The following is a 57,671-nucleotide window of genomic DNA, read 5'->3' on the forward strand; positions in this document are numbered from 1 at the left end:
CGGCCTCACCATCCGCAAAGGCTGGCTCAGAAACTAACAACACGCCACCATAAGCAACTAATTTTGGGTATTAACCCGTAGGCGGACGAACCGGAAGAAGGCAAACAAAAAGCGCGACGTCAGTGCGTCGCGCGACCATGCGGGGGCGCGCCTCTTTGCGCGCCCCGAATTACCTATCAGAGAGCTTCGTTCTGCTGCTGCGAGATTGCGTAGGTTGCGGGAACGAACAGGATTGCAGTCAGGCCGACCAGCGCTGCGATTACAACGGAGAGGGGGGAAGCTGCGGTGAGGGCGCCTGCAATACCGAGGGTTGCGAGGATGGCGACTGCGACGACCAGAGCGGTGACATCAGCGGTGGCCTGCCAAGAGGCGCGAGAGATTTCAGACTTGACGATGTGAGCCATGTTGGTTTCCTTTGTTCAGTGCTATGCGAAGCACTGAACATGCCCCGCACGGCAATGTGTCAGTTTCGCTGCCGAGAACTTACCTCGTCCAGCACCATTTAATCTAGCAAAGTATCGGAAACGTTTCCACTGTTGAGCCTGACATCACATCTTTGACGCAAAGCTACGTTCTGCCAAGCATGTTTGAGGTAAAAGTACATACAACAATCCCCGAGCAGTAAAGCTGGGCTAATGCTCGGAAAAAGATACACATTTCGGGCATTAACCCGGGTGTTAACCCCAATAAAGCGCTATAGCGGGCACTTTCACGGGGCATGTCATCTTATTGGTTTCGCGCCCACTTTTAGTGGTAAGGGCACGCCGGTGGAGGGCGATCTCGTGAATGATTGATGAGGCCACCTACGACTGCGAACTCCATCTGTATTCGCAGGAAAACCTCGGGTGCAATGAAAAAGGAGGGAAGAAAAGAGGGTGTACTTCACCCAAGGGTGAATTTAAGGGGTGTCGGCAAATCTACCGAAGATAGCTTTTCAGCTAAGAAACACATGGTGCGCGAGGGGGGAGTTGAACCCCCACCCCATTTCTGGGACACGGACCTGAACCGTGCGCGTCTGCCTATTCCGCCACTCGCGCGTGCGTTGAAAAGATTACGGGCAAAAGTGGGCGCACGTCAAATGGAAGATACTTCCCGTCCAATTGTGTTGGAATATCGGGGCGTGCACGCGCGCATTACACCAGCAGGTGCATTGCAACAATTCCCGCAATGTCGGCCACAACGATGAGGATGACGACGAGGTCTGGCCAGTTCAGTTGACTGCCTTTTTCGCGGGTGAACAGGGTGCCACCGCGAAGACTCATTGCGCGTCCCGTGTCGACGGCGCTTCGCGATGCCGCCGACAGGCACGCTGTGATGATGTCGATCCCGGCTTTCACTAGCGTCGTGAAAGACGCTCGCATCAGGTCGTTACCCATTCTGAGACGCGCAGTGTCCACGACGGCGGATGCTTGATCGCCCAAAGTGGGAAGCGACTTGAGGGCGAGTGCCATCATCGCAGCCCACTCATCAACGGGAGCGCCAATCCACTTCAGTGGATAGATCAGGTGTGACAACGCAGTTGCGAGGCGCGCGGTAGAGAATGTCCACGCCAGCAGGTACGTTCCCCACAACACGAGCAGAGCAAGCACGCTAAGTCGCAGGAAAACCCAGAAACCTCCGCCGATCGACGCGCCAATGAATCCGCCGATCATGCTCGACCAGAACCAGAGCGGGGGAATGCGAACGGCCTTTGGTGGAACGCGTGAGATCACGGTTGCCAGGATCAGGGGGATAGCGACCAGTCCAAGCGTCGGCCACTTCGGCCATACCAGCAACAAAGACGTGAGTACCGTCCAGCAGACGATCATGACTTCCGGGCTGGTACGCGTCAGAGGCGACGTCCATGGAAGCGGGCGGGGCAGAGTGAATCCGCTGGGGCGATATGCCTTACGTGAACGCACGCGCGTCATCGGATCACCCCCTGGGCAAGATGCAGGTGATTATCGACCAGATCGATCAGCTCATCCGTATCGTGCGAAATGACGATCAGCCCAAGCCCGTCCGCTCTCCGCTTTCTCAACACGTCACTGAGCAAGCGTCGCGATTCGACATCAAGCCCAGCGAAAGGTTCATCTAGCACCAGCACTTTCGGGTGTGACGCTAACACTCCCGCCAGGGCGACGCGACGCATCTGACCGCCAGAAAGATCATCAACGTTGCGCGATGCAAGGTCGCCGGGCAGTCCCACTTCGGCCAACGCTTCAGCGACAAGCTGGTCAGAATCAACCAGAGTCGACGAGGCGCCTCGGTGGCGGCGAGTCGAATCGGACGAGCCGACAGCTGCACCCACTTTCGCGGCTGCCAAAATATCCTTTGCGACCGTTGGACGTTGTAGTTGCAGGCGCGCGAACTGTCGCGCTAACCCGACGTCACCCACTCGAAGGGAAACAGGGTCGCCACCAAGCGTGCACTCGCCCCACGTTGGTCGCATCAACCCGGTGAGAATCCGTGCCAAGGTGGACTTTCCTGACCCGTTCTCGCCGGTGATCAGTAGTGCTTGACCGGGCGAAACAATGAATGAGACGTCACTGAGAACCGTGTTCTCCCACGGGGATCCGACATCGTAGGCGTGCCCGACATTCTTCACCCACAGGTGGTTAATTGACCCGCCCTGATAGGGCTGAGGAGCTGCAATGCTCCGCTCAATAACAGGTGTGAACTGCGAGTACGTATCTTCAAGAAGATCGGGTGCATCAGAAGCATCAATGTGCCCATCGCGCAGACGAATCAGCCTGTCAGCACTACTTGCTTCGGTTGCATCGTGCGTAATATGAATGACGGACGTTCCTAAAGCGGGCAGAGCATGCAGAACCTCAAGGAGTTCGCGCCTGCCACGCGAATCAATCATCGCCGTGGATTCATCGGAAATGAGCACGCGAGGCTTACGCGCAAGAGCGCCAGCCAAAGATAGGCGCTGTAACTGACCGCCGGACAAACGTCGGGGAGAAGCATCTTCAAGGCCCTCCAAACCGACAGTGTGAAGAAGCTCGGGAAGGTCCAGTGAAGCACGCTCATCGTCATTCATTCCCCATGCAATATCCTCGGCCACCGTGTCGCCGAGGAACTGCAACTCAGAACGTTGAGCGACAACAGCAGTTCCGGCCTCGTCCCCCAAACCGACGCCACCAGGTCGAATCACGTGCCCGCTTGTCGGTTGCGCGCCAGCGAGGACAAGGGAGAGGGTGGACTTGCCGGATCCATTCGGGCCCGCGATCACCGTGAAGCCATCACTGATATCTAGGGTGATCCCCCGCAAAGCCGGAGTATCAGACCCCGGGTAGGTGAAGGTGACATCGCGCAATGAAATGGGGAACGGGTCGGGAGTAGTCGGGGCGTCAGTGCACTCGCGGTTTGCTGTGTCCACCAACGGATCCCACGGCGCAGTAATCGTGATACGACGTAGAACCTTCATCGTCAGCCAGTGAGCAACTAGCGTCAACACAAAAATGCCAAGACCTCCAAGGGGTGGAATCCAGTAGTACCAGTGCTCAATCCAGGTATTGATGATTGCCTGAACGGCGTCCGTTTGTGGTGCCAGCGCGGGAATCTTCCCGATCAGGGCAATGTACCCGTTGGTCGTTGTGCGCAGTGATTCAAGGACGAGGTTCCGCGATTCAGAAAGTACAAGAAGCAGGAGCCATGTCAGGGCCCCGCCTGCGATGCCAAGCAACAGTGCCGCGCCGTAAATGAAAGCGCGGTGGGCTTCTTTGCGCGCGAGGTAGCCGACAACAAGGCCGACGGCGACAGCCTGCGCGACGGTCTGCGCGCTTTGGATACCGCCAACTGCCAATGACATCAGGATCGTGATGAGAGCGGTGCCAAGGCTGGCGCGCGGGCGCATATGGGCGGTGATCATCGCAATCGGGATTGTTGACCCGATTGTGAAGAAGATGGAGAGCACGGGTATGACCGTTCCTGCGAGTCCGAGTGCAATCGACAGTCCCGCCAGAATGCCGCCGGTTGCGACTTCTGCGGGGGCTAGGGGAGTGCGCCGTTTACTCATGGTTTAAGTGTGCCTTGAACGGGGCGTTTGTGCGCAGTGGGCTAAGAGCACGCCCGCGGATATCGGTTATTTGTTAACAATTTCTGCATTATTGTTCAACCAGCAGATTTTCTGTGATGGGCAACATAAAATCGGCGTGACGGTCGGCATTTTCAAAGACAACGAGGTCTTCATCCCATGAGTCGCTCTCATCGCCTTCATCATTCACGCCACTCGCATGTGGAAGTGAATCCGCGTTCTGCTCAGAACATGACTACGCGCCAAAAACCGAAGAAAGAAAAGGGGATTAGCCCGCTGAAACTCTTCGGACAGATTGGCGCAGCGATCGCTATCATCACCTTCCTATTTGTGCGTCTTCCCGGGCTGGAAGTCGAAGGCTCGCGTATGTTCGGCATCTTTCTTGCCGCGATCCTCCTCTGGGTGACCGAAGCGATTCCGCTGGCAGCGACTGCGACGCTGGTGATTTTCCTCGAAGTTCTTTTCGTGTCCGACCATGCGATTATTCCCGTCGCCGAAGAAGCACCCAAATACACCGTCTTCTTCGGAGCGCTCGCCAACCCTGTGATCATCCTGTTCTTGGGTGGTTTCATGGTGGCCGATGGCGCGGCGAAATATAAAGTGGACCGCGCGCTTTCAGCTGTCCTGTTGAGGCCATTCCTGGGCAAACCACGCTTGACGGTCATGGGCGTCATGCTCATTACCGCTCTGATGAGTATGTTCATGTCGAATACGGCAACGACCGCCACGATGTTCGCGGTCATGATGCCGGTCATCATGGCGTTGCCCGAAGGTAAGGCAAGAACAGGCATTGCACTGTCGATCCCCGTCGCCGCCAACGTGGGCGGTATGGGAACGCCGGTCGGCACGCCCCCGAATGCAATCGCCCTGGGCGCACTGCAGACTGCGGGTATTTCCGTGACGTTCCTTGACTGGATGATTGCCGCTGTTCCGTTGATGCTGATCGTTTTGGCAGTCTCGTGGTTGTTTATTTCGTGGCGCTACATTCCCAAGGATGCGCAGTTCGACATTGATATGACGGCCAAGTTTGATACGTCGCGAAACGCGAAGATCTTCTACGTCGTTTCGCTTCTGACGATCCTGCTCTGGATGACTGAATCGCTACACGGTGTGTCGGCGAATATCGTTGGTTTCTTCCCTGTCGTTGCACTGATGCTCTTTAAGGTCATGAGCGGTGACGATCTTCGAGCCCTCGACTGGCCTGTGTTGTGGCTGGTTGCAGGTGGTATCGCTCTTGGTTCCGGCGTTGGTAACACGGGCTTGGATAAGTGGATGCTTGGCTCTATCCAGTGGGGATCGATTCCGACGATCATGCTCCTCTTCGTGCTCGCCCTGGTTGGTTGGGTGACTTCGAACGTTATTTCACACTCTGCGTCGGCAAACCTCTTGATCCCGATGGGTATGGGCTTGGCTGCGACGATTTCAACGCCGGCTGCTGAAATCGCCATCGTCTTGGCACTCGGTTGCTCGCTGGGTATGTGCCTTCCGATTTCGACTCCGCCGAACGCGATCGCCTACTCGACGGGGACAACGCCGACTCGCGAAATGGCGATCGTTGGCATCGTTGTTGGTGTCTTGGGCGTCGTCCTGCTCTCCTTCGTTGCACCGCTAACGTGGGGTCCGCTCGGAGTGATCTGAGATGGTCACCTTGGGTTCTGATTCACTTCCGCCCGGGGGCGAGGCTCCGCGGGGTCAGCATAATTGTGTGCCGAACAAGCAAGATCCGTGGGAGCGCTCGAATGTCCGCGAAGGAGGGCACAAGCAGGGTGCGCACGTCCACATCCTCGTCATCGGTGATGACTCGAAGGGTCTTGCTCGCCAACTGACAACGGATATGGGGGTCGCATTCCCGAATCTTTGTCTGGATCGCATTGATTCTGGCGCTGACCTGAATATTTACGATGCCTCCCTGGGCCCGGCTGACCACGTGGTCTTAGGTCTGGTGACGTCCGAGGTCACTCAGATCGATGATCTGCTGGATCAAATGGACGGTCGTCCAATTCTGGAGCCCACCCGCTGGCTGGTGGTGACGGATCAGGACGAGCACACCGATTTGGCACGAGCGACCGCGTCCGACCGTTTGGCGTCCGTGATTTCGGTTCCCTGGACTGTTCCGCTTCTTCTGGGTCAGTCATATTCGACGATGGTGGGCCACCTTGAAGCAGATGGTCGAACTGATGACGAGATCCATTTTCTTCTCGGTGATCCACCAGCGAACGCCGTACGTGGTCCGTTGCTGACAGGCCTCGATCACAGCGAGCATGATGTTGTTCGCGAGCTTCTTATTGGCGTTGAAAAGGTTCTGGGTCCCAGACCGCGCCTCGTTATTGAACCAGGAACGGAACTTGCCGTTCAGGGCCAGCCGGTTGGCGCTGTCCACCTTGTGCTCGATGGCGATGTTTCACTACACCGCGATTCCAATGGCGGGGAAGTCCTTGCGCACCTTGCATCATCCGGCCCTCTCATTGGTCTTGTCTCCCTTGCTCGACGAGAAAACGCATTCTTCACTGCGACTGCAACGTCGACGGCCCGAGTTGTCCGGCTGACCCACGAACAGCTGTCGATTGCGTTGCTTGAAGAACCGCCTCTCGCGACCCCTCTGGCCGCGCTTGCGATTCAGTCGCTGACTCGCAGACTGATGCGCGCCGAAGACCTCCACTTGGAAAACGCGATGCTTGCCGCCGACCTTGAGAGGCAGAAGCAAGAATTGGCGCGCACGCTTGAAGACCTTCGAAGCACCAGGGCGGAATTGGTCAATAAGGCGAGGTTCGCGATGCTCGGCGAACTGTCGGCAGGCATAGCGCACGAACTGAATAATCCGATCACTGCGCTGGCGCGCGCGGCAGAACACTTAAATGAAGACGTCGACCGTGTTTTGTCTACGTCGCCATCGCTTGAGCCAGCGCGCACGTCCATGCGCTCTGCGTTGGAAGCGCCTCCTCGCTCAACGGCCACGGAACGCGAAATTGTGAAGTCGCTCTTGTCTTCGGCGGGCGGAGACCGGCGCTTGGCGCGTCGCCTCATGCTTGCCGGCGTGACGGAGGCTGCGACGGCCAAAGCCTTGGCGCGCGAGGGAGACGAGGCGCTACATATTGTCGAATCCGGTTCAAGGATCGGTTCATCGCTCCGTTCTATTCGCGCAGCCTCTGACCGCGTCATCGATCTGACGAAGTCGCTCAAGGGGTACGCGCGTCCTGACGCGGTAGAACTGCACCCCATCGATGTGCGTGAAGGAGTCGATGACGTTATTCGGCTGACCGGATACAGGATGCGTGACATCGTCGTTACCCGCGACGAGGAAGATGTTCCACCGATCATGGGGATTCCCTCGAGGCTTCAGCAGGTGTGGACCAACATTCTGGTCAACGCTGCCGAAGCGATTGACGATGAGCGCGACGCTATCAAAGATCGGCGAGCGAAAGGTGAAGAATGTGCGCCTGCCCGCGGGGAAGCCCCCGCGCAGATCGACATCACCACCCGGGTTGAGGATGGTCACGTCTGCGTCGCCATTGGCGATAACGGGCCCGGCATTTCGCCGGAACTGGTGGATAAGATTTTTGAACCACACTTCACCACGAAGGCGGGCATGGTTCGATTCGGCTTAGGCATGGGAATGTCCATTGTTCGGTCGATCATTGCCGACCACGGTGGCGAGCTCACCGTTGAATCTCGCCCAGGGCGTACGGTGATGACAGCGCGATTCCCGCTGATTGGTGATTCTGCTAGTGAGAGTGTCACTGGTGCCCATTCTTCTAAGACCGGCGCAGATTCCCCCGCCGACCATTCAACCCACGAAGCGTCCACACCAATGGAGGTAGAACGATGACACTGGCAATTCTGGTTCTCGAAGACGAAGCAGACGTGCGCGACGCGATCGAGCGCGACCTTGAAGAATTCTGGTCGAAGATCAGGCTTGAGGTCGCCGAAGATGCGGACGATGCGTGGGCTGCGGTGGAAGATATCGAGGCGGACGACGATCAGTTGGCGTTGGTCTTGTCGGACCATCGGCTGCCCGGTCGTTCCGGCGTTGACTTCCTCATTGAGCTGACGAAGGACTATCGCTTCGAGCTGGCTCGCACGGTCTTGGTTACCGGTCAGGCTGATCAAGATGACACGATCCGTGCACTGAACGAAGCAGGCTTGGACCACTACATTTCCAAGCCGTGGGATGCGGATGCTCTGCGCGCCGTTGTGCGTGATCAGCTGACAAGTTTTGTCCTTGCTGCTGAGGTTGATCCGCTACCGTACATGCCACTTCTCGATGGTGTGCGAATCATGGAGGCTATCCGCTAGTTTCTGTATTCACGAGGCCGGGGCCGGGGTGCGCATCGCGCACCCCGGCCCCGCGTCGTTTCAGCCACGACTGTATTCGTTGCCGTTGCGACGAGTTGTGCGGTGTCTTCTGGCTGATGAGCTCCGTGGAGCTCGGTGTGGTGGGCGTATCCATATGAAACTTGGGGGCGGGTTGCTATGGCAACCCGCCCCCAAGGACAGTCATATTGAGTTCAGGTGGTCGACTCAGCGAGCGCCCGGAGTGACCGACAGGTTGAAGGTGATGGTCTGGCCCTCGGGGGAGGTCAGTGTTACGGTCGTGTCGCCTTCAGCCAGAGGTTTGATCATCGGGGCATCGGAATCGGTGCCGGCAACAAACTCTGCGATCGACGCATCTTCAATGGTGCCGGTCCAGTCTGAGGCAGCTGCCTGATCAACCTTGATAATCAGGACGCGCTTGATCGGAAGAGTCACCAGCGTGTCGGAAATGGTTGCGGGATCCTTTTCGATGGTCAGCATCTGGGTCGACGCGGAAGCGGACTGAGTCGTTGCAGCGGAACCCGAAGAATCAGTGGTCTCGGTTGAAGCTGACGAGCAACCTGCAAGAAGAGCGGTTGCGAGAGCAATTGTGCACAGAGAAATAGAGGTTTTCTTCATCATCTTTCAATCATACGAGTGCATTATTCTTGAGAATCCGCAGAGGTCACGTTTGAGTCCCATTTAAAACGTGACCTTTCATTCATCATTGCCAAGACCTAAAGATTAAGGAAAGACCAGCAAAATCAGGCGGAAAGTATAGGAATAGATTTGACCTGCATCGTGCGTGTATCACCCGATCATCGTCGAAAGCGTAGATGCTTTGAAAGAGCCTCGAAGAACATGGAGAAGGACATGGCTGACCTGAATATCCGCCCATCAGCACCCATCGAAAACGACACGATCGCCATTCAGCTTGGGCATCGGACAATCCGAGCTTTCACTGACAAGGCGCTTACCGAAGAAGAACTGACAACACTGTTTGAGGTTGCACGTCAGACTGCCTCTTCTTCATTCCTTCAGCAGTGCACCATCCTGCGGATCACGGATCCTGAGGTTCGTGAGAAGCTCCATCAGGCTTCCGGACAGTCATATGTTGGTGGCACGAAAGGCGAGCTTCTGGTTTTTGTCGCTGATCAGTACCGCAATGCGCGAATTCGCGAAGAAGCGGGGATCGAAGACACCCCACTTCACACGGTCAACTTGCTTCTCACCGCTCTTCACGACGCTCTGCTCAGCGCGCAAAACGTTGTTGTCGCTGCTGAATCGATGGGCTTGGGAACTTGCTACCTCGGCTCAATTCACGCGAATCCGGAACTGGTTATCGAGGCCCTTAACCTGCCGAAGCTAACCTTCCCTGTCCTCGGCTTGCTTATTGGCCACCCCGACCAGTCGCCTCAGTACAAGCCTCGTCTGCCCCTGTCGGTCACGGTCGCCGATAACACGTATCCGTGCTTGGACTCGTATGGAGAAGCTTTGGCTGAATACGACCAGACGATCACCGAGTACTACGATCTGCGTGCTACGTCCAAGCGCGTCGAGTCATTTTCTACTCTCGTTCGTACCAAAGTTGGTATCGGCGGTGCACATGTTTCAGACATTCTGGGAGTTATCCACAAGCAGGGGTTTGACCTCTAAACAAAAACCATTGTTTCGAGTACATTCAATCTCAACAGATTTGATGTAAGCGCCACGCAACACCTGAAGCACTTCGGGGGCGCTTCATTCAATGACATCGAATGAGATAAACAACGGTAGTTTCTCGCGCAACGATGCGGGTGACACAACGACCTTGAGGATGTGCGACATGGAAGGCTTCGCCTACGGATTCCCGACCTACGTTTTTATCGAGCGAAATTCAGCCAACTCGGCAGTACTTCACCCCTATCCGGAAACCAAGATTGAAGCAGTCCGAGATGCTTTGGATGATGCTGGCTACGATATGGAGATTCTCGGCAAGGGAGATATCAACACTGGACGCGAGCGCGCTGGTGAGGGCATCTACTTCACCGAACAGCCTTTCCCTGACGAGGTCCTAGGTGACTTGGCGGACGCTCTGATTGTTCGCGGTTTCGGCGCTTTTGCGTACTCGTTGATTGAATCCTCCTTCGATTCGGGCGCGAAGATCTCGCTCTTTACCCGCATGGGGAAGAACATTGTCCAGGCCGGCAATCGTGTGATTATGACGCACATGTATATCGGCGAGATCGAAGGTAAGAAGGAAGCGCGTACCTGGTTCTTCGGTTCCCCGACCGATTTGGCTGAAGCTGAAATGCTGTTGCTGTCTCGTTTTTCCACTCAGCCGGTACATGACGTTCACGGCATGGCGGCAATTGAGATCGTGCACGCGGACTACTCACAGGGCTTCCTGTCCCACACCGAATTGATGAGCGCGATGTTGAATGTGCTTGGCAAGTCCGGGTATAACGGACCCGCGTTCGTCACCGATTCGTCCATTATCTAGCGGGGGTTATGGGCTCTTGCCCAACGCATGTCCTGAACATGACTGTGGGCTCCGCGCCAAGGCGCGGAGCCCTATCCGTGTTTTATTCCTGCACGTACCTGACAGCGTCAGTGCAGGATTCGCGACAGGAAGTCTCGAGTCGCTTCTTCCTGCGGATTGTCGATCACCTGCGAGGGTGTTCCCTGCTCAACGATGCGACCGTGCTCAAGGAAGACAACGCGGTCCGCAGCGTTGCGCGCGAAGCCAATTTCGTGCGTGGCCATGAGGATCGTTGACCCCTGCGCTTTAATTTCGCGGACGAGGTCCAGAACTTCGCCGACCAAAACGGGGTCAAGTGCAGATGTGATCTCGTCCAGCAGAAGTAGTTCGGGGTTGGTGGCAAGCGCGCGGACGATAGCGACGCGCTGTTGCTGGCCACCGGACAGACGATCGGGGAATTCTTTCGCCTTGCTTTCCAAACCAATTCGGCTGAGAAGTTCCATGCCACGCTGGTCAGCCTTTTCGCGATCCCATCCGTGGACCTTGCGTGCCGCCAGAGTGACGTTGGCAAGAACGGACATGTGGGGGAACAAGTTGTAGTGCTGGAAGACAACACCAATGCGTGAACGGACCTTGTCGACGTTCACTGACGGATCAGTGATGTCTTCGCCAGCAAGGAAAATCTGGCCGTCGTCAACGCGTTCAAGCAGGTTGGCGCAACGCAGAAGTGTGGACTTACCGGAGCCAGATGCGCCGAGCAAGACGACGACTTCGTGCGAATTGACTGCAAGGTCCAGCCCGCGAAGCACGACGTTGTCGCCGAATCGTTTGACGACGCGCTTGGCTTCAAGGACGGGCGTGCTTACGGTGTTCAAAGAAACGTGGGCTGTGGGGGTGCTCATCAGACGGTGCCTTCCATTTGTTCGCGCTGGCGCAGGCGTGCCGTGTACCAGTCAGACAAGCGGATGAAGGGGAATGACATGACGATAAACAGCAGGCCAGCAACGACGTACGAGGTGAAGTTGTACGTCATTGCCTGGTAGATCTGCGCCCCGCGGATCGCATCGACAGCGCCGAGGACCGAGATCAGGCCGACGTCTTTCTGCATTGAAATGAAGTCATTCATCAATGCCGGCGTAACCTTACGGATTGCCTGCGGGACGATGATGTGGCGCAGAGTCTGGCCATGCGTCAAGCCAAGCGAACGCGCAGCGTAACGCTGGGACGGGTGAACCGATTCCAGACCTGCGCGCAGGACCTCGGCAACATATGACGTGTAGGTGAGGATCAGCGCGACCGTGCCCAAGAACGCGACTGGGATGCGCGTTGTCGGGTTGAGTGCCGGAATACCAAAGCCAATCAGGTAGAGAACCACTAGGAACGGGACACCGCGGAAAATATCCGTGTACGCAGCCGCTAAGAATCGGACGGGGAAGAAGATCGGGCCGCCCAAAGTGCGTGCCGCAGCCAGCAACGTTGCGAAGAAGGCAACGCCGATGACGGACACCAGCAGAATCCGGATGTTCAGCCACAAGCCTTCGGCAACCTGCGGGAGCGCTTTGATGAAGTGCTCGCCTGAGAAAAAGGTTTCCTGCGTGCGTTCCCACCCGGGAGAGCGGGTGATAACGAACCACATGACCAGTGCGAAGACCAGTGTCGAGGCCATGGAGATCAGAATCGATCGTGTTGCACGCTTACGCCGATACGCGCGACGGCCGAGCTCCACGTCAGAAACGGGGAGCCCGGCCATCACGTCGGTAGCATCAGTGTTTACTGCTGGGGACACGTATTGTCCTTCGTTATCAGTGCCGGCTATCGTCCGAGCCGGCAGTCAAACTGCGGTTGACGAAACGTCACTTGATCAGCGGGACCGCGACAGTATCGGAGAGCCACTTGGACTGGAGTTTAGAAAGGGTGCCCTTGTCACGCAGGGAATCAACGGCTGCGGTGACAGCTGCGGTCAGCTTCGAACCTTTCGGCAGAACAATGCCAAAGTCGTCGCCATTGGAGGTGGCCTCGAACTGGCCGACAATGACGCCATTATCGATCTGAGCGCCGGTCATGTAGAACGCGGTCGGAAGGTCGACGACGATCGCGTCAACCTGGCCATTCTGCAGGGCAGCAAGAGTGTCGTCGGAGTTGTTGTAGATCGAAGCCTGCTTGGACAGTTGATCACCAAGCGTGTTCGTGATGAACTGCTGCGAGGTGGTGCCGGCCTGAACGCCGAACTGAACATCTTTCAGTTCTGCGATGCTCTTAGCGGAGGCAGCAGCGGAACCTTCAACAGCAACAATAGCCTGAGAGGTCGTATAGTACGGGCTGGAGAAATCAACGGCCGCCTTGCGCTCGTCCGTGATGGAGAACTGCTGAAGATTAATGTCCCAGTCCTTTGCGCCCGGAGCGATCGACGAATCGAAGGTTGCGCGGGTCCACTGGACGTTTTCCTTGCTGTAGCCGAGTTCTTCGGCGACAGCGTATGCGACGGCTGCTTCGAAGCCTTCACCGGATTCGGGAGCGTTATCGATAACCCACGGGGAGTAGGCCGGTTCGCCGGTGGCGATGGTCAGTTTGCCGGGGGTGACGGTTTCAAGCGCACCAGACTGAGTGGTAACCGATGTGGCAGATTCCGACGAGGTGTCAGCAGAACCCGAGCATGCGCCTAGGAACAGTGCAACAGACGTTGCCAGCGCGAGAGCGGAGAATGAACGGACAGAACGGCGCATCAAATGCCTCCAGTTAGCCTGATGGAAACTCAGTCGCAGTTTTCCGCGACCTCTTCAGCCTACGGGCGACCATGTACAGATTCGTCTGCAATCTTGCTTCACGGACGTTTGTGACAAGAAGATCACACGTTTTCTGCGAGTCTCCAGTCTTCGTAGGTGAATTCGGGTGAGACAACACACGTTGCCAATGCAACGCTATTGCGCGCGAACGTTCGCTGCCATGTTCCTGCTTTCACCAGGACCTGAACAGGGTTCGCCGCATCGGTGGGCACCTGCGGTGTTCCGGCCTGATTAGGTGAAGGCGATGCGGACTGGGTTCTAGCCTCGTTCCCTGTCGAAACCTGGGGTGCACCCAAGATGATGGTTTCGGGTTGGTTGCACGGCGCGTCCCCGGTTCCGCCGAACTGGATTTCGAGCGTGCCCGGCCCATGCCAGAGCCACAACTCATCGGAGCGGACGACGTGCCAGCGGGCTTCCATGCCCTGGTCGAGCAGGAACAGGATCGCGGACGCGGTCGCTCGCCGCCCACCCTCCGTTTCCACGACCGCGGGCGCTGTCCATGTTCTGCGGAACCAGCCACCCTCGGGGTGTGGCTCAAGGCAAAGAGAGTTCACGAGGTCGATCGCCTCGGTGGAAACGTCTAGCTGACCGGTCATCGGAGGCTTCCTTCGCGCGAGAACCTGACCTGACCTGCGATCACTGTTTCAACTTGGCGACCCGCGCCGTGGCGAACAACGTCTTCGATTGAGCCCGTGATGTCGGAAACAGGGACATCAATGACGCACAGGTCTGCCACCGCGCCCGCTTGAAGCTGGCCGATGCGATCCGGTCCCGTCGCAGTTCCAATGGCCCACGCGCCCCCCAATGTTGCGGCGTTGAGTAACCTGCGTGCCAGGTCGGACGCGCGATACCCCTGGTTGCGAGCGATATCGAATAGGACGGCAACATCTTCCATGACGTCCAGCGAAGGCGATGACGACAGCGAGTCGGTGCCGACAGCAATCATGTTGCCCTCATTGAGGTAGGCGGCCACGGGTGGCGCATCCAAACCAATGACGCGGTTCGAACGCGGGCAAAGCGCCACGGCAGTCGAACGAGAACGCAGACGGCGACGATCATCCGCCGTCATGTACACGCCGTGCGCAACGTGGCAGTCGGGGCCGAGAACGCCCAGCTGGTCAACGAACTGCGTCGCCGAGAAACCGCCACCGCGAGCGCGCATCGCCGTGAACGACGACGAGTCACCGGTGCGCCAGAGGTCTGAGAGTTCGCCCGTGCGGCCTTCAGCCCATTCGGCTTCCGAGTGTGATTCACCGAGGTGAATGTGTAGTCGAACTCCGCGCCTGCGCGCCAAGTCGGGCAGATCGAGTAGTGGGTCAGCTTCGAGCGAGTAGGGGGCGTGTGGCGAAATGCCGACGGCAGGAGGGGTGGGCATTGCGTCGAGAGCTTTCTTGACGGTTGCGGGCCCGCGTTCTTTCCAGTCGTCGTTCGTCCAGTCCATGACCTCCCAGTAGGCGACGCCGTGTAAGCCAGCGTTGTGCAGTGCGGACGCGGCTTCGGGATCGGTCACTACGTCGGCGGCGCTGGTTGTGCCCGCTTCGAGGAGCATCTGCGCGCCGGTCGCCGCATCTTTACCCCAATCCAAACCGCCTGTGTCGTAGACGGCGTTGAACCCGCTGATCCAGTCGGGCATCCCTCTGTATTGCTTGGCACCAACTTCGGCCATTCCCGTGTACTGCAGGTGCGTGTGCGCATTCACGAGGCCGGGAAGCAAAACCCCATCAAAGTGGCGCTCTGAATATGACAGTCCGCGATCGGCCAGCGTTTCTAGAACCCAGTCGCGCGCCCCAACGTGCTCGATGCGACCATCTTTCACTGCGACAGCGCCATCCATGACGGACGGAGCGGTAATCGGGATAACCAGTCCAGCAGACCAGACTTGAACGTTAGACATGAGTTTCCTTCGCGAAAGACGTTGGCTGGGGTTTGGTCGTCCACTGCAGATCGAGCGTGCGCCGTGCGACCAGATTATCTGCATCCTCAGGCAGGGAGTGCAAGCCTGCTGGTAACGGATCGTGTGTGGGGTTCTCGTGCCTGAGCAGTTCGCGCAGTGAAGACACCTGGACGGCGAAGCTCATATCCATGATTTCGATAGCGTTACCTTCGCCGGCCGTGCAGTTAATGCACCCGCCCTTGTCGAGGATCGTGATGTGGCGGTGGGCAGCCTCGTTCCCCTGCGCACCACCTGGGAGAGCAGGATCTGTAGCCGTCGCGGGAACGCAGAGCAGACCGACTGCGCGATCATCGCTATCTACCCAAGTCCAACCGGCTTTAAGAGCCTCTGAAAGGGCAACTTCGTCGGTTACTCCACCGGATACCGTCACCACGCACGCGTCGGGCATTGCAGCCAGGGCTTCGAGGGTGATCGTGTCGCGTTCGCCGGTTGCGCTCATCACCCAATCGGCGTTCGCGCAGGCATCGAGAAGCGAGGCTGTCTGGAACCCATCCATGCGAGCACGCAGTTCGCGCACCGGATCAAGCTCCACCACCGTCACCAGAGCGCCACACGCGCGGGCAAAGCGAGCACCGCCCATACCAACATCGCCGTAGCCCACAACCACGAAACGCTGATCCCAGAGCGGAACCCCCTGTAACTGCGGATCAACGAGGTCCAGAGAAGTCAGCAAACAGGACTGGCCCGTCGCATACGCGTTATCGAAAAGAGTCTTCGAACGCGCATCATTCGATGCCATCACCGGAATGCGTAACGGAAAGCCCCGAAGCGGACGAATCCCCGACGTCGTCTCTTCCGCGGCACCCTTCAAGGTAATCAGAACGTCAGGAGCGCGCGTCTCGTCATGCGCCATGCGGATCAGATGCGATCCATCATCGAGCAGGAACTCGATCCCACTGGTCAGGAACTGGCGAGCAAGCTCTTCTTCACGCTCCGCTGTCGCGCTCGACTCCGCAAAGACGGCAAGCCCAGCCGCGCGAAGCTGATCCGCCACATCGTCCCGAGTTTCATCTGCGTGCCCAAACACGCTGACCGTCGCGCCCGCTTCCTTCAGCAGGAGAGCGAGCACCGCCGTCTTCGGCTCCAATACCAACGCGAGCCCGACATGACGACCCTGAAGAGCCCCCGTTGCTACAAGATCACTGACCGTCGCACGCGTCACCGGCATGAACGATCGCGCCCACGCCAGACGACGCTGCGCATAACTCGCATCATTCTTAGGATCATAGGGATCCCGAAGAAGCTTCCCGTCCGAATCAAGAACCTGAACGTGGGGAGGAACCTGGCGAACAACAGGTTTCTTATCCACATACATGCCAACCTGCGACGGATTCACGCGCACAACGGGCGCCTCATTCACGCCCACCACCACACTAATGTGCCCTAACGACTGCTCGTCAGCCTCTTCGGGACGTACAACCACCGCGTCAGCGGTGGCCTCGTCAACCGAATTCACAAACCTGACATGCGCGCCAAACCCCGAGAGCAACGATCCCAGTGCCTCGTACACCTCGCACCACAATGACGAGGACGCGCTCGCGGACGTCAGAATCGCAAACGAGCGGCCAGCAACCAGCAGATTCGTCGTCGCCGCAAAACGACGCACCACAACCTGCGCGATGGCACGCGAATCAGAAGAGGTCGAAGCAAAAGGACGAACATATTTCATACCAACGACGCTAGCAAGACGTAGTATCACGCACAGTCAGAGCACAAGAATTCGAACACAATCGCATAAACGTCGACAATCTCACGCGTGAAATGAGACCAGGAACGGCTTTCGCGTCGGATACGTCCCCAACAATCGGGGACAATTGAAGCATGACACTGCTTGAACCCACCGACCTATCATCCCTCGCTACCGACTGCGACCTGCGTCTTGTCGCTGTCGACATGGATGGCACTCTGCTCGACGACGACAAAAACTTCCCTGAGAGACTCTCTGAACTCCTCGACACCATGGATGAGCGTGGGATCGTGTTCGCCCCATCATCAGGACGCCAAGTATGGACGTTGCTCGACATGTTCCCCGGACGCCCCGGAATGACAGTCATCGCTGAAAACGGCGCGATCGTCATGAAAGACGGCAAGGAAGTTTCATCCAGCCCCATCGACCACGAAACCATCCACCGTGCCATCGACATGGTGCGTGACGCCGTCGCAACCGGAATCAACGGTGGCCTAGTCATGTGTGGCAAGCAATTTGCCTACGTTGAACGCACGGACGACCTATTTGTTGACGGCGTCCTGCCCTACTACCACCGCACCAAACGAATCGCCGACCAGCACGAGATCATCGACATGATCGATTCCGGTGAAATCGACGACGACATCGTGAAGCTCGCCGTCATGTGTCTTGACTCGGTGGGTCCGTTGGCTGAAGCAACACTTGCGAACTTCGCGGACACTCACCAGTACGCGGTGTCTGGAACTAACTGGGCTGACCTACAGATTCGTGGCGTCGACAAGGGTGACGCTGTGCTCGCACTGCAGAGCGCTCTTGGCGTGACGCCCGCGCAGACTGCAGCATTCGGCGACTTCCACAACGACATCTCCATGTTCAAGTACGCCGACTGGTCGTTCGCCATGGCGAACGCTCACGTTGACGTTGTTGCGGAAGCCCGATACATTGCGCCGTCCAACAATGAGGATGGTGTCGGACAGGTCGTTCGCACCCTGATAGGAGATGACTGACCTTCGCGAAGTGACCCTGACTGCGCCGGATGCGACGGTTTGGGTTTGAATCGCGTGGTTTCGTCGCGTTGGGTGTAGTTGGTGTTGTGGTAAGGCTGGTTTTCTGTTCCCGGCTGCACCTGACGCGACACTTTTGCCCTGAAATGTGCGGTTTTGTCGCGTTGGGTGTAGTTGGTGTTGTGGTTGGGTGGGTTCTCAGGCACGGGCTGCACCTGACGCGACACTTTTGCCCTGAAATGTGCGGTTTTGTCGCGTTGGGTGTAGTTGGTGACGCGCGACGAGGTGCCAGTAGAAACACGTGAGCAAAGCTGGTGCCCCACAAACACGCAACTGATGCTTCTCAAACACAAAACTGGTGGTCACGCGACATCAATCGCATGACCACCAGCTTTAACGTGTGATGGCGAGGGGCGTGAGGCTCAGCTGCGCTCTTCCAAGGAACGTGAGGCTCAGTTGCGCTCTTCCGAGGGGCTCACTTTCCCGTGAATTTCACTTCGCCGTGATCTTGTTGCGCCGGAGGCTCACTTCTCAGCGAACTCACTTCGCCGAGAGCTCACTCTTCGGTTGCGGTGTCGATCTGCTCGACGCCTTCGACCTCTTCAGGTTCGGTGGCGGGAACGTCGACAGTCGTTTCCAGGTCGGCCCAGTATTCTTCGGCCCACGGGTCTTCGATCGGCTGGCTACGCTTCCAGAGCACGTAGCCGGCGCCGGCGACGGTTCCTGCAAGGGCGGTCCATCCGATGGCGCGGAGGAAGCGGTGTTTCTTCACGATGACCTTCTTTGTCGGGGTGGTGAGAGCTACCTGCGATGCTTCGCTGGCGTGACGTGCGCGTTCAAGCAACGGTGTTCCGTCTGCTGTGAGCGCTGCGCCACCTTCGTGGACGGCTCGCTGGATACGCGGAATGTAGTCTTCGACGACCTCTTCGCGTGCCTTTTCGAATGCGGGGCGTGCGCGGTCTGCTGCGTCAACGGCGCGAGCGGTGACGTCTTCGACGAGCGGTGTTGCGCGGTCGATTGCTTCGTTCAGTGCTGCTTGGGCGCGAGGTGCTGCCCAGTCGATGCCCTGTTCGGCGAGTTCGGTGGCTTTCACTGCCACCCGTCCGGCGTGCACGGCGACTGCGTCGCGCAGTTGGAGTGCTTCGTTGCGAAGCTTCTCCGTGTCGAAGTTCGGTGTGTTGGCCATGGTCCGAATCCTTCCAATAGGTGTTGCGGTTTGTACCACGTCTTCCCATTGTGCACCGAAGTTTTGTGATCTGCACCCCTAGCGACAAAATCGGATAGCTCCAGATCATGCCTTTTGGCGCCTTTTCTGGGACGATGAAGACATGGAAGCAACACTGCACACCTCTATGGGTGATATCAACATTGAACTGTTCCCGAACCACGCACCGAACACGGTGAATAACTTTGTCACGCTGGCTCGTGGCGAGCGCGAGTGGGTTGACCCAATGACCGGCCAGAAGACGTCGCGTCCGCTTTACGACGGCACGATTTTCCACCGCGTTATTTCGGGCTTCATGATTCAGGGTGGTGATCCGCTGGGCACCGGTACTGGTGGCCCAGGCTATCAGTTTAACGATGAGATCCACCCGGAACTCAACTTCAACAGCCCCTACCTGCTGGCCATGGCGAATGCTGGTAAGCGTATGGGCAAGGGTACGAATGGCTCGCAGTTCTTCATCACGGTTGCGCCGACCCCGTGGTTGTTGGGCAACCACACCATTTTCGGTGAGGTTAAGGACGAAGAGTCGAAGAAGGTTGTCGACGCGATTGCAACGACTGCAACGGGCGCGAATGACCGTCCGGTGAATGACGTTGTTATCGAGTCGGTTTCGATCGTCGACTGAGTGTGAGGTTGGCGCATCTCGCGTTCGGCGTGGTTTCCCGCTTGGGTGATTGTTGCTGATTGACGAGGCCGCCTCCACTTGATCGGTTACGTTTTCTTCATTATGGGGCGGATGGGGGAGCGAATCCCGTGTGGGTTCGTGCGCCTGTCCGTCCTACGTGTATTACGGTAAGAGCGATTTTGGTTGCTCGTGAGCGTCGGGAGCGGGATGTTGTGTCTGGTTTCTGGCGGTGTGTGGAGGATATAGAGCATGTCGACGCCTTTGTATGGACAACGTTCGAACCCGTATGCGGCTCCTGAGTGCCCGCGTCACCCGGGTGTGCGTTCGGTGGATTATTGCAAGAAGTGCAATCGTCCGATGTGTGTTGATTGCACGGTGCGGACCGAGGTTCGTTCAGTGTGCGTGGAGTGCGCGAACGTTCGCAGGCCACGTGTTCCCAGTGGTCAGCCGGTTGTGACGTACACGCTGATTGGTATCAACGTTGCGTTGTTCATTGTGTCCTTCGTGTTGCCGTCGGTGGGGAATTGGCTGTTCTTTAACCCTGCGGTGGGTTACCGCCAGGTGTGGCGATTCTTGACGACTGCGTTCCTTCACAGCGGGTTCATGCATATTGCGTTCAATATGTTGGCTTTATACTCGGTGGGTATTGAGCTTGAGCAGGTGTTGGGGCGTACCCGGTATTTGTCTGTTTATCTGCTGAGTGCGATTGGTGCGTCGCTGTTTGTTTTGGCGTGGGTCTTGATTCAACCGTCGTCGCTTGGGACGGTGACCGTGGGCGCGTCTGGTGCTGTGTTCGGTTTGTTCGGTGCGATGTTCGTTTTGCAGAAGCAGGCGGGTATGGATACAAGGGCCGTCGTGGGCCTCTTACTTGTGAACTTGCTGATCGGTTTTATTATCCCGAATGTGTCGTGGCAGGGGCACGTGGGTGGCCTTGCCACGGGCGCATTGGCGACGTGGATTTATTGGCGTCAAGGGCGTGCAAAGCCTGGAATTACGGCGAAAAAGCAGGAACGTCAGGCCTTGTGGATAACTGTGGGTATGTATGTTGCTGCGATCGCCTTGATTGGTTTGACCTACGAAGTGATTTTCGAGGTTCTTGGATAAATTCGTTGAAATCTCGAGGTTTATGCGAGTTATCACAATCTGTGTGATTGTCTAAGTTACACGGATGTAATTTATCCCCAGGTGTGGAAACACTTGGGGATAACTCTTGTGATTGTTGAAATCTAGCGGGAAACCTTTATCAACAGGTCATCGCCAGCGGAGCGTCATCAGGAAGCCCACCATCATGATGCCCAGGCCGATCACCATGTTCCACCAGTTGATGCCGGGAATCGGGTAAACGCCCGAAGAAATGTAGTAGACCATCAACCACACAAGGCCGATTAGAAGAAGGGCAACGAAAGTCGGTGCCCACCAGCTGGGGCTCAGCGGAATACCTGCGGTCCAGGCGTTCAGATCCTGATCTTCAGGAACCTGGTGCTTCGTATTCCTGCGCTTCTTGTTCTCAGCCACGTTTCTCCTCAATTGAACTTTGGTGCCCTTGCCGACTACTTCTCGGAAAGGCATCGCAGAACGGTAACCCCTTTAGCGTAGTCTTCCAAGTAACGACAAACCAAAGTGCAACGCGGGAAGGAGGCATTGATGGCACACAATCAGGACGATTCTCCTCATTTGATTCCACCCGAGGCATCACAAAAATCCGATTCCTCGACCCCACCCGCCTTTGAACCGAGGTCGCGTTCGGAAAAGAAGGCGGCCTCGTCGATGAAACCCAAGCCCCACATTTCGCACTTCGACGGCCCCTGGCACGTGGCCCTGCGCAAGCTACGGAAGTTCGCGCCACTGTCTCCACGCGCGGCCACATCCGTTTTTATTGTCACCGCTACTTCCGGCTTGCTGTTCACCGTTTCAGCGCAGGCGAAGAACGACGCCGACAACCTCGGGCGAGATACCAACCTGATTTCGCTGGTACGAGCCTCGCAGGATGAAGTCGAAACGCTCGATTTTGAGGTGAGCGCACTGCGCGACATCGTGTCTCAATACGCCAACTCGTCCGGCCAAACGCAGACCGAGGATACGTCCATTACCTCACTGGCAGCGCAACCCGTGACCGGCCCAGGTGTGACTATTACGCTCACGGACGCACCTCAGCAGGCGATTCCCGACGGAGCTACACCGAATGACCTGGTCATTCACCAGCAGGACATTGAAGACGTTATGAACGCGCTCTGGAATGGTGGCGCGGAAGCCATGACTGTCCAAGGGGTACGCGTGACCGGACAAACAGTGATCCGATGCATTGGCAACGTGATTCTTGTTGACGGACAGTCATTTTCTCCGCCATACGTGGTGGAAGCCATTGGTGATCCGAACGCGCTCACAGAGAAGGTCAACGCAAATCCCCGTATTGTTAATTACAAGGCATACGTTGCTTTGTATGGCCTTGGCTGGGATCTGAAGACGAACAAATCCCTTCATCTTCCCGCGGCAAGCGTGAAGACATTTAACTCGTACGCACAGGTGGTGGACTAAAACATGACAAGGCGTTCCATGGCAGGCGCACATATTGCACCCCAAAAGAAGGCCTCGCCGCTCAACGTCGCTCTTGGAGTGATTGGTGAACTCTTCATTACCGTCGCCATCCTTTTGATTGGCTTCGCATTCTGGCAACTCTACTGGACGTCTTTCAAAGTTGAAGGACCTCGCCAGCAAGCGATCGAAACATACGCCCAAGCGCACGCGCCCGCTACCACAAACGTTGGTGAGGAACGCACGGATGACCCGCCGTCAATGGCGACCAGCGTTGACCCAAATCAGATCTACGGTCTTATTCATGTCCCAAAGTGGAACTGGATGAAGATTCCGTTGGCGGAAACCACATCGACATTCGTCCTAGACCAGGGTTTCGCTGGCCACTATGAGGATACCGCTCAGCCCGGCGACATCGGCAACTTCTCTGTCGCTGGCCACCGTCGCACCTACGGCAATAACTTCCGCTGGATCGACCGCCTATCCCCCGGCGACCCCGTTGTTGTCGAACTCGACAACCACTACATCACGTACACTATGGAAACCAGCGAAATCGTTGAGGCCGATGACCCGGACAACTACCGCGTCGTCGCCCCCGTGATTGATGATGTCACGTGGAGCCAGGTGCCCACTGAACGTTGGATGACCATGACTACCTGCCACCCCGAATACGGGAACTCGCAGCGTTTCATTGTTCACCTGAAGTTCAAGTCATGGACTCCTAAGGACACTGGCGTGCCCAGTGCGCTGGCGGACGAACCCGCAGCCTGATCCCATTTTCTCCGCTTGAACATTGCTTGAAAAGGACATTTGATCCACATGTACGCTTGGATTTTCCGTCATCTTCCCGGACCGACATGGTTGAAGGTTATTGAGTCGTTGGTTCTGATTGGCCTTGTTGCCTACGCTCTTCTTGAGTGGGGTTACCCGTGGGCCCAGGAATACTTAGAGTTGGGCGAAGCGTCCGTCTGACCTGTTCACCCGTTGACGCTTTCGCCGTTTCAGGTGGCGTCCGGCTGACACTTTTCCGCATACGCGCGGATGGTTCGTGCCGGTTCGTTTGATCTTCGTGTCGTTGTGACGCGGTGCCAACGTGTTCTGGCGCGTGGAATCGGCGTGATTTTATCAGGGTGGCTTAAGGGGGACGAGGCCGCGCCCGGACGGGCGCGGAGCTTGAAGCCTGTTGTAGCTGAGCGGAAATACGCCACTATGAGTGAGGCGCATAGTTAAGGTTTGCATCTGTTGATGTTGCGGTGAAAGATCCAACACTCTTCGGCGTAACTTGGCGGGGATCATGTGATCCCCGCCAGGCCTCGTCAATCAAATCCACCCACGGCGAATCGGACAACTACCCACTAGCTACCCGAGTTCGCTTGACCGGAATTGTTCGGATTAGGCGGAGCCGGCTGCGGACCCTTTGACACCGTAAGGTTCACGGTCGAACCTTGGGTGACAACAGAACCCTCAGTCGGATTCACCGCCAGAACACCGCCAGCTTCCAGATCGTTCGAGTACTGCTCCGTCACCGATGTGCGTAAGCCAAGCTCCTGCAAAGTTTGAATAACAGACGCCTGGTCGTAACCAACCAAACCTGAAGGAATCGTGATCTTGCCAGAAGACACAGTCAACGTGACCGCCGTGTCCTTACTAACCGACGTGCCAGCAGCCGGGTTAGTGGAAATCACCAGACCTTCCTTCTGGCTCGGGTCATCCGACACCTGAACGGAACCAACCGTCAAGCCCTTCGCAGCCAGAGCCTCACGCGCCTGATCCTGCGTCATACCCGTAACATCTGGAACCTCAACGCTCTTCGGGCCCGATGACAGGCTGACCTTCACGGTCGATCCCTTTTTGACCTTCGAACCAACCGACGGGTTCACCTGAGCAACCTTGCCTTCTTCCACATCCGCAGAAGCAACAGGGTCAGCGGTCTGCTCATACACAAGCCCCAGAGCCTCAATTGCCTGTTTCGCGGCATCCGGGCTCATACCCACTAGATTGTCAGGAATAACAACGGATTCAGCGCCACTCGACAACTTCGCCGTCACGGTCGAACCAACCTCAACCTGATTGCCCGACGGCGGATCAGTCTCAGCGACCTTGCCTTCTTCAATCTCGTCAGAGGCAACCGTCTCATTCGAAATCGCGAACACCAAGCCAACAGACTCCACCGCGGACTTTGCCTCTGCCTGCGTCATTCCGATCAGATTGTCGGGGACGGCGACCATCTCTTTATCCGAAGAAGCATGCGACAGTGCGTACCAAATAGCGCCCATCAGCAACAGAGCCACAACGACAAGCGCGACAATAATGCCCTTCTTCGACTTCTTTTCCGGTTCTTCCTCAAGCTCCTGCGCCGCAACGGGCGCAAAGGTCGTTGTCGCATTTGACGGGGAAGCAACTGCCGGAGGCAAGGTTTGAGTCGGCTGCGAATTCGCTACGTTTGCCGCAGCCATCGGAACCGTGTCCTCCCACACTGCAACGGCTGGAGCATTCACGTGGCCACCGCGCGACGCGCGCATCAAATCAGCCAGCATAGAGGCAGCTGACGTGTAGCGGTCTGTGCGATCCTTTGCCAGAGCCTTCATCACGACGCGATCAAGTGCCTCGGGAACATCCGGGGTGATCGACGACGGTGTGGGAGGCAACTGCTGAACATGCTGGTAGGCAACGGCAACAGCCGAATCGCCGGTAAACGGCGGACGGCCGGTCAGCAACTCAAACAGGACAACGCCGGTGGAGTACAAGTCGGAACGCGCGTCCACCTGCTCACCGCGAGCCTGCTCGGGCGACAGGTACTGGGCAGTGCCAACGACAGCGTTCGTCTGCGTCATCGTCGCCTGCGAATCGGTGATCGCACGCGCGATACCGAAGTCCATGACCTTCACCTTGCCGTCATTCGTCAACATGATGTTGCCCGGCTTGATATCCCGGTGCACCAAATGCTGCGAATGGGAGTATTCAAGCGCGCCCAACACGCCGGACACGATGGCAACGGCCTCGTTGATCGGCACCGGAGTACCGTCAGCGAGCAGTTCCTTGACCGTGTGCCCCTCGACGTACTCCATCACGATGTACGGCACGGAGATAGCGCGACCTTCAGGGCCGGTCAGCATTTCCTCGCCCGTGTCGTACACGGCCACAATATTCGCGTGGTTCAAAGAAGCAGCCGACTGCGCTTCACGCCTGAAACGCGCCTGGAACACGGAGTCTCGTGCCAGGTCAGAGCGCAGCATCTTGATTGCGACAACGCGTGATAGGCGCGTATCGAAGCCCAGGTGGACTTCCGCCATCCCGCCGCGCCCGATCAGTGAGCGAACCTCGTACCTGCCGGCTAGACGGCGGCCCATGGAGTCTGCCATGTCTGAACCTCCTTCGTGGTGGGGAGCCCGTCACTGAGAAGCGACGTGAGTGACCCGAACATGTGCTGAAGAATGAAATATGCGCCCGCGAGAATCGCGATGATTATCAGGGCAATGATGATTGCTTGGATGATGCGCCGACCCTTTGAAACAGGTGGCGCAACCACCGACCTGTTGTACTGAGTCGGAGTCGGGGGCATGGTGCTCACCGGTGGCGTATTCCGCTTCGACACGGAGTACCAGACCTGCCCGCTCGCCTGGCTCGATGGCTTCGGCCTGACCCGCTTGGGTGGTGGCGACGACAGTTTCTGCTGGCGCGTCTTCGTCTGGGGGGACGAGGCTATGGCCTGCGTTCCTGAGCGCTTGGCTGAATCGGTGGCCGAACGTTTGTCGGTGGGAGCCGGTGGTGGTGGAAGCGTCGGCGATGCCGAAGCGTGAGCCGTGTCAGCCTCTTCGCGGACGCGAGCACGTTCCTTCAGTCGTTCACTGAGCTGACGACGACGCACCGAGGTTGGATCTAAGTCCGCATCCCCCTTGTTCGATGGCATGGCATCTCCTGAGAGCGACTGTGAGTGTTCCGTCTGGGCGTTCACATTTTGAGGATCCTGCGAATCCGACTGTTGCGTAAGGGTCTGCGGATCCGTTGGAGTATCAAGGCCCGCTGGGCGTTCCAGCATTTCCTCGGGAAGACTGCGACGCTTCGTGTGACGAACTGGCGCTGCCACGGGAGACGGATGAACCTGCGTCGGCTCCATCTTCGCCTCTGGGAAGGGGTCGGGAAGCGGATGAGTTGCTACAGAAATACCCATCTGCTTTGCCGCGTTCGACAGTTCGCGGACCAGCGCCACACCAGAGTCGGGGCGCTTCTCCGGCTTCTTTTCCAAGAGGTGACAAATGACGTCAGCAAGTGGACGCGGCACGTCAGAAGGCAGGGGAGGAACAGGATCATTCACGTGCGAGAACGCAATATCAACCTGCGTCTTTCCAGTAAAGGGTCGTCGCCCGGCAGCAGCCTCGTACGCAATCACACCCAAGGCGTACAAATCACCCAACGACGTCGCGGTTTCCCCCATCGCCTGCTCGGGCGGAAGGTACTGAGCCGTGCCCATCACCATTCCCGCGGCGGTCAGAGCTGCCTGATTATTCGAGCGCGAAATACCAAAATCGGTCAGCTTCACGATGCCGTCGGGGCGCACCAGAATATTCGCGGGCTTAATATCACGGTGGACAACCCCGGCTTCCGACGCTGCGCCGAGCGCCATCGCGACCTGCATCAGCACGGGGACGAGGTCCTGCGTGGCAATGCGATGACCGTCCTTCAAGTAGTGGTTGAGGGGCTTGCCTTCAACCAGCTCCATGACGATCCAGCCGCGACCATCCTGCTCGCCAGAATCCTGCACGTTCGCAATATTCGGGTGCTGGATACGCATCGCATTATTCGCTTCGATACGCAGACGCGACAAGGACAACTCTTCGCCAGAGAACTCCTGGCGCAATACCTTTGCGGCCACCATGCGACCGGTCACCTGATCGCGAGCCTTCCAGACCTCGCCCATGCCACCTTGAGCAATCGGCGTGAGCAGCGTGTAACGACCGCCCAGCTTCTTGCCTGCTGAATACTTTGCGGAAGAACTCATTGGATACCCGCCTCTAAAAGCGCACGAGCAATTGGGCCGGCAACGGTTCCACCGTGAGGAGCTGGATCCGTATCGTCACCCTCGACAAGGACAGCGAAGGCAATCTGCGGATCGTCAGCGGGAGCAAAACCCACCGCCCAGGCGTTCGCGCGTCCGTTAGTGCCCGTTTCCGCCGTGCCGGTCTTCGCCGCCACGGAAATGCCATCGAGCGCCATGGATGTGCCCGTGCCATACGGCTGATTGACAACACCCTTCATCATCTCGGTCAGTTGCGTCGCAATATCGGCACTAATCGGGGTGTGCAACACAGTCGGGTTGGTCTCGGATTGGACAGCTAAATCAGCATCTACAACCTGCGACACCAAGTAGGGCGCCATCATCTGACCACCGTTAGCGATCGTCTGAGCAATCTCAGCCATTTCAAGTGGCGTCACCTGAACTGAATACTGACCGATAGCGCTCATCGCCAGCTGGGCCGCGTCCGTCGTTTCAGGGAAAACCGAAGGAGTCACAGCAAGCGGAATCGACTGGGACGCGCCGAAACCGAAACGCGAGGCCACATCGGCAAGCTGATCGTGAGAAAGCGACTGCGAGGCAAGAATGAACGACGTGTTGCATGATCGTGCAAACGCTTCAGCCAACGTCGGATTCCCATCGCCACACGTCGAAGACTCAATGTTCGACACCGTCGTCTGAGTTCCGGGAAGCACTGTTGAAACGGGGGATTCCACATTCGTGGATGGTGAAGCGACACCATTTTCGATCAGAGCGATTGACGTCAAAATCTTGAACGTCGAACCGGGCTCATAGCGACTACCCGCGATCGCACGGTTCGATAGGGGCTCGTTCGGATCTTCCGTCAGAGCCTTATACGCGTCATTCACCGCCTCGGAATCGAAGGCGGCCAGAGAATTCGGGTCATAGCTGGGAGATGAATACATCGCCAAAATCGCGCCGGTCTTTGCATTCAACGCCACGACGGCGCCCTTGCGGTTACCCAACTGATCAGCGGCAATCTGTTGAAGGGTCGGATCCAACGTCAGCACCAAGCCACCGCCCTGGCGAGAAGCGCCCGTAAACAGGTTGTGAAGACGCTGACCAAGAAGAGCCTGAGACTGTCCGTCCAATGTCGATTCAGCGGCCGACTCAAGCCCGGTTGCCTGCGAAAATGCGGACGAGAAATACCCGGTTACCGAAGCATAAAGCGGACCCTGAGAATAGGAACGCTGGAAACGATTAGAGCCCTCAATCTTCGTCGACGATGCAATCGCCGAACCCGCAACAATGATCGGACCACGATCCGTTTCCGCCGCGTGCAAAATAGTGCGTTCATTACGCCCATCGGCGTTTAAAGACGGAGCCTGAAGGAACTGATTGTTCGTTGCAGCCAAACCAAGCAGAGCAAACATTGCGAAGATGATGATGGACAAGCGACGAATCTGATGGTTCATGCGTTCACCTCACGTGCAACAGACGGTTGGATACCTGAGTTCCACGGAGCAGGTGTGGCGGCGGGACGACGAGCAGCATCGGACACGCGAATCAACAGCGCGACAGTCAACCACGACGACACCATTGACGAGCCACCGGCTGCCAAGAACGGCGCCGTTAGACCCGTGAGCGGGATCAGGCGAGTAATACCGCCCAACACCACGAACAGCTGAATTGCCAGCGAGAAACTCAAACCCGTTGCCAGTAGCTTCCCGAAACCGTCACGAACGGAAATGGCGGCACGTAAACCGCGTTCAATCAGCACCAGATACAGCACCAGAATTGCGACCAAACCGGTCAAACCCAATTCTTCGGCAAACGACGAAAGAATGAAGTCAGAATTGGCAAGAGGAACCAACTGTGGGTAGCCACGACCCCAACCGGTCCCCATCAAACCGCCCGATGCCTGACCGAACAGCGACTGCACCAGCTGGAACGACCCGCCCGTCTGCTCATAAACCTCGGGATCCAACGCGTTCAACCACACCGAGAAACGATTCGCGACGTGCGGGAATGCCTTGACTGTCAGCGCAACAGCGGGCACGAACATGACGAAACCGATGACTAGCCACGACACTCGATTCGTTGCCACGTACAGCATCGCCACGAACAGGCTGAAGAACAGGAGCGAGGTACCAAGATCGCGCTGCAAAACAAGAATCGCAATACCGATCAACCAGACAACCAGAATCGGACCCAAGTCGCGGGCGCGAGGCAATCGCATTCCAAGGAACTGACGTCCACCAATCGCAAGATTGTCACGATTCGTCACCAAGTAGCCGGCAAAGAACAGTGCCAGCGTGATCTTCACCAGTTCGCCGGGCTGGAACGACATCGAACCAATGCGGATCCAGACTCGTGCCCCGAACGTTTCGACACCGAGCCCCGGAATCATCGGGAGCAGTAGCAGGATCAAGGACAGGACACCGAACGTGTACGTGTAACGACGCAACGAACGATGGTCCTTCAACACGATCAGAATCAACGCGGCGACAGCAATTGCGATGCCCACAAACATCAGCTGACGCATTCCGACGGTCGCCTGAGCAAGCGCATCGTAGGACATATCCAAGCGATAAATCATCGCCAAACCCAAGCCGGTGAGCGCTACCGCAATCGGCAGAATTACGGGGTCAGCGAAGGGTGCTAGGAAATGCATCCCCACCTCGGCAACAATCGCAATCGCCAGCAAAATACCGGCGTGCATCGCAAGATTGTCGGGCAACTCACCCGTGCGATTAATGTTGGTCAGAACATATCCGCCAATACCGACTGCCAAAGCAACCAGCAAAAGAATAATTTCAAGAACGCGACGAGGCTTCGCGGGAGCAACGGTCACAAGAGCCATCAGTGACCACCCGTCAAACTGTTATTCGTCGAACCTGATTGAGCCCCCGACTGTCCTGAGGACGCGGATTGAGCGCTATCGCCAGACTGAGAGTTATCAGCGTTCAGTGCAGACTTAAAGTTCTTCTTGTTCAGGCGCAACTGATCAATGTATTGATCGATCTTCTTACGCGACGAACGCAAAACAGGATCCTGCAGGCGTTGACGGTCCGCATCGGTCAACTCAGCCAACGAAAGATCCGTGACTTCGGCGGCGTGCGAAAACTTCCACGGTCCCAACGACTGCGGAATGCCCTGGTAGATAACGACGTAGCCATCCTGGCCGATCACGTAATACTGGCTCTGCGTCCACGACCAACCAAGCCATCCGCCAACACCGAGCAGAATAGCGACAACAAGACCCAAAAGCGGGGCGAACCAAGCGCGACGCTTCGTCTGATCCTCGCCGTCATCTTCGTCAATCGCCAAACGGCGTTGCTTCCGCAAAGCCGCCGCGCGCCCAGCCGCACCCTCGCCACCGCGAGAAGCAGCATGACGATCAATTGCCGCCGCGCCCACAATCTGGGGAGGCCCAACCGGATACGACCCGGGCTCGACAATGTCAGCAACAACGCACGTGATGTTGTCAGGGCCGCCCGCGCGAAGCGCAAGGCGAATCAACTCTTCAGCGCACTCACCGGGATCATCAATTTCGGCAAGAACAGCACCCAACGTCTCGGGAGACACAACACCCGACAGGCCATCGGAGCAAAGCAACCAACGATCGCCGACAACCGCTTCGCGGATCGTCTCATCCGGAGTCACATCCGCCTGAGAATCACCCAAAACACGCAAAACAACATTCTTATTCGGATGATGTTCTGCCTCTTCAGGCGTGATTTGACCGGACTCCACCAGATACTGAACGAACGAATGGTCCGTTGTTACCTGCGTCAGAGTCTCGCCACGCAGAACATAGGCGCGCGAATCGCCGATATGAACCATCGCCAACTTATTGCCCGAACGCATCAAAGCAATACACGTCGTCCCCAGACCCTCAAGATCCTTGTCTCGACGAGAACGATCCGACAGTTCATCGTGCGCATCCATCAATGCTTCGCGAAGCAACGGCAACATCTTGTCCGCAGGATACGAATCTGAATCCAGAGGAACAAGATGCGCAATCGCAACGCTTGACGCAATATCGCCACCGGCAGGACCACCCATGCCATCGGCTAAAACAAGCAGGTTCGGACCAGCATAACCAGAATCCTGGTTATTGCTTCGAACCAACCCAACGTCAGAACGGGCCGCGCAACGGAATTCAATCGGGGCAGTTGCCATCAGTTCACCAATTCAAACGTGGTCTGCCCAATACGCACAACATCGCCCGAATGAAGCAGACGAGGCTCGCTCAGACGCTCATCATCAACGAAGGTGCCATTACGGCTACTCAAATCCTCGATCCACCAGCCTTGCTCAGAAGGCTGAAGGCGAGCATGACGCCCCGACGCGTACTCATCCTCAAGCACAAGCGTCGATGCGGGCGAACGCCCAATCACAATCGGTGTCGTTCCCAACGGAAGAACAGTTCCCACAAGCGGGCCACCCGTCAGCAACACGTTCCGTGGCACATCGGGCTCAGAGTTTCGAGCCTGGCGACGGCCTTTTCGATTCTCTTTACGACGCTGATCAGCGGCCTTTCTGCCCTTACCGCGCGGGGTAACAACCGTGCCAAACACGTCACGACGCAACGTATTCACGGCACCCAATACGAGCAACCACAGTAGAACCAGGTACCCGATCCTAAAAACCGTAAACGCGAGATCCGAGGTCATTCATCACCCCCCGTTTCCGGGTGAGTCCAAAAGTCGATGACAGTACGACCAATCGTCAGCTGGTTACCATCCAGCAGGGTCGCAGCATCAATCTTGTGGCCCTCAACAAACGTGCCATTCGTGGAACCAAGATCAGTAGCAATCACACCGGTCGGCGTGATCCGCAGTTCAAGGTGACGGCGCGAAACGCCGGTGTCGGCGACGATAATATCGGCTTCGGTACCGCGACCAATCACCGTCACGGGCTCCGTCAGTAGCCAACGCTCACCATTCACCTCAATGATCGGGTGCTCAGGCGAAGGAGACGAGGCAGTCGCTGGCGCGACACTCCCACGCTTATTCGAAGCCTCGACGCGCAACTTGCCTGCCTGCTCCTCGTCATCCTCGCGGAACTCAACGCTTACCGGGCCAAGCAGGGCGTACCCATTGTCCGCAGCATACTCGGTCGCCTGCGTTGCAAATTCGTCCGCAAGAACACTTAAGTCAGCTTCCAACGAATCCAAATCAGCCGGCGTAGCAAACACCGTGAAATGATTCGCCGCGATTGTGCGCTCCGTTGACAGCTCCTGCGCCGAATCGTCCATCGCGCGACGAATCGCCGAGTTCACATCAACCGCTTTAATGCCGGAACGAAAAACCTTCGAAAAGGCATCGTTGACACCACGCTCAACTGCGTTCTCAAAGCGATCAAAGATGCTCATGCTCGGTACTCCTAGGGACAGGCGGTATTGGACGCTTTTCTGGCGGTTGATCGCCGAGATATCGACTCTCTTCCAACGGAAAAACGTTTCGCGTGAGCGTAAATGCACACACGTAACACAGACAGTTTAACCGTCAACGCGAAAGTGAGGGTTTTTTGCGGACGCTTCTGCGCGATTTCTAGGGTAAATCCGGGGGTGAAACGAAAGGGCCCTGGCAACCGTGCTGGTTGCCAGGGTCTTTGTCAGTTGTCTTGAAGGAGGGCCCTTAGAAGTCCCAGTCCTCATCTTCAGTGTCGACGATCTCGCCAATCACGTAGGAAGAACCGGAGCCCGAGAAGAAGTCGTGGTTCTCGTCAGCGTTCGGCGACAGGGCCGCCAGAATTGCCGGGTTCACGTTCGTTTCATCGGCCGGGAACAGGGCCTCGTAGCCGAGGTTCATCAGCGCCTTGTTCGCGTTGTAGCGCAGGAACTTCTTCACGTCCTCGGTGAGGCCGAGCGGATCGTAGAGGTCCTCGGTGTACTGCTCCTCATTCTCGTAGAGCTCGTAGAGGAGAGCGTAGGTGTAATCCTTGAGTTCGTCGCGGCGCTCGGGAGAGGACTCGGCGACGGCGAGCTGGTACTTGTAGCCGATGTAGTAGCCGTGAACAGCTTCGTCGCGGATGATGAGGCGGATCAGGTCAGCGGTGTTCGTCAGCTTAGCGTGTGCCGACCAGTACATCGGAGCGTAGAAGCCGGAGTAGAAGAGGAAGGACTCGAGCATCGTCGAGGCAACCTTGCGTTTCTCCGGGTCGTCGCCTTCGTAGTAGGACTTCACGATTTCAGCCTTGCGCTGCAGGGCCTCGTTCTCTTCCGACCAGCGGAAAGATTCGTTGATTTCTTCGGTCGACAGCAGGGTCGAGAAGATCGACGAGTAGGACTTCGCGTGCACGGACTCCATGAACGCGATGTTTGTGTAGACGGCTTCCTCGTGCGGAGTGCGCGCGTCGGGGATAAGGGAGACCGCGCCGATCGTGCCCTGGAGCGTGTCGAGCAGGGTGAGACCCGTGAAGACGCGGTTCGTCATCAGCTGCTCGTCCGGATGCAGGGTTTTCCAGGACTGAATGTCGTTCGACAACGGCACTTTTTCAGGCAACCAGAAGTTGCCGGTGAGGCGATCCCAGACCTCGAGGTCCTTCTCGTCCTCAATGCGGTTCCAGTTGATCGCTTCAAAAACGGGCTGAGTGCTCACTGGTCTTCTTTCAATCCGGGGTGTGCTTCGTATCCAAGCGCGGACGCTTGGGGGTATGGACATAGCCTACCCGCGATGTGGGTGGGTAGGTGAGGTGGGTAGGCGACCGATCTTGTGAGATCGGCCAGTTGCGCACAAATCGAGTGTGCGCCAATCGACGAGGCCGCCTGCCGATCTTGGCTCTGCTCTTATCGCAGGTGGAGCCAGGGAGTCGGTGCTCAGTCACGTACCAACTCGAAAAGGTGGTCGATAACGTTCGTTCCGGACGCGCGCAGGCCGTCGTGCTGGTACTCGTTCGTGATCCACGTGCGTGCGCCACGGATTGTCGCCGCGGTGTCGAGGGACAGTTCACGAGGCACAAACATGTCGTCGTAGTAGACGGATGCTGCGACCGGGACGGTGTTTTGAGTCAAAACCTCGGGAATGTAGACGGCCGGCCAATCCGTGCGTGTCGCCAGAATGTCGCAGGCTTTCGCGAACGGGCGGAGGAACGGATCCTCGTCGAAGAAACGGCGCATCATGTGCTCGCCGGTCAGGTAGTAGGGCTCAGATTCGTCGAGCGGATCGGCATCCTTAGCGAAACCGGGGATTTCTTCGGCTAGACGGTCGGCGGACCAGTTCGTTGTCGTACCAGCCAGGTCGGGGGTCGCACCCGCATAAATTGTTTCGTGCAGAACCGCGTACATGGGGGTGCCTGCAATTTCCGCCGCGATTCCTTCGAGGAACTGGTGTGACAGGCGACGCCGTCCTCGCACCGTCGTCCACGGGCCTTCGAGCAGATAGTGCAACATGTCTGTGCGCGTTGTTGTTCCCAGGCCCATGCCGATCATGCGGAATCGTGCGGGGCTCAGACGTTCTCCTGTTGGCAGCAGCTCTTCGGTGTCGCGCAGGTGAGCGGCGATTTCACGGATCGTGCGCTCGTCGGATGCGTAGCGTGAGAAGTAGGTCTGGTTACGCTTCGCCGTGGCGGCGTATGTCCGGCGATAGATTTCGTCGACGTGTGTAAGGCCCGGCAAACCACCCGTAATGAGTGACTTTTCGAGGCCCTCAGGGGCGAGCGACAGATAAGCGGTCGTGATGAATCCGCCAAAGCTCTGGCCCAGAGTCGACCACTGTGCGTCGCCAGCCAGCTCACGGCGAACATGCTCGGCATCCCAGACAATCTGATCCTGGCGGAAAAGCATCAGGTAATCAGCCAACGCCTGATCGTTGATGGACCCATCCGGGTTATCGAAGCGACCAGACTCCACCAAACTGCGCGCATCAAGGCGCCCCGACTGGCCCGTGCCTCGTTGATCTAACAGAACCAAGCGGTGGTCGTCGAGCAGACGCCCAAGCCAGCCATCGCGGAAGTCACCCGAACGAGGCGCGCCAAAACCGGGACCCCCCTGCAAATACACCAGGTAGGGGAGGTCTTCGCCACCGGGTCGGATCACCTCACGCGCGAAAATCTCGATCGTTTCCAGCGTCTGCGGAGTCGACGCGGGTGCGTTCAGCGTCTTCCGGTGATCCAACGGGACGACGAAACGGTGTTCATTGACGGTACAAGAGTGCTGAATATACGAGTTCACGAGCATGAACCCACTGTATCGCGGGCGGGCGATCCAATTCGCATACCCGCAACGATGTCAGTGAACCGAGAGCAAGCTGGCTCTTTACGGGAGTGCGGTTGCAGGCTGGACATCACTCAGCAATTTTGCGCATGGGTCGCTACTGCTCGTTCGAGGGGCGCACTGTTGACGTCAGTGTGGCCGTCTCTTAACCTTTCAGGGTTGTCTGATGATGAACCAGGCTCAGCCCACGCGAATTCTCACTTGGCTCCCAGACCGACAGCTCAACGCTGGCGCCGTTCTTCCATCGCATTTCGTAGCGAACAAGCCAAGCGCTTCCGGCGGGAGTCACCGTCATGCGACTGATCTTCGCGTCGAGGGGAACAGGGCCCTCCAACGTCGTGGTCACGTTCCCGTTCGGCCAAACGCGCGTGCAGTCCGGGGCTACGATCTGCTTTAAAACCGATGATTCTCCTGTAAGCCAGGCGGTGAGGAACACTTTTTCATTCTCAATCAGACGCGACCTGTTGTTCGATCCGGAACCGTCACGCATCTCCATGAAAGAAGAGTCAGAAGAAGAAACCGACGGCTCCGCGACTGCGCTCGCGGAATCATCGCCGGAATTACCGGTCTCGTTGGACTGCGTAGCAGGAGTTTCTCCCCCACTACCAGCAAATCCGGGGCCAGGCTTGGGGATGCGACCCGCCTGGTATTCCTCGGCGCATCCGCGCGCGAAGTTGTCGGCGAGCTCGTTCATGGTGTGCCCGGCGTGCCCTTTCACCCATTCGAAGGTTACGTTGCGCCCAGCGATAACACGGTCAATTTCTTGAATCAGTTCAAGGTTCTTGATCGGCTTCTTATCGGCCTTCGCCCACCCGCGCTTCTTCCACCCGTGCATCCACGAAGAGACCACGTTGATCGCGTACTGCGAATCGGCCAAGATATGGAGTTCACAGTCAGCAAACCCAGCGGCTTCCGTGGCCTTCAACAGCTCAAGAACAGCGGTGAGCTCACCCAGATTGTTCGTCCCCGATTCCCAGCCACCGGCATCCCAGCAAGTGGCGTCAACAACCCACGCCCAGCCGGTGGGACCAGGATTCCCAAGTGAAGAACCGTCAACGGCAGCAACGATACGGTTACCCGCAGGCGTCATCGCTGATCACCAGCCTTGTTCATTGCTTCGGATGCTTCAGACGTACCTAGTTCCGATGCTGCGGGTTCGCGAACTCCGACCTGCCCGAGCGCGAAAGCGAACTCTTCGGCGCGAGCCTTCCAGCGCCCTTCACGGCCAGACGGCCCAGCATGACCCGCAACCATCTGAGTACGCAGAACAATCGGACGCGAGGCGGCAAGGTCAGCATCCGTGTTCTGCCCTGACGCTTCTCGTAGGCGTTGGACCCACTTGGCCGGCTCAACAAATTCAACGCGTGTGTCATTCACCGACGTTGTTGCCATAACCGCTGGCAGAGCGACGTTTTCTGGCACGTTCTCGTACGGCGTGTAGCCCTTCATAATCCGGAAGATCTCCGGGCTTTCAATGGGGTTACCCCACTCTTCCCATTCACCGACCGTCAAAGGAAGACTCGGATCCAAGATTGTCGTCAGAGCGTCGACGAAAGGAACGCCAGCGATCACCGTTCGGTACAGGTCGGGAGCCATATTCAACACGGCACCCATCAACAGACCACCGGCACTTCGTCCCTCAGCAATGAGGCACCCGGGAGTAACCCACCCTGATTCGACCATCCAACGCCCAACGTCAATGAAGTCGGTGAAAGTATTTACCTTCACGGCTTCCTTCCCATCGTCGTACCACGCGCGCCCCAGTTCACCACCACCGCGGATATGCGCGATCGCAAACACCACACCGCGCTCAAAGATTGGCAGGCGGAGTGTCTCAAACTCGGGGTCATAGGAGACTTCGTACGACCCATATCCCAATTCCCACCCGGGATGTGTGCCGTCAGGTCGCACATCAACCCCGTGAATCAACGTAACCGGAATCGGAGTCTTCCCATCGCGAGCTGTTACCCACACACGCTCTTCCACCATCGTGGACGGATCCCAGCCGGGAGCCTCCGCGACCTTCAGCAACGTCGTTCCACCGCTGAACGGATCAACTTGGATTGTTGTTTCCGGTTGAATCTGCGACTGAACACGCACGCGGAAGAAACGGTCATCAAAGCGTGGTCCCTCGACGGAGTTGATCGTGCGCACCGGAGCCTTTGCTTCCACGAAGTGCCCGTCGCCCCAGAGTTCGCACAGTTCGTCGCTCGAAAGGGGACGAGGCCGGGCATCCCCGCTGACGTCAACAGCCGTGTTTCGGGTCCGGTACTCCACTTGTGTCAGAGCATTTGAACGCATAGAAAGCACACAGAACGATGCCCTGGCTTCCACTTCGAGCAGGCGTTCGCCTGCGCCTGCTTCGCGCACAGTGACCCACGTTGACGGTGGAGCAAAAGGCACAGGTTCACCACCCTCAATCGCTGATCCAGACTCGCGATTACCAAGAACAGCGCGCGAATAGTCAGCATCGACGGGAGTTGCCAGCGACACAAGATCAGACGGATAAGAGGCAACGGCAAGCGTGCCCTCTTGCGACAGAGCAGTGTGCACCAGAAGTAGGTGATCGCCAGCAGAATCCACCGCCACCATCACACGCTTTGCCAGACCGGTTATCGAGACCGGGCGCGTTGACGGATAATCCGGCAACCACACCCATGCCTGACCAGACGTCGACGACATGGAATGAATGAGGACATGGAACGGGTCCCCACCATCGGAAATCCCCATTTCAAAACGCTCGTCAGGGTCAACCAGAAGCAAACGATCCTGATCGCGACCGGTGCCAAGCTGGTGCCACCAGACTTCGCACGCGCGCCACGCGTCATCGACACCCATGTAAATAAACGAAGCGGAATCCGCTGCCCACGCCAGCCCATAACCAGCGTCAACCACGGCTTCATCAACGATTTCGCCAGTATCGGCAACCTGAACAACCCACGTGAAGCGCTCATCGCCAGCAGTGTCCCGCGCCCACGCGATCAAGCGACCATCGGGACTTGGCTGAATATCGGCGACCTTAAAGAACTCCTGTCCCTTTGCCAGAGCGTTCTCGTCCAGAATCAGCGTCTCGCCAGGAAGAACATCATCAACACTGGGCTGAGGCGGAAGAGCAGACGCGTCAACAAGGCCCTTGCGATCAGCCGGCACACGATGATGCGTCGCATACGAATCGCCCTTATGCCACTTGCGGAAATACCAATAGTCACCGTCCAAAACGGGAACCGAGACATCGTCCAGAGCCGTATGCCTCTTCACCTCGGCTGCAATCGCTGTAGCCAAGGACTCAGTTGCCTTACACACTTGATCCGCCCAGCGATTCTCTGCATTCAGGTGCGCGACCACATCAGCATTCGACTCATCGCGCAACCAATCCCAGCCATCATCAAAATGATCGCCGTGAATATCGCGGACGCGGTAGCCAAATCGACGTTCGGCCACGGGTGGAAGGGTGAATGTGCTCATGCACAGACTTTAACCCGCACCATGCACAAATGTTTTACGTGCTCCCGCACGGGTAAATGAGCCTGCGCCTCAACAAATGAAAACCTCGGAAACTCGTGCCAAAATACACGCCCCGAGCCCAGAACGTCGAGCATGGCCTCGTCAATAAAATCCGCAGAGCTACGACAAATTTGCGAGCGTCAACCGTGAGCGCACATGCTGGACCTCGGCGAGCATTTCGAACCGGGCGGGCATAGTCTGCAAACGTGCCTGAAATGTAAGAAACCACCGTTCCCACGCTGACGAATAGCATCACTGCCGTTGCCCTCGTCTTCGAAGGAGGCGGGTTTTGTGCTCCGGGCTGCACCTGACGCGACGTTTTTGCACCAAAGAGCCTAGATTTGTCGCGCTAGGTGCAGTTCGTGCAGTTCCAAGCAACGCGCAGATGAAGCTTTACTGTGAGAGTGCCTGATTGTTTGTGTGTGGAGAGGTTGGGTTTATAAGTACTCCGCGAATCGGTCTGGGTATGTTACGGCTAGTTGGTTGATGGCGTGTTTCCAGCTGTTGGTTTGGCTCCTTCAATATGTCCGTTGCCCTCAATATCGCGTTTGGCTTTCTTCGGGCGTTGGGTAGCGCGCGTTTATCTTCTATGGTGCAAATCATCAGCCAAAGCGTTTTCAGCGTGGCGATATCAGTTGGGGAACTGATGGCGGGAACTGCAGAAACGGCACGAACCGCTCCCACGCAACCTGCGAAAAATCGACGAGGTTCGGGCTTGAACAAAACTCGGGGTGCATCCGAATGGATGCACCCCGAGCCCCGTCACGGAGCCGTGTTACTCAGTCGCCAGTGCCTCCACGGGAGAGACCTTTGCAGCCTTGCGTCCGGGTAACCACGAGGCAATCAAAGCGGCCAGCACGGACACAGCAACAACCGCAATCAGTGTTCCCCACGGCATGACGATTGCAATGGTCACGTCCTCCAAAGGCATGGCGTATGTTCCCGCGATTCCAAAGATTATCCCCAGAATCACACCGATGGTTGACCCAGCCAACGCGATACAGACAGCTTCGACACTCAGCATCGTCTTAATATTCCGGCGGGTCATACCAAGAGCGCGCAACAGACCGTTCTCGCGGGTGCGCTCGGCAACCGACAGGCTGAGCGTATTCGTTACACCAACCAGTGCAATCAGAACTGAAATACCGAGCATTCCGATCACGACCAGTAGGACTTGATCGATCGCCCGGTTGTAGGTTTCGCGTTCAAGAGCGGTACCGTTCACCGAGTACTGGTCGTTGAGCGACAGCAGAGCGGACTGTACTTCGGTAGCACTCGCTTGGTCGTCCAGCTTCACTTGAATCGTGCTCACACCGGCTGATGAATCCAGTGTGCTGAGGGCGTTCGCAGAGATTGAAACGTAGTCAACCGGGAAGTGTTCGTCGATGAGAGCGGTGAAGTCCGCACACTTTCCGTTCGAGGTACACACCTGAACCGTGTCTCCGGTCTTCACTGTGCTGCTCGAAAACTTTGCGGTCGAATCATCCAATACGTCAACCGTGGAGTGTGCGACCGGATTCAAGTCGGGCACGCCGTCGATGAAGACATCAAGCGAATCGGTCCCCGCTGTCATCGTTCCGCTGGTCCCGTGAATCTCAAGCGCCGCGACAACACCTTGTGTCCCAGTGACCTCCGACAGAGCGGATGCGGGTAGCTCACCGCTGACAGACTGCACGGTCAGATCGTAAGGACGAGCAGAATCAACCTCGGAAGTGAGCGTCTGACGCATTGATGCTGCGCCCACACTCATCATGGTGATCAGGGTGACGCCAATGGCGATAGCAACACCTGTTGCTGCGGTGCGACCAGGATTGCGAACAGTATTTTCGCGTGCCAGCTTTGACGTGGTTCCCCGTCCAAGACTGCCCCACAGACGTGCCAAGGCCGGGATGAAAACGATCGATGCGCACATCATGGCGACTAGCGCGACCATCCCGGAAAGGAATGCAACCAGGAAACCGCTGGTTGACCCACGCATGAAAAGGCCAACACCCATACCTGCGAAGGCAAGTGTCGCAATGATGAGCGAAAGAATGAAGAACACGCGATGCGACTTCTGCGAGGACGCGGTTTCCGCTTGATTACCCAGTGCCTCGATCGGAGACATGCGAGCAATCGAGCGTGCGGGGCGCAGGTTCGCGGCGATGGTCATCAGCGTGCCAGCTGCCCACGTTCCCGCCAGAGCGATCGGCGAGGCAGCCGAGGCAACTGCGTCAGAGAACGAGACAATCTCGAACCCGTTCAGGATCGCAAACCCACCCAATGCGCCCACGGCGGTACCGACCGCCGACGAGATCAGGCCGATCAGTGCGGCCTCGCGCATGACCAACGACCGAGTCTGCTTCTTTGTTGCGCCAATGGCGCGTAGCAGGGCGAGCTCGCGACGCCGCTGAGTCATTATCACCTGGAAGGTCGTCGCAACAACGATAATCGCGACAATCATCGAAATCACGGGGAAAATCAGGAATATCGCTGTGAGTGCTGCTGACCCGACGGCCAGTTTCTCAAGATCTCTTTCGTATGCCGCGTGGCCGGTCATTACTGTCAGACCGGTGTCATCGAGTGTCGTTGTCAGCGTGTTCACCAGCTTTTCTTGCTCAGCAATCGACGGGGAGGCGCTCGATGAGGCAACCAGAATGCTGGTCGTGTGCTGCGAGTGATTGGACGCGGCAACCAAGCCGTCCGGTGTCATTATCGCAACACCTTGGCCCGTCGGCCCGGTTTTCACCAGACCCGAAACGGTCAGGCTGGTCTTTGGAGCAGAAGCATCCTGCGTGTACGAGGCGCTTGCTTGAATCGTGTCGCCTACCTTCACGCCAAGGTTGTTGGCGGCGGTCGTGTCGAGGAAGATCTCAGTGTCGCTGTTCGGAAGGGCACCTTCTGTTACTTCACTGCGGTGGAAAGGTTCCGGCTGGGTAGCGCTTGCCATGCGAACCGTCCGCTTAGCGCCATTCGACAGATTTAGGAATGCCATCTGTTGCGGTGCAATTGCCGTGACACCGTTGGTTGCCTTCAACTGATCGGTGACCTCTAAAAGATCCGAGTGGCCGGCATTGTAGAACTCGTCAGTAGCTTCGACCACCGCGGCAGCGCCTTGGTAGGAATCGCGCGCACTCGCGGTCAGCGATGCGGTCATGCCGTTGCCGAGTGCCAGGAACACCATGATGAACGCGGTTGAAATCGCGACGGCGAGGCCGGTCGCCACGTAGCGACGACCGTGCGTCTTCACGTTGGCGCGAAGCAAGTGGCCAAGGGTTCCACGTGACGTGGAAGCGTCAGTACGAGGCTCGGGTGTAGGGGCGAAATCGCCCGGCTGTTTAATGGAGCTCATCGTGCAGCCTCGCTCAGCTGAGCTTCGGTCGGCTTGGTCAGATCGGCACGGATCTTTCCGTCGCGCATCACCAGGACACGGTCGGCAATCAGAGCGGCGTTTTGATCGTGCGTCACCATGATGACGCTCTGTCCCAGCTGATCAACGGTGGCGCGAAGAAGGTGCAGGACCTCGCGCGAGGAAGCGGAGTCCAGGTTGCCGGTCGGTTCGTCGGCGACGATCACTGCTGGCTTCGATGCGAGCGCACGGGCAACGGCGACGCGTTGCTGCTGGCCACCAGACATTTCCTGTGGGCGATGCTTCAGGCGATTCCCGATACCGAGCACGTCGACGATCATGGAGAGCCAACGGCGGTCAGGTTTTTGTCCGGCCAGGTGAAGGGGAAGCTCAATGTTCGCACGCGCATCAAGGGTGGGAACAAGGTTGAAGCTCTGGAATACGAAACCGATGCGGTCGCGACGAAGACGGGTCAACGCGTCATCATCCAGTTGCGACAGGGTTTTACCTTCGATCCGAACCTCGCCACTGGTCGCCAAATCGAGACCGGCAAGCATGTGAAGCATGGTCGACTTACCTGAGCCTGACGGACCCATAATGGCGGTGAACGTGTGCTCGTAAAAGTCGACGCTGACGTCGTCAAGCGCTGCGACGCGCGTATCGTCTTGACCGTAAATCTTGGATACGTGATTAAGAGCGACAACGGGCGTGGACGATGAAACGGATGAGACTGACTGAGATTGTGGAAGTGGAATACTCATGCTTCAACTGTGCGCCGAACAGCGAGCTACGCACTATGAGGGAAGCGCCCATTTCCACCCCCATTTTCTTGTGGGGGATATCCCCGATTAACCTCGAATAGAAGGGGGTCAGTCCTCTTCCAAGGAGTCGGTGGCGACAATACTGAGTCCGCGGAAACGGTTGATCGCGGCCCCAATGTCGACGCGTCGCGGGCGAGCCAAGAATGCCGGGTATGAGCGTGCCCCGAACTTTGTCAGCGCGTCCAAGCCTTCGGATGCGAACTGACGTTCAAGACGAGCAAGCAGTTCGGCTAGCGCCATCTTACCGGCAGCATAGTTTCCTAAAACTCCTCGGACCGCCCACGCGATTGCTTCGGTCTGACCCGGATCGACGATCTGCTCCACGTCCGTCAGGGTGATTGTCTGGCGGTCGATCATGACTTCGTCCAGGCCCGCGGACTTCGTCTTCGGGCGGTCGGACGTGGGGCGCAGGCGATGGGGGATACGAGGCGCGGGCATCGCGAATTCCTGCTTGTCATTACGAGGCCGCGGCATGTGTTCAGCTACATCCTTGGCGCGGGCGGTGACGTCCACGCAACGGTAAGTGTCAAGCATGAGGACGCAGTCGGCAACGTCCAGATAGTCGCCAGAACCGCCCATGACCATAATCGTTGAAACATCCTGCTGAGCAAGAGCTCCGATACGGTCAACGAGGGGAGTGATCGGCTCTTTTTCGGTCGCGACGAGGGCGCGCATACGCTCATCACGGATCAAGAGGTTCGTTGCCGAAGTGTCTTCGTCGATCAGCAGAAGAGGAGAGCCGAGTTCCACAGCCTCCATGATTGCCGCAGCCTGAGAGGTTGAGCCTGAAGCGTTCGACGTCGAGAAGTTCGTCGTGTCCACACCACCTGGCAAGTGTGAAATAAAAGGAGAAACATCGACTCCGGTCACGGCACGACCATCGGCTGCGCGTACCTTCATGGCGTCCGGAAGAGTTGCTACGAGTTCGCGACCGTCGCTTGGAACGTGCGCGTACACGCCTCGCTGGATTGCTGATAATAGCGTCGACTTGCCGTGGTAGCCACCGCCGACGATCACGGTGACACCGGGAGCAATTGCCATGCCACTGACTTCGCCCGCGTGAGGCAGGTTCACCGTCTGACGCAGAGTATCCGGGGACTCAAAAGTTACCGCGGTATCGGCGTCCATCGGAACCTGCGAAACCCCCGACTTACGGGCAAGCAACGAGCCATCGGCAATAAAAGACACCCAGTTGTTTTTCGCCAGAGAATCGATCAGAGCGCAATGATCCTCGTACGTCGCAATGTGGGTTTTCAGGGCGGAGGTCTTGGCGACGGTGATGTCATCGTCAGACACAAAATCAAACGTGTCCATCACAATGTTCGGAATATCCACGTCGAAAATACGGGCAGCTTCGCGGCCCATGATCGTTCGACCTCGCGCAGGCATCTGAACCTGGAAACGGATCTCAACATGATCGGGCATCACCTTCGCGCTTGAACGTTGCAGGATCTCTTGACCCGGGTGAGCGATCCGAATTCCACCACCACGAATACGGTTTCTGATTGCTGCCTCGAAGGCTCGCGCCAGGAAGTCAGCCGTCGCCAGGCGAGCCTGACCATTGGCCAACGCTTCAGGTGGCAAGCCCATTCGATCGGGTTTCGCAGTTGCGCGAATCGGCGACGGAGGAGCGTAAGGGTCGGACTGAATCCGATCAATGCTCAGCGAAAAATCGCCGTAATCCCAGTCGCCGATCACCGACTTATACGACCCGTAGGAGCGACCATCCAGACGGTCGAGGTCACGAATCAACTCCGCGTCAGAGCCAGAGCGCTTGTGGAACTTATCGTCGGTGTGAAAGCGAGGGGCCATGCCCCTATCGTATCGGGTCGCTCCACCCCGGGCACAGGTCGAGCCGGCGGGCATTCTACGCACATAACGTGATCGCTTTCCGATGCCCGCCGGCTCTATTCCTCACTCACACGGTTGAGGAAGCCTGAGCAGTACCCCGCAAAGGGGCACCAAAGTCAGCCCTGCAAGACCTGCGTCGACAGGGGAGTGCGATTACCGAAACGATGGTTCGTGATCGACACTGCCTGCTCGTGAACGAACGGCAGAACCTCTACACGGCCAGAGTTTGTGACGGGGCCATCCCAGACGGCTACGTCAATCGAGCCACCCACGGCGCGACGCACGTCATCGCCGGCCTCGTCAATTAGACGAATACGCTCGTCGTAGCTGAATTCCGCCTGCGTCAGACGCATCGTGAACTGATCGAAGTCTTCGACAACAACCCCGATACCCATGTGCGCCAGTAGCGACGTGATCGACGCGGGTAGCGGCGTGGTCGTGGAAACGGTCAGCTCAACATCGCCCCAACCGCCACCGGTGGTCTTACGAATCATTCCCTCACCCAGCGGATTCGACGCGAAGGAACCCGTTGCCACGGCGGCCGAGATGACGCGCAGAATATCGGTCAGAGAAGCGTCCGCTCCGGCGCGAATCGTTGCACGTGCCGGAATGTAACGCAGGATATTGCGCTCTGCGGGCACCGCGCTCGGATCATGCAAGACGTCGAATTCGGTGAACGCGGCCTCGTTATCCGACGAAATCGCCTTCGCTAAACGCTCCATCTCTTCGCCGTCAAGCACCTCGGACGCCGAATCGAGCAGATCGCGTAACTGAGGCTTCAACGTGTGCGTCGACGGAGCGGAATCGAGTGGCGTGGACGCCAACGAACCGAAGCCCAGCAGGTAGTTCGGGCCACCGGCCTTCGTGCCTTCGCCGACAACTGAACGCTTCCATCCGCCGAACGGCTGGCGACGCACGATCGCGCCCGTGATACCGCGGTTAACGTACACGTTGCCAGCTTCGACGTTGTTCAGCCAGTAGTTGATTTCGTCCGGATCCAGCGAGTGCAGGCCGGCGGTCAGACCGTACTCGACCATGTTCTGCGCTTCGATTGCCTCATTGAGCGTATCGACGCGGATAATGCCGAGGATTGGGCCGAAGTATTCGGTCAAGTGGTACTCGCTACCGACTTGGACACCCGAGCGGACGCCAGGACTCCACAGTCGGTTCGTGTCATCGAGAGGCTTCGGGGTGATCTCCCATTTTTGACCCGGTTCCAACGTGGTTAGACCGCGCAGTAGCTTTCCGGTCGGCTCGGCCGCCAGCGGACCCATCTGAGCGCTCAGGTCATCCGACCAGGCGACGTGCAGGGAACGAACCGCGTCAAGCAACTGGTTGCGCACGCGCTTCGAGAAGCCAACCGAACCGACCAGAATTACGTACGAGCAGGCAGAACACTTCTGACCAGCGTGACCGAACGCCGAGTTCACAACATCCTTTACGGCCAGATCAAGGTCAGCCGACGGAGTGATGATGATCGAGTTCTTCCCCGAAGTCTCCGCCATGATCTTCATCGTCGGATCCCAGGAGCGGAACAGTTCAGCCGTCCCGGCCGCGCCCGTCAGGACAACGCGACCCACGCGCGGGTGCGTGACAAGGTCCTTACCCAGCGTGTCCTCGCAGACGGAGACAAACTGCAGGACATCCTTCGGCACGCCCGCAGCCCACAGGCACTCGGCAATAACGGCGCCACAGCGTCCAGCCGGATCAGCAGGCTTCAAAACGACAGCCGATCCCGCGGCCAAAGCGGCCAGAACGCCACCGGCAGGAATTGCCAGCGGGAAGTTCCACGGCGGAGTAACCAAGGTCAGATCTACCGGAGTGAAGTGGGCACCATCGAGTTTTTCGAGGTCCAGAGCAAGCTGTGCGTAGTAGTGGGCAAAGTCGGTAGCTTCGGAAACCTCGACGTCAGCCTGTTCCAGGGACTTGCCCAGTTCGGAGCCGGCAACCTCGATCAGGTCCGCGCGACGACGGGCCAGCTCAACACCTGCGCGGTGCAGGATATCGCTACGCTCTGCGGCGCTACGAGCCGCCCATTCCTTGCCGGCGTTCGCGGTCGCCTCGACGAGGTTGTCTAGGGTTTCGCGATCAGTGATCGTCCCCGCTTCAAGGGTCGCAGTTCCCAGAGTTGAGGTCGGGATACGTTCGGCGATTTCACGTGCCCACTGCAGGTTGACCGGAAGAGCCGGATCCGAATCCGCAGTGTTCGCGAAGATCCAGTTACCGTTCGAGTCCTTTAACGGTGCAGCTAGGTCGTCGGCAGTTTCTGACGTGCGGTCCTGGGTACGGTTTGCGCCAACACGGCTGGTTCCCTCGCGTTTCATCTGCTCAACTGCGGCAAGGAAGCGAGTCTTTTCCTTATCGAACGATGCCTGCGAGGTGCCGATATCGAAGATCGACGCCATGAAGTTATCGTCCGCGGAGTTTTCTTCCAGTCGGCGCACCAGGTAGGCGATGGCAACGTCGTATTCGTCGGGGTGAACGACGGGCACGTACAGCAACAGGTTGCCGACTTCCTGACGAACAGCGGCCGCCTGTTGCATCGCCATACCGGACAGCATTTCGAATTCAACGTGGTCGGTAACACCGCGTTCCTTCGCCAGCTCCCATGCATAAGCGACTGTGAACAGGTTGTGTCCCGCGACGCCGATGTTGACGTTCTGAATACGGTCGGGGTGCATCGCCCAATCCAGGACTCGCACGTAGTTCGCATCCGTCGACTGCTTCGAATCCCAGGTCGTCAGATCCCAGCCGTGCATCGCGGCATCGACGCGCTCCATTGCCAGGTTTGCGCCCTTCACGACACGCACCTTGATCGGTGCTCCGCCACGCGCCCTGCGTGCTGCCGCCCATTCCTGCAGATCCTTCATGACGTTCAAGGTGTCGGGCAGATAGGCCTGAAGCACGATGCCGGCACGCAGCCCCAGGCATTCTTCACGGTCGAGGATCGTCTTGAACACGTCGACCGTCAGCTGAAGGTCGTGGTATTCCTCCATGTCCAAGTTGATGAACTTGCCACCGGCGCTGACCGCGTACTGGTAGAGCGGAAGCAATTCGCGTACCGCGTGGTCAACGATCTGGTCGTATCCCCACGGGTTGTGCGGGCCGGTCACCGCCGAAACCTTCAGCGAAACGTAGTCAACATCCGGGCGCTCCAGCAGACGACGAGTGTCGTCGAGACGCTTGCGAGCTTCCTTCTCGCCCAGAACGGCTTCGCCGAGCAGGTTCATGTTCAGGCGCGCGCCATCTTTACGAAGTCGCTCGATTGCTGGACCGAGCTTCTCGTCGGACACATCAACAACAAGATCACCAACAAGGCGTGCAAACACCTTGCGGGCAGCGGGAACAGCGATTGACGGGACAAACGTGCCAGCCTTACCGCCAACCAGTGCAGGGGTGCGCAGATACCACGGCAAGAACTTCGGGTTCTTCGCGCCGACCTCGGCAAGGTGGCGTGCGGCCACCTTCTGGTCTTCGGGGCGAACCACTCCGTCAACGAATGAAACGGTGTAATCCAAGCCCTCTTCGTCCTTCAACACGCCGGCCAGCAACTGTGCTGCCGGGTCAGTCGGGAACTGTGTCGATGATGTCGCCCAACGCCTCGCGGTAGCAAGCGCGCGGTCAACGATCGTTTCGAAATCCGTGGTGGGGTTTTCTGATTCAGACATTCTTCCTCGATTACTTTGTTCAGTGGTGTGTGAGTGAGTTGGAAAGAGGTGATGTTCAGTCGACGAGGTCGCCCACCCCGTTTCAGGCCGTGGCGGTTCAGCGGGCGAGGTGGCCTCGTCAATTCTGAAATAGAGGGATCTGACTGCTTCGCGCCACCTGCATTCATCGCGAAGTAGCGCGAAGCTGAGACGTCAGATGCCCTGAGTTTCGGCGATCGTCTGGTCGAACTCGGCATCAATTTCCGGGTTTGGCTTCCACGTTGCACGCGACACGACGGCCGCAACGATGAGGTTCAGAAGGAAGCCGGGGACGATCTCGTACAGGTCGAAGATGCCACCCGAAATGTTGCCCCAGATGCCAACGACGACCGCGCCGGTCACCATGCCGGCGATTGCGCCTGCCGAGGTGAGTTTGCGCCAGTACAGCGACAGGATCACGATCGGACCGAATGATGCGCCGAAGCCGGCCCACGCGAACGCCACCAGACCCAGAATCGAGTCGGATCGTGGCCACGCCAGAAGCGCTGCGATCAGAGCGATCACGCCAACCGCGATACGGCCAGCAAGAACACCGTCAGCGCCGTTCAGTTCGCGCTTCGTGTAGGCGCGGTAGATGTCTTCGACCAGTGCGGACGAGGTCACCAGAAGCTGAGACGAAATGGTCGACATGATGGCGGCCAGGATCGCTGCAAGCATGAAGCCTGCGATGAAGGGGTGGAAGAGCAATTGCCCGAGGCTGATGAAGACGCCTTCCGGGTTCGCGAGCTTTCCTTCGTCATGCTGGTAGACGGCGATGCCGACAATTGCTGTCATGCCTGCGCCAATCACGGACAGGAGCATCCAACTGATGCCGATGCGACGACCCTGCTTGGCCTCCGCGGTAGAACGCAGTGCCATGAAGCGGACGATGATGTGTGGCTGACCGAAGTAGCCGAGGCCCCATGCGAGCGCCGACACGATGCCGAGGGTTGCTGCGCCGGACAGGGCGCTTTCACCGTGAGTGAGCGAGAAGATCGTCGGATCGATGCGGTTCACTTCGCTCATCAGATTGGAGAAGCCCCCAACATGGATGATGCCTACAACCGGCACTAGGATGAGCGCGATCAGCATCATGATGCCCTGAACAACGTCGGTCCACGACACGGCAAGGAATCCACCGACCAGCGTGTACAGCACTGTCGTCGCAGCGATGATGACCATACCCAGGTGGTAGTCCATGCCGAATGATGATTCGAAGAACGCGCCACCGGCGACCATGCCCGATGAAACGTAGAACGTGAAGAACACGGTGATGACAAGGCCGGCAACGATACGAACAATATTGGAGGTATCGCGTAGGCGCTGGCTGAGGAACGATGGAACGGTGATCGAGTTCGATGCGATCTGCGAGTATGCGCGAAGCCTGGGTGCGGTGAACTTCCAGTTCAGCCATGCGCCGACGGTCAGTCCAACTGCGATCCAGCCTTCGATCAGGCCGTTGAGGTAGAGCGCACCGGGCAGGCCCATGAGGAGCCAGCCGGACATGTCGGCTGCGCCTGCGGAAAGGGCTGCGACGCCGGGGCCAAGATCTCGGCCACCGAGCATGTAGTCGTCAAGGCTCTTAGTGCGGTTGTATGCGAAAAGGCCGATCATGACCATCGCCAATAGGTAAATGATCATCGCCACGGCCTGGAAAGTAGTCTCAGTCATGGGGGAGCTCCTAGCGTTGTCGCATCACCGGGGCCCGAGGTGGTGGGCTCGGATGGTAGTGCGGGGTTGGGAGCCAGCGTGCTGGCTGGGATGCCCCGAAGCGCCGTTGCGTCGGGTTGTGTTGAGCATAACACCTCTAGGACTTTAGTCGCACATGTTTTTTGGGACGAAATATTGCGCGAAAAAACGACCGCCCACTGCGACATTTTGGAGAATACTTCCGAAATGTTGCAGTGGGCGGGAGAGTCAGTTCGGTGAATGCGGTGAGCTCACCAACAGAGCATCACGCAGCAAGCAGTACGGTGGTGAGCATGATGAGCGGGATCATCAATACGACAAACGCTGTCGCAACGCCCCACAAGGCAACACCGACAATGCCGAGAATACGACCGACCTTCGCATTCGACACGATGTCGGCGCTGACCCCGTTTTCCTGAGCCTGGCGCAGGATCGAATTACCCCACAGCCACGCGGGAATCGAACCAAAGAGACCGATGAGCACCAATCCGAGAATGCCGAGGATCAGGACGATGTTCGAATTCGACTTCAATTCCTGCGCCAGAGGAGTCATCTGGAACGTCATCCCGTACGGTGCCTGGGCAAAGCCGTTTGCCCCATACTGACCGCCGTTGTACTGGCCGTATGGTTGCTCGGGCTGGACACCCGGTTGCCCGTAAGGGTTCTGCTGATCGAACTGCGGTGCGGTGTAGGCACCCTGACTAGCGGTTGCCGGCTGCTCGCCCGCCGGCGATGCCCATGGATTCTGTTCCCACGTTGGCTGAGTCGGAGTTGAATCCTCGACTACTTGTGCCTCAACGTCAATCACTTCAGGGGCGGGTTCGCTGGCAAGTTCCGTCGTCTCAGCGGTTTCCTTAGTGGGAAGCACCGTGGTTTCCTCGACAGCGCCCACAGTGGAATCGCCAACGGGAAGCTCAGTCGTCTCCTTGGTCGGGAGCAGTTCTGTTGCTTCTTCTTCTGGAGCGTTCTCCTGTGCAACAGGCTCTGTTGAGTCAGTATCCGCAGGTGCTCCCTCTGTTTCTTCAGCGTTCGCTTCAATGAACTGCTCTTCAGCTGGGGAGCCTTCCTGCTTTTCGGCTTCTTCGGGGCTCGGCTGCTGATCCGTCATAATGTCTCCTCACCTTGATGTTGATACCAGTCTAGGAAAGGCGGGCATACCTTGATAGTGGGGACTCCCCTGACTAACCCCCGATCAACCCCGTAACGTCCCGTTTTCGTCAGAGTGCAACAACCGAGCAATTCCCTAGTTGTCCGGGCAACGCAATCTGAAAGTGGGAAAAGAAATCCCGGCCTCGTGAATTCACATCAACGAGGCCGGGATTCTCAGTGGCCAACTACCACCGCGCCGGGAGACAGGTGGCGGACTGAATGCTTAGAGCATGCAGGACACGCAACCCTGAACTTCGGTGCCCTCCAGCGCCATCTGACGAAGACGCATGTAGTACAGGGTCTTGATGCCCTTCTTCCACGCGTAAATGTAGGACTTGTTAATATCACGCGTCGTTACGGTATCCGGGTAGAAGAGCGTGAGCGACAGACCCTGATCCACGTGCTGAGTAGCAACCGCGTAGGTGTCGATGATCTTCTCTGGGCCGATCTCGTAGGCGTCCACGTAGTACTCGCGGTTCTCGTTCGTCATGTACGGAGCCGGGTAGTAGACGCGACCGATCTTGCCTTCCTTACGGATTTCAATCTGAGAAACGATCGGGTGGATCGACGAGGTCGAGTTGTTGATGTACGAAATCGAGCCGGTCGGCGGGATCGCTTGCAGGTTCTGGTTATACATGCCGTACTGCTTCACATCGGCGGCGAGAGCCTTCCAATCGTCAGCCGTCGGAATGTGGATCGTCGACTTTGCGAGCAACTCACGGCACTTGTCCGTGGTCGGTTCCCACGTGCCATTGATGTACTTCTCGAAGTACTCGCCGGACGCATACTGTGAATCCTCGAAGCCTTCGAAGGAGACGCCGCGTTCTTTCGCGATCAGGCAGGACGCCTTGATTGCTTCGTAGGCGACAGCCAGGAAGTACATGTTCGTGAAGTCCAGAGCTTCTTTAGAACCGTACATGACGTGTTCGCGAGCAAGGTAACCGTGCAGGTTCATCTGGCCCAGGCCGATCGCGTGGCTCATCGCGTTGCCTCGAGCAATCGAGGGAACCGACTGAATATCCGACAGGTCGGAGACAGCGGTCAGACCGCGGATCGCCGTTTCGATCGTCGTCGAGAAGTCCTCAGAATCCATCGTCTTCGCGATGTTCAACGAACCCAGGTTGCAGGAAATATCCTTGCCGACGTGGCTGTAGGTCAGATCAGCGTTGTAGGTCGAGGCCTCGGACACCTGCAGAATTTCGGAGCAGAGGTTCGACATCGTGATGCGGCCCTTGATCGGGTTCGCGCGGTTCACGGTGTCTTCGAAGACGATGTACGGGTAGCCGGACTCGAACTGAATTTCAGCGAGGGTCTGGAAGAAACGACGAGCGTTGATTTTCTTCTTGTGAATGCGGCCGTCGTCAACCATCTCGCGGTACTTCTCAGAAACGGAGATTTCAGAGAAGGGAACGCCGTAGACGCGCTCGACGTCGTAGGGGCTGAACAGGTACATGTCCTCGTTGTTACGCGCGAGTTCGAACGTAATATCGGGGATCACAACGCCCAACGACAGGGTCTTGATGCGGATCTTTTCGTCAGCGTTTTCACGCTTCGTGTCGAGGAACTGCATGATGTCCGGGTGGTGTGCGCTGAGGTAAACGGCACCCGCACCCTGACGTGCACCCAGCTGGTTCGCGTAAGAGAAGGAGTCCTCCAGAAGCTTCATGACCGGGACAACGCCACTGGACTGGTTCTGGATTTTCTTAATCGGAGCGCCGGCTTCACGCAGGTTCGTCAGCGACAGGGCGACGCCACCACCGCGCTTCGACAGCTGAAGAGCAGAGTTAATGCCACGGGCGATCGACTCCATGTTGTCTTCGATACGTAGCAGGAAGCAGGATACGAGTTCGCCACGCGCAGCCTTGCCAGCGTTCAGGAACGTCGGGGTTGCAGGCTGGAAACGGCCGGCCATGATCTCATCCACGAACTGCTGGGCGAGCTTCACATCTCCGCGAGCCAAGTACAGGGAGACCATCGCAACACGGTCTTCGAAACGCTCCAGGTAGCGCTTACCGTCGAACGTCTTCAGCGTGTAGGACGTGTAGTACTTGAACGCGCCGAGGAACGTGGGGAAGCGGAACTTGTGCGCGTAGGCGCGCTTGAACAGGTCCTTGATGTCCTGGAACTCGTACTGGTCCAGAACAGCCTGCTCGTAGTAGCCCTCTTCAACCAGGTATTCCATCTTTTCTTCCAGGTCGTGGAAGAAGACGGTGTTCTGGTTGACGTGCTGCAAGAAGTACTGGCGAGCTGCCTTACGATCCGCGTCGAACTGGATCTTGCCATTGGCATCGTAGAGGTTCAGCTGGGCGTTCAGAGCGTGGTAATCGAGCTCTGGGTTACTGATTTCTTCTACGCCTGTGTCGGTGAGATTTTCTGCCAAAACTCTTTCAGTCCTTCTCGAACTCGTGAGACGTCCTCGGGGGTTCCGAGTAGCTCGAACTTATACATATGGGGGATACCCAGCTTCGTTGCAACGATATCGCCTGCGAGGCAGTACGCGGTGCCGAAATTCGTATTTCCTGATGAGATGACTCCCACGCAGTGAGACCTGTTACCCGGGTCGTTGAGGAAGGCGATGACTTGCTTGGGAACCGCGCCCTTGAGGTTGCCCCCGCCGTATGTGGGAACAATCAGCACGTAGGGCTGGTCGACGTGCAGGAACTCGTCGCTTTTCAGCAGTGGGATGCGCTGTGCGGGCAGACCAAGCTTCTCAACGAAGCGGTGAGTATTCCCGGTTGCTGAGGAAAAGTAAACGATGTTCACCATGATGGACCTGCCGTTTGTGCTGCTGTGGTGTGGTGCGCCTAGGTGCGATTCGATTCTATTGACGAAGTCGGACACTTCAGTACTGTTTGAGAATGTCGCCGGGGATCGTCATCGCGTTCGTGAAACTCTGTCCTTGAACGCAGTTCGCCCCGGCCACCTCTATCGGTAGCCGGGACGGAAGAAAAGATCAGGCCTGGCCGACTGCGAGGGGAGTTGCGGCAGCTACCGCAACTGCGACGGCTTTGATGCGGTCCGGGCGGAAGCCACTCCAGTGGTTATCGCCAGCCATGACGACGGGAGCCTGCTGGTAGCCGAGGCCCTTGATGTAATCGAGCGCTTCGAGGTTTTCCGTCACGTCGATCTTCGTGTAGTCAAGACCCTGCTTGTCGAGAGCGCGGCAGGTTGCGTCGCACTGGGGGCAACGGGGCTTCGAGTAGACGGTGATCGTCATGGGATTCTCCTAATTAAAGGGATAGGAACGCGTATCTTCAAGGGTTATCCCGAAGATGTCTTAACACTACACCTTGTGGGTGCTTGAAGGAATAGACACAACATGTTGTGGTCGTAACGTTGTGTGACTCAGCTTGTGGATAGAGGGAGGCGGATCTGTGAATACGGTGTGGATGGACTTACTGTTCATATAAGAATTGTCCGTTGAACCATGGGTAAACCGTTTTACAGAGCACCTCAAAGAGGGCATGATTATGCGGAAGTTACACGATTGTCATTCTTCGGTTCCGGGTCCACACGCATGTGCATGGAGGGTGAACACATATGTGCATACCTGTGGATAACCTCGAATGCGAATGGAAAAAACTGCCTCAAAACTCGTGTGTGGCGTCGGCGTGTCGCATATGCCAGACCACTACATGTAGGGGGTGGATTGAGTGCACCCTCCCTATATGTAGGGGTCGTGGTAGATGAACCACTACTACTAGTGGCGCGCCTGTTGGTACCGCTACTAGAGGTAAATGTCCCTATCTAATGGGAGCAGATGATGTGAGCTCAGCATTCGACGACGTTCACGGCCAGGCCGCCCGCCGACGTTTCCTTGTACTTCGACAGCATGTCGTTGCCGGTTTGGCGCATCGTTTCAATGACGGCATCCAGCGACACCGTATGCCGACCATCGCTCCAGAGGGCCATACGCGCCGCGTTAATCGCCTTCACCGCGGCGATCGCATTACGTTCGATGCAGGGAATTTGAACTAGGCCAGCAATAGGGTCACAGGTCAGCCCCAGTGAATGCTCCATCGCAATTTCCGCGGCATTCTCAACTTGTTCGGGGGTTCCACCCAATGCTTCGGCCAAGCCTGCGGCCGCCATCGCGGCCGCTGAACCAACCTCGCCCTGACAGCCAACTTCAGCACCAGCAATCGACGCGTTCGTCTTAATCAGCGAGCCAACCGCCGTTGCTGCAAGCAAGAAATCATGGACTGTCTTACGCCTGCGCGCCCACGCCTCCCCGTGAATGTCGGAAGCGTCGGAAAGAACCTCGACCCCCTTTGAGCCGAAACGCACACGAGCCAAAGGAGCCTCTGGTGAGTCGAACAGCGTCGGAGCCGATGCGGCACCAATCGTTGCACCAGCTTCAGGGCAGTAGGAGACTAGGTAGCCGAGGACCGCAGGAATCACGCCCGCGGCGCCATTCGTCGGCGCGGTGACGATGCGGTGGCCGGCAGCGTTCTCTTCGTTGACCGCCAGCGCGAACAGGTTCACCCAGTCCATCGCGCGCATCGGGTCGTTGGGGCTCGAGGCCCAAGGTGCGCCGGGAAGCGATTCGCAGCCGGTGCGAGCACGTTCGGACAGTTTTGTGCTCAGTGCTTTCGCGCGACGAGGGACATCCAAACCACCCGGAAGAATGCCACTGGCACTGGTTCCGGCATCCACGCACTCAAACATCGTGTCCGCGATCGCATCCAAATACTCATCGACTTCTTGAGCAGTTCGCACAGCTTCTTCATTACGACGAACCAGCTCGGAGATGCGCAAACCAGACTGCTTACACTCGTGGAGCAGGCGTGCACTGGTCGTAAAGAGGAACGGCGCAGGAGCATCAATTGTCGCGGCGCTCATGCCGGTCGCCAACGATGCGACCTGAGGATTATTCACGTCATCATTCGTCTGCACCATCACGAAACCACCGCCCACCGAGTAATAGGTGTGCTCCAGAATCTTCTCGTGGCCATCAGCTTCGCGCCACGCCGTGATCGTCAGAGCGTTCACGTGATACTTCAACACCGTGCGCGGAACGAAACGAATATCGCGCGCAATATCAAAAGGAACCTGACCGCACGGAGTTGGCAAGAAACCGGTCGCGGCAATCGTCGGGAAAATACCCTCAACCGTATCGATCTCAACGCTCTCCGGGCTGTAGCCCGCAAGGCCCAGCAAGACCGCGCGGTCAGTGTTGTGCCCGCGACCCGTCGCGCCAAGCGAACCGAACAGGTCGATCATAATGCGGCACGGCGCCTTAGACTCCGCCCCTTCTTCGGGGGAACGTTGAGGCGTGGAGGTGGCCTCGTCCCCTTCATCTCCGGCGAGCAACGACGCCAACTCGCCTGTAAACGCAAGACCGGCGCGCATCGGACCAACCGTGTGTGACGACGACGGGCCGATACCGATGCGGAACATGTCGAAAACCGACAGAGGGTGCGCGGCCTGAGAAGCGGGAACCTCACCGGAAAGCACGGCAGCAGGAGTTGCCTCGCCAGCGTCGAAACGATCTGGCGTCACCTGAGCAAGCGAAAGAGCGGTCGGAGAATCGGCGGCGTCAAAAGTCATGCGAACTATTGTGCGCTTTCGTCACCGTAAGAGCGAACCGTAGACTGGGCGCTATGACAATCAGCATCGAATTTCCCGTTCGTCCGACCGTCGTCGCCATCATCCAATGCGCCATGGAAATGGAAGCGGCACCCCTGCGCGCTGCGTTGCACCCCTGCGCCGGTAGTGACACCGTCACCGAACTCGTCGTCGGAATGGAGGACCACGCACAACAGCGCTTCGCGCTCGGTGCTCTTGACGGTCACGACGTTCTGCTTGTGAAAAGCGGAATCGGTCTGGCAAACTCCGCGTCCGCGACCGCGCGCGCCCTCACGC

General features: G+C 57.7%; 45 protein-coding genes, 1 tRNA gene and 1 pseudogene (1 of these 47 running past the window's edge). 12 read left to right on the forward strand and 35 right to left on the reverse strand.

The window, feature by feature from the left end; translation table 11 throughout:
* Positions 1-176 precede the first annotated feature (176 nt).
* The 4 genes from QP109_RS04770 to QP109_RS04785 form a co-directional block, all read right to left on the reverse strand.
* Positions 177-404, reverse strand: a complete 228-nt coding sequence (locus QP109_RS04770) for a hypothetical protein (protein WP_285023656.1) — start codon at positions 402-404, stop codon at positions 177-179.
* A gap of 546 nt (positions 405-950) precedes the next feature.
* A tRNA-Leu gene (locus QP109_RS04775) sits at positions 951-1,037 on the reverse strand.
* 96 nt (positions 1,038-1,133) lie between these two features.
* A complete protein-coding gene (locus QP109_RS04780) occupies positions 1,134-1,910 on the reverse strand; it encodes a CbiQ family ECF transporter T component (RefSeq protein ID WP_101628415.1) in 777 nt (258 codons plus the stop codon).
* The gene (locus QP109_RS04785; protein WP_285023657.1) at positions 1,907-4,003 is read right to left on the reverse strand and encodes an ABC transporter ATP-binding protein; all 2,097 of its coding nucleotides are present in this window, start codon (positions 4,001-4,003) and stop codon (positions 1,907-1,909) included. The genes QP109_RS04780 and QP109_RS04785 overlap by 4 nt, the downstream gene beginning before the upstream one ends.
* 249 nt (positions 4,004-4,252) lie before the next feature.
* On the opposite strand from QP109_RS04785, the gene QP109_RS04790 reads away from it, so the two are divergent.
* The 3 genes from QP109_RS04790 to QP109_RS04800 are packed head-to-tail and all read left to right on the forward strand — an operon-like array spanning position 4,253 to position 8,314.
* Positions 4,253-5,659, forward strand: a complete 1,407-nt coding sequence (locus QP109_RS04790) for an SLC13 family permease (protein WP_285023659.1) — start codon at positions 4,253-4,255, stop codon at positions 5,657-5,659.
* Between the two features lies 1 nt (position 5,660).
* Positions 5,661-7,847, forward strand: a complete 2,187-nt coding sequence (locus QP109_RS04795) for a sensor histidine kinase (RefSeq protein WP_285023660.1) — start codon at positions 5,661-5,663, stop codon at positions 7,845-7,847.
* Positions 7,844-8,314, forward strand: coding sequence for a response regulator (locus QP109_RS04800; protein WP_270771846.1), 471 nt, complete (start codon positions 7,844-7,846; stop codon positions 8,312-8,314). Before QP109_RS04795 ends, QP109_RS04800 begins: the two co-directional genes overlap by 4 nt.
* A 225-nt stretch (positions 8,315-8,539) precedes the next feature.
* Here the strand turns inward: QP109_RS04800 and QP109_RS04805 are convergent, their stop codons facing one another.
* Complete coding sequence (locus tag QP109_RS04805; protein WP_285023661.1) at positions 8,540-8,953, reverse strand: hypothetical protein; 414 nt, start codon at positions 8,951-8,953, stop codon at positions 8,540-8,542.
* A 231-nt stretch (positions 8,954-9,184) separates the two neighbouring features.
* On the opposite strand from QP109_RS04805, the gene QP109_RS04810 reads away from it, so the two are divergent.
* Both QP109_RS04810 and QP109_RS04815 read left to right on the forward strand, forming a co-directional pair.
* Positions 9,185-9,967: an NADPH-dependent oxidoreductase gene (locus QP109_RS04810; protein ID WP_285023663.1), complete on the forward strand. Its 783-nt coding sequence runs from the start codon at positions 9,185-9,187 to the stop codon at positions 9,965-9,967.
* 91 nt (positions 9,968-10,058) lie between these two features.
* Positions 10,059-10,793 carry a hypothetical protein gene (locus QP109_RS04815; RefSeq protein WP_229037778.1) on the forward strand — a complete coding sequence of 245 codons (735 nt, stop codon included), beginning with the start codon at positions 10,059-10,061 and terminating at the stop codon, positions 10,791-10,793.
* Positions 10,794-10,900: 107 nt separating this feature from the next.
* Here QP109_RS04815 and QP109_RS04820 read toward each other — a convergent pair whose 3' ends face one another.
* The 6 genes from QP109_RS04820 to QP109_RS04845 form a co-directional block, all read right to left on the reverse strand.
* Positions 10,901-11,674 carry an amino acid ABC transporter ATP-binding protein gene (locus QP109_RS04820; protein ID WP_270771852.1) on the reverse strand — a complete coding sequence of 258 codons (774 nt, stop codon included), beginning with the start codon at positions 11,672-11,674 and terminating at the stop codon, positions 10,901-10,903.
* The gene (locus tag QP109_RS04825) at positions 11,674-12,522 is read right to left on the reverse strand and encodes an amino acid ABC transporter permease (RefSeq protein ID WP_040318460.1); all 849 of its coding nucleotides are present in this window, start codon (positions 12,520-12,522) and stop codon (positions 11,674-11,676) included. The genes QP109_RS04820 and QP109_RS04825 overlap by 1 nt, the downstream gene beginning before the upstream one ends.
* 103 nt (positions 12,523-12,625) lie before the next feature.
* On the reverse strand, positions 12,626-13,495 hold the full coding sequence (locus QP109_RS04830) for an ABC transporter substrate-binding protein (RefSeq protein WP_285023670.1): 870 nt from the start codon (positions 13,493-13,495) through the stop codon (positions 12,626-12,628).
* A gap of 122 nt (positions 13,496-13,617) precedes the next feature.
* Positions 13,618-14,151: a cupin domain-containing protein gene (locus tag QP109_RS04835; RefSeq protein WP_101628424.1), complete on the reverse strand. Its 534-nt coding sequence runs from the start codon at positions 14,149-14,151 to the stop codon at positions 13,618-13,620.
* A complete protein-coding gene (locus tag QP109_RS04840; protein ID WP_285023671.1) occupies positions 14,148-15,449 on the reverse strand; it encodes an amidohydrolase family protein in 1,302 nt (433 codons plus the stop codon). Before QP109_RS04840 ends, QP109_RS04835 begins: the two co-directional genes overlap by 4 nt.
* Positions 15,442-17,178 (reverse strand): NAD(P)-dependent oxidoreductase, encoded by a 1,737-nt coding sequence (locus tag QP109_RS04845; protein ID WP_285023673.1) that lies wholly within the window; start codon positions 17,176-17,178, stop codon positions 15,442-15,444. The genes QP109_RS04840 and QP109_RS04845 overlap by 8 nt, the downstream gene beginning before the upstream one ends.
* 158 nt (positions 17,179-17,336) lie before the next feature.
* Between QP109_RS04845 and QP109_RS04850 the strand changes: the two genes are divergently transcribed.
* On the forward strand, positions 17,337-18,203 hold the full coding sequence (locus QP109_RS04850) for a Cof-type HAD-IIB family hydrolase (RefSeq protein ID WP_442822694.1): 867 nt from the start codon (positions 17,337-17,339) through the stop codon (positions 18,201-18,203).
* Positions 18,204-18,756: 553 nt separating this feature from the next.
* Here the strand turns inward: QP109_RS04850 and QP109_RS04855 are convergent.
* On the reverse strand, positions 18,757-19,386 hold the full coding sequence (locus QP109_RS04855; protein ID WP_285023676.1) for a hypothetical protein: 630 nt from the start codon (positions 19,384-19,386) through the stop codon (positions 18,757-18,759).
* A 142-nt stretch (positions 19,387-19,528) separates the two neighbouring features.
* On the opposite strand from QP109_RS04855, the gene QP109_RS04860 reads away from it, so the two are divergent.
* The gene (locus tag QP109_RS04860; RefSeq protein ID WP_006680637.1) at positions 19,529-20,050 is read left to right on the forward strand and encodes a peptidylprolyl isomerase; all 522 of its coding nucleotides are present in this window, start codon (positions 19,529-19,531) and stop codon (positions 20,048-20,050) included.
* 249 nt (positions 20,051-20,299) lie between these two features.
* Positions 20,300-21,154 (forward strand): rhomboid family intramembrane serine protease, encoded by an 855-nt coding sequence (locus tag QP109_RS04865; RefSeq protein ID WP_285023679.1) that lies wholly within the window; start codon positions 20,300-20,302, stop codon positions 21,152-21,154.
* Positions 21,155-21,301: 147 nt separating this feature from the next.
* On the opposite strand, the gene QP109_RS04870 is transcribed toward QP109_RS04865, so the two are convergent.
* Positions 21,302-21,565 carry a cell division protein CrgA gene (locus tag QP109_RS04870; protein WP_101628429.1) on the reverse strand — a complete coding sequence of 88 codons (264 nt, stop codon included), beginning with the start codon at positions 21,563-21,565 and terminating at the stop codon, positions 21,302-21,304.
* 129 nt (positions 21,566-21,694) lie between these two features.
* Here QP109_RS04870 and QP109_RS04875 point away from each other — a divergent pair, with 129 nt between their 5' ends.
* From QP109_RS04875 to QP109_RS04885, 3 genes are read left to right on the forward strand one after another with little or no spacing between them, the layout of a single operon-like run.
* Positions 21,695-22,585 carry a DUF881 domain-containing protein gene (locus QP109_RS04875; protein WP_285023681.1) on the forward strand — a complete coding sequence of 297 codons (891 nt, stop codon included), beginning with the start codon at positions 21,695-21,697 and terminating at the stop codon, positions 22,583-22,585.
* An 18-nt stretch (positions 22,586-22,603) separates the two neighbouring features.
* Positions 22,604-23,353, forward strand: coding sequence for a class E sortase (locus QP109_RS04880; RefSeq protein ID WP_101628431.1), 750 nt, complete (start codon positions 22,604-22,606; stop codon positions 23,351-23,353).
* Between the two features lie 48 nt (positions 23,354-23,401).
* Entirely contained in the window at positions 23,402-23,554 is a 153-nt protein-coding gene (locus tag QP109_RS04885; RefSeq protein WP_006680642.1) for a hypothetical protein, read from the forward strand.
* A 383-nt stretch (positions 23,555-23,937) separates the two neighbouring features.
* Here QP109_RS04885 and pknB read toward each other — a convergent pair whose 3' ends face one another.
* The 22 genes and pseudogenes from pknB to QP109_RS04995 all read right to left on the reverse strand — a co-directional run bounded on the left by pknB (position 23,938) and on the right by QP109_RS04995 (position 57,356).
* The gene (gene pknB / locus QP109_RS04890; protein WP_285023683.1) at positions 23,938-25,944 is read right to left on the reverse strand and encodes a Stk1 family PASTA domain-containing Ser/Thr kinase; all 2,007 of its coding nucleotides are present in this window, start codon (positions 25,942-25,944) and stop codon (positions 23,938-23,940) included.
* On the reverse strand, positions 25,917-27,581 hold the full coding sequence (locus tag QP109_RS04895) for a serine/threonine-protein kinase (RefSeq protein ID WP_285023686.1): 1,665 nt from the start codon (positions 27,579-27,581) through the stop codon (positions 25,917-25,919). Before QP109_RS04895 ends, pknB begins: the two co-directional genes overlap by 28 nt.
* Positions 27,578-29,032: a peptidoglycan D,D-transpeptidase FtsI family protein gene (locus tag QP109_RS04900; protein WP_285023688.1), complete on the reverse strand. Its 1,455-nt coding sequence runs from the start codon at positions 29,030-29,032 to the stop codon at positions 27,578-27,580. Before QP109_RS04900 ends, QP109_RS04895 begins: the two co-directional genes overlap by 4 nt.
* Positions 29,029-30,420: an FtsW/RodA/SpoVE family cell cycle protein gene (locus QP109_RS04905; RefSeq protein ID WP_285023690.1), complete on the reverse strand. Its 1,392-nt coding sequence runs from the start codon at positions 30,418-30,420 to the stop codon at positions 29,029-29,031. Before QP109_RS04905 ends, QP109_RS04900 begins: the two co-directional genes overlap by 4 nt.
* Complete coding sequence (locus tag QP109_RS04910) at positions 30,420-31,742, reverse strand: PP2C family protein-serine/threonine phosphatase (protein WP_285023692.1); 1,323 nt, start codon at positions 31,740-31,742, stop codon at positions 30,420-30,422. The genes QP109_RS04905 and QP109_RS04910 overlap by 1 nt, the downstream gene beginning before the upstream one ends.
* Positions 31,742-32,236 carry an FHA domain-containing protein FhaB/FipA gene (locus QP109_RS04915; protein WP_285023694.1) on the reverse strand — a complete coding sequence of 165 codons (495 nt, stop codon included), beginning with the start codon at positions 32,234-32,236 and terminating at the stop codon, positions 31,742-31,744. Before QP109_RS04915 ends, QP109_RS04910 begins: the two co-directional genes overlap by 1 nt.
* Complete coding sequence (locus QP109_RS04920) at positions 32,233-32,937, reverse strand: FHA domain-containing protein (RefSeq protein WP_285023696.1); 705 nt, start codon at positions 32,935-32,937, stop codon at positions 32,233-32,235. The genes QP109_RS04915 and QP109_RS04920 overlap by 4 nt, the downstream gene beginning before the upstream one ends.
* Before the next feature lie 265 nt (positions 32,938-33,202).
* Positions 33,203-34,165, reverse strand: coding sequence for a class 1b ribonucleoside-diphosphate reductase subunit beta (gene nrdF / locus QP109_RS04925; RefSeq protein WP_285023697.1), 963 nt, complete (start codon positions 34,163-34,165; stop codon positions 33,203-33,205).
* Between the two features lie 218 nt (positions 34,166-34,383).
* A complete protein-coding gene (locus QP109_RS04930; protein WP_285023699.1) occupies positions 34,384-35,742 on the reverse strand; it encodes an alpha/beta fold hydrolase in 1,359 nt (452 codons plus the stop codon).
* 181 nt (positions 35,743-35,923) lie between these two features.
* Positions 35,924-36,868 carry a ribonuclease H family protein gene (locus QP109_RS04935; protein WP_285023701.1) on the reverse strand — a complete coding sequence of 315 codons (945 nt, stop codon included), beginning with the start codon at positions 36,866-36,868 and terminating at the stop codon, positions 35,924-35,926.
* Positions 36,865-39,243, reverse strand: coding sequence for a S9 family peptidase (locus QP109_RS04940; protein WP_285023703.1), 2,379 nt, complete (start codon positions 39,241-39,243; stop codon positions 36,865-36,867). The genes QP109_RS04935 and QP109_RS04940 overlap by 4 nt, the downstream gene beginning before the upstream one ends.
* A 476-nt stretch (positions 39,244-39,719) precedes the next feature.
* Positions 39,720-39,995 (reverse strand): annotated as a pseudogene (locus QP109_RS04945) (IS256 family transposase); the annotation flags it as partial.
* A 62-nt stretch (positions 39,996-40,057) separates the two neighbouring features.
* Positions 40,058-42,613, reverse strand: a complete 2,556-nt coding sequence (locus QP109_RS04950) for an FtsX-like permease family protein (RefSeq protein ID WP_285023704.1) — start codon at positions 42,611-42,613, stop codon at positions 40,058-40,060.
* Positions 42,610-43,371 carry an ABC transporter ATP-binding protein gene (locus QP109_RS04955; protein ID WP_285023706.1) on the reverse strand — a complete coding sequence of 254 codons (762 nt, stop codon included), beginning with the start codon at positions 43,369-43,371 and terminating at the stop codon, positions 42,610-42,612. The genes QP109_RS04950 and QP109_RS04955 overlap by 4 nt, the downstream gene beginning before the upstream one ends.
* Before the next feature lie 108 nt (positions 43,372-43,479).
* Positions 43,480-45,243 (reverse strand): ABC-ATPase domain-containing protein, encoded by a 1,764-nt coding sequence (locus tag QP109_RS04960; protein WP_285023708.1) that lies wholly within the window; start codon positions 45,241-45,243, stop codon positions 43,480-43,482.
* A 155-nt stretch (positions 45,244-45,398) separates the two neighbouring features.
* The gene (locus QP109_RS04965; protein WP_285023710.1) at positions 45,399-48,950 is read right to left on the reverse strand and encodes a proline dehydrogenase family protein; all 3,552 of its coding nucleotides are present in this window, start codon (positions 48,948-48,950) and stop codon (positions 45,399-45,401) included.
* A gap of 192 nt (positions 48,951-49,142) precedes the next feature.
* Complete coding sequence (gene putP / locus QP109_RS04970) at positions 49,143-50,639, reverse strand: sodium/proline symporter PutP (protein ID WP_285023712.1); 1,497 nt, start codon at positions 50,637-50,639, stop codon at positions 49,143-49,145.
* 283 nt (positions 50,640-50,922) lie between these two features.
* Entirely contained in the window at positions 50,923-51,765 is an 843-nt protein-coding gene (locus tag QP109_RS04975) for a hypothetical protein (protein WP_285023714.1), read from the reverse strand.
* A 264-nt stretch (positions 51,766-52,029) separates the two neighbouring features.
* Positions 52,030-54,186 carry a class 1b ribonucleoside-diphosphate reductase subunit alpha gene (nrdE, locus tag QP109_RS04980; RefSeq protein ID WP_195224580.1) on the reverse strand — a complete coding sequence of 719 codons (2,157 nt, stop codon included), beginning with the start codon at positions 54,184-54,186 and terminating at the stop codon, positions 52,030-52,032.
* Positions 54,156-54,572, reverse strand: a complete 417-nt coding sequence (gene nrdI / locus QP109_RS04985) for a class Ib ribonucleoside-diphosphate reductase assembly flavoprotein NrdI (protein ID WP_285023717.1) — start codon at positions 54,570-54,572, stop codon at positions 54,156-54,158. The genes nrdE and nrdI overlap by 31 nt, the downstream gene beginning before the upstream one ends.
* Positions 54,573-54,759: 187 nt before the next feature.
* Positions 54,760-55,023: a glutaredoxin-like protein NrdH gene (gene nrdH / locus QP109_RS04990; protein WP_285023719.1), complete on the reverse strand. Its 264-nt coding sequence runs from the start codon at positions 55,021-55,023 to the stop codon at positions 54,760-54,762.
* Between the two features lie 554 nt (positions 55,024-55,577).
* Complete coding sequence (locus tag QP109_RS04995; protein WP_285023721.1) at positions 55,578-57,356, reverse strand: L-serine ammonia-lyase, iron-sulfur-dependent, subunit alpha; 1,779 nt, start codon at positions 57,354-57,356, stop codon at positions 55,578-55,580.
* Positions 57,357-57,409: 53 nt separating this feature from the next.
* Here QP109_RS04995 and mtnN point away from each other — a divergent pair, with 53 nt between their 5' ends.
* On the forward strand, positions 57,410-57,671 hold the 5' portion of the coding sequence (gene mtnN, locus QP109_RS05000) for a 5'-methylthioadenosine/S-adenosylhomocysteine nucleosidase (protein WP_285023723.1). Its footprint extends 491 nt past the window's final position; 262 of the gene's 753 nt are visible here — the first part of the coding sequence; the start codon lies at positions 57,410-57,412; its stop codon lies off the right edge, out of view.

This window comes from Pauljensenia sp. UMB9872 (assembly GCF_030212665.1).
GTDB classification, from domain to species: domain Bacteria; phylum Actinomycetota; class Actinomycetes; order Actinomycetales; family Actinomycetaceae; genus Pauljensenia; species Pauljensenia turicensis_B.

Bases quoted from the DNA above. Each gene is read 5' to 3' on its own strand.
- putP (WP_285023712.1), bottom strand. From the start codon at position 50,639: ATGACTGAGACTACTTTCCAGGCCGTGGCGATGATCATTTACCTATTG.
- QP109_RS04875 (WP_285023681.1), top strand. From the start codon at position 21,695: ATGGCACACAATCAGGACGATTCTCCTCATTTGATTCCACCCGAGGCA.
- QP109_RS04780 (WP_101628415.1), bottom strand. From the start codon at position 1,910: ATGACGCGCGTGCGTTCACGTAAGGCATATCGCCCCAGCGGATTCACT.
- QP109_RS04965 (WP_285023710.1), bottom strand. From the start codon at position 48,950: ATGTCTGAATCAGAAAACCCCACCACGGATTTCGAAACGATCGTTGAC.
- QP109_RS04865 (WP_285023679.1), top strand. From the start codon at position 20,300: ATGTCGACGCCTTTGTATGGACAACGTTCGAACCCGTATGCGGCTCCT.
- QP109_RS04855 (WP_285023676.1), bottom strand. From the start codon at position 19,386: ATGGCCAACACACCGAACTTCGACACGGAGAAGCTTCGCAACGAAGCA.
- QP109_RS04995 (WP_285023721.1), bottom strand. From the start codon at position 57,356: ATGACTTTTGACGCCGCCGATTCTCCGACCGCTCTTTCGCTTGCTCAG.
- QP109_RS04915 (WP_285023694.1), bottom strand. From the start codon at position 32,236: ATGACCTCGGATCTCGCGTTTACGGTTTTTAGGATCGGGTACCTGGTT.
- QP109_RS04860 (WP_006680637.1), top strand. From the start codon at position 19,529: ATGGAAGCAACACTGCACACCTCTATGGGTGATATCAACATTGAACTG.
- QP109_RS04940 (WP_285023703.1), bottom strand. From the start codon at position 39,243: ATGAGCACATTCACCCTTCCACCCGTGGCCGAACGTCGATTTGGCTAC.
- QP109_RS04835 (WP_101628424.1), bottom strand. From the start codon at position 14,151: ATGACCGGTCAGCTAGACGTTTCCACCGAGGCGATCGACCTCGTGAAC.
- QP109_RS04800 (WP_270771846.1), top strand. From the start codon at position 7,844: ATGACACTGGCAATTCTGGTTCTCGAAGACGAAGCAGACGTGCGCGAC.
- QP109_RS04825 (WP_040318460.1), bottom strand. From the start codon at position 12,522: ATGGCCGGGCTCCCCGTTTCTGACGTGGAGCTCGGCCGTCGCGCGTAT.
- QP109_RS04820 (WP_270771852.1), bottom strand. From the start codon at position 11,674: ATGAGCACCCCCACAGCCCACGTTTCTTTGAACACCGTAAGCACGCCC.
- QP109_RS04920 (WP_285023696.1), bottom strand. From the start codon at position 32,937: ATGAGCATCTTTGATCGCTTTGAGAACGCAGTTGAGCGTGGTGTCAAC.
- nrdI (WP_285023717.1), bottom strand. From the start codon at position 54,572: ATGGTGAACATCGTTTACTTTTCCTCAGCAACCGGGAATACTCACCGC.
- QP109_RS04785 (WP_285023657.1), bottom strand. From the start codon at position 4,003: ATGAGTAAACGGCGCACTCCCCTAGCCCCCGCAGAAGTCGCAACCGGC.
- nrdH (WP_285023719.1), bottom strand. From the start codon at position 55,023: ATGACGATCACCGTCTACTCGAAGCCCCGTTGCCCCCAGTGCGACGCA.
- QP109_RS04795 (WP_285023660.1), top strand. From the start codon at position 5,661: ATGGTCACCTTGGGTTCTGATTCACTTCCGCCCGGGGGCGAGGCTCCG.
- QP109_RS04770 (WP_285023656.1), bottom strand. From the start codon at position 404: ATGGCTCACATCGTCAAGTCTGAAATCTCTCGCGCCTCTTGGCAGGCC.
- QP109_RS04955 (WP_285023706.1), bottom strand. From the start codon at position 43,371: ATGAGTATTCCACTTCCACAATCTCAGTCAGTCTCATCCGTTTCATCG.
- QP109_RS04845 (WP_285023673.1), bottom strand. From the start codon at position 17,178: ATGAAATATGTTCGTCCTTTTGCTTCGACCTCTTCTGATTCGCGTGCC.
- QP109_RS04905 (WP_285023690.1), bottom strand. From the start codon at position 30,420: ATGGCTCTTGTGACCGTTGCTCCCGCGAAGCCTCGTCGCGTTCTTGAA.
- QP109_RS04810 (WP_285023663.1), top strand. From the start codon at position 9,185: ATGGCTGACCTGAATATCCGCCCATCAGCACCCATCGAAAACGACACG.
- QP109_RS04895 (WP_285023686.1), bottom strand. From the start codon at position 27,581: ATGAGTTCTTCCGCAAAGTATTCAGCAGGCAAGAAGCTGGGCGGTCGT.
- QP109_RS04880 (WP_101628431.1), top strand. From the start codon at position 22,604: ATGGCAGGCGCACATATTGCACCCCAAAAGAAGGCCTCGCCGCTCAAC.
- QP109_RS04960 (WP_285023708.1), bottom strand. From the start codon at position 45,243: ATGGCCCCTCGCTTTCACACCGACGATAAGTTCCACAAGCGCTCTGGC.
- QP109_RS04935 (WP_285023701.1), bottom strand. From the start codon at position 36,868: ATGACGCCTGCGGGTAACCGTATCGTTGCTGCCGTTGACGGTTCTTCA.
- QP109_RS04815 (WP_229037778.1), top strand. From the start codon at position 10,059: ATGACATCGAATGAGATAAACAACGGTAGTTTCTCGCGCAACGATGCG.
- QP109_RS04930 (WP_285023699.1), bottom strand. From the start codon at position 35,742: ATGCTCGTGAACTCGTATATTCAGCACTCTTGTACCGTCAATGAACAC.
- QP109_RS04790 (WP_285023659.1), top strand. From the start codon at position 4,253: ATGACTACGCGCCAAAAACCGAAGAAAGAAAAGGGGATTAGCCCGCTG.
- QP109_RS04975 (WP_285023714.1), bottom strand. From the start codon at position 51,765: ATGACGGATCAGCAGCCGAGCCCCGAAGAAGCCGAAAAGCAGGAAGGC.
- QP109_RS04805 (WP_285023661.1), bottom strand. From the start codon at position 8,953: ATGATGAAGAAAACCTCTATTTCTCTGTGCACAATTGCTCTCGCAACC.
- QP109_RS04900 (WP_285023688.1), bottom strand. From the start codon at position 29,032: ATGAACCATCAGATTCGTCGCTTGTCCATCATCATCTTCGCAATGTTT.
- QP109_RS04840 (WP_285023671.1), bottom strand. From the start codon at position 15,449: ATGTCTAACGTTCAAGTCTGGTCTGCTGGACTGGTTATCCCGATTACC.
- QP109_RS04950 (WP_285023704.1), bottom strand. From the start codon at position 42,613: ATGAGCTCCATTAAACAGCCGGGCGATTTCGCCCCTACACCCGAGCCT.
- QP109_RS04885 (WP_006680642.1), top strand. From the start codon at position 23,402: ATGTACGCTTGGATTTTCCGTCATCTTCCCGGACCGACATGGTTGAAG.
- QP109_RS04830 (WP_285023670.1), bottom strand. From the start codon at position 13,495: ATGCGCCGTTCTGTCCGTTCATTCTCCGCTCTCGCGCTGGCAACGTCT.
- QP109_RS04910 (WP_285023692.1), bottom strand. From the start codon at position 31,742: ATGGCAACTGCCCCGATTGAATTCCGTTGCGCGGCCCGTTCTGACGTT.
- pknB (WP_285023683.1), bottom strand. From the start codon at position 25,944: ATGGCAGACTCCATGGGCCGCCGTCTAGCCGGCAGGTACGAGGTTCGC.